The organism is Bacillus silvicola (assembly GCF_050524305.1).
Taxonomy (GTDB): Bacteria; Bacillota; Bacilli; order Bacillales; family Bacillaceae_G; genus Bacillus_A; species Bacillus_A cereus_AT.
The window spans coordinates 115,343-173,013 of record NZ_JBNGVC010000017.1 but is presented as its reverse complement, the minus strand read 5'-3'; the positions used below and the strand labels follow the sequence as shown (position 1 = coordinate 173,013).

Here is a 57,671-nt window from a genome sequence, read left to right as displayed (position 1 = left end):
TCTAAAGCTACAAGTGTCTTAAATCTTGTGGGATACCAAACGATTGATGACAAAATCACAAACGATTTAGTAGCCGTAATTACAGGAGCATTTACCCTGTATATGGCTTGGAAGAACAACTATTTGAGCAACAAAGGGGTACAACAAAAAGATGTATTAGAAAAAAATAACTTACACTAAGAGGAGATGTTGAATAATGAAATATCATGAGAGAAACGTTCGTAATTTAAATCAGTTAGTGGATAATACAAAAGCTGCAGCATTCAAGTGGTATCAATACTGTGTAGATAATGGGATTGAAGTATTAATTTATGAAACAATTCGTACAGTGGAGCAACAACGTGAAAATGTTCGTAAAGGAGCATCACAAACGATGCGCTCGTATCACTTAGTAGGACAAGCTTTAGATTTTGTATCAATTAAATCAAATGGGACAGAAGATTGGAATGGATATAATAAAGAACCATGGGCATCGGCAATTCGTTATGCGAAAAATATCTGATTCGAGTGGGGTGGTGATTGGAAAGGCTTTGTTGATAGTCCACACTTACAATATAACTACAAAGGGTATGGAACTGATATTTTTGGGAAAGGTGCTCAGAATATTCCTTCTCCTCCACCTTCAAATGATAGTACAGGGGTTGCTTATATTAACGGTAATAATGTGAATTTACGCAAAGGACCGGGTACTGGATATGGAGTGGTTCACCAATTGCAAAAAAGAGAGTCTTATAAAGTATGGGGAGAGTCAAATGGTTGGCTAAACCTTGGTGGCGATCAATGGGTGTAGTGACAATTACAGCAGATGTATTTCGTGTTCGTACTGGCCCAGGAACAAACTATGCATAGGTAAAATGCATTTCTACCTATTTTACTGTTGTGTACGATATGCAACTATATGAATAGAGAAATTAGACCAGCTATAACAATCAATGGAAGGATTACTGCAAGTTTATTTTTTAGAGGAATACGTTTATCTGGGACACCTGGATGGACAACAAAAACGAGTACAACAATTGCTCCAATAATACCTAAAAGTATGTTAATGATAATCACCCTCCTATGGAATATTGTTACCAAGAGTATAGTACAGCTAAAGACCGTTGTTAGGTGCGAGTGTAAAAATATGGTAGGTATTTTGGTGAGATTAAGGATCCGCTTTTTCTTGCTACCGATAATGAGATACTATACCTGACTTACATAAATATCCTATTTGTTCAAATTTGTCTTTGCTGATGATACAATTAAAATCATGGAGGGGGATTATGGGGATTTTTTATGTAATAGCACTTTTTCTTATATTTGGCACTGCAACATTTTTATTTATGAAGTCTGGTTCACCAAAAATTAAAGATAAAAACCTATCATTGATAATGGTCTTTCTAGGGATAAATCTAATTACAATTCCAATGGCTTATTTGGTAGGTTCGTTGGTTTCTTATACACATGAGGCGTCAACAGAATTTACATATAATAATCCACTTTATTTTTGGAAAGGATTTTTCTTTATTCAAATAATACCGATTTTTGTGCTATTTGTGGCTTTGATATGGTGGTTTATCCGTAAGGGCAAAGAAAAAATCGACACATAGAATTTTAAAATGACTTCCGCTAACGATAATTATGTGAAATATGCTCTTTTTATAATAACTATAAGATAGGATTTGTATTTAATGGTATAATATGGTTCGTATTTTATGGACTGGAGTTGAATGAATGATTAATATAAATACAGAAGGTAAAATTAAAAAAACAAAAAGAAAAGTATTAATAATTATACTTTCCATGTTAGTAATTATAATTGGATTTGGATATTGGAAATTCTTTAGTTTGCAAGGTGTTCCAAAAGGTGGATTAATTCGAACAGTGAAATCCCCCGATGGAAAATATCTCATTAAGACTTATTTTCATAATGCAGGATCATTAAGTGCGGATGCTGTTAGAGGTGAATTAGTTAACCTTGATACAGATTCAGAGGAAAATATATATTGGAACTATCCAGATACGGATCCATATATTGAATGGGTAAATAAGCATAGTGTTAAAATTGGAGATCAAATTTTAGATATTTCACAGAAAGAAACTTATGATTGGCGTGATGATGATAAGCACGTTAAAGAAATGTCTAAACAATTTATTAAATAAAACAAGACAAATAAGATCTATTCAATCTTATTTGTTTAACTATAGATAGGATTATGTGAATGAAAAGCCCATTTAGATCTTCTAAATGGACTTTTTTAGGTTTCTAGATACGACTACTGATAAATTGGTGTTATATTAAGAAGTCTCGCCACATCGTCATCAAGCTTAGAAATCAATGGTTCCCCAAAACGAAAAAACGAGCTAACTTCTCATAGTTAACTGTGGAGAGATAATAATTTTGTTTTGTGAGTCCTTAAAAATATTGAAAAGATAGAGATGGTGTTATTTATTGTTTAAGTTGATGACTCTAAGATACTAGTTTAATTGACCTGATAGCGATGTATCCGTACTCCTAAAAAATTTACCTTTGGCATCAGGGAAATTAAATAGGGTGATAATTATTACAAGTGGATTAGGTTTCTTATGAATTTTAAATTAAAGGTCTTATCCAAAGTTGAGAAAAATCCACATATCCAAAATATTTCATCTTAATATTCGTTAAATCTGATGAAAAAGGAATTTGACGTGTATCATAGTATAAGGGAATCATAATAGAGGATTCTATCAGTTCTTTTTCAAGATTCTTATTTAATGAAGCCCACTCCTCAAAATGTGTATGTTTGTATTTAGGAAGGTGTTTTCTTAGTGATTTATTTGTTTTTAAAACCTTAGCCAATGGTGAATATCTAGCTGTTAAAAAATAATAAAATGATATCTCTTGATTCATCTCGAATACTTCACCATGAATAAAGAGATCGACTTGTTCATTAAGTTTTTCATCCCTAAGATAGTTTTCAAATGGAACCCATTTAACTTGAAAAGGTATATTTTCTTTTTCTAAGATATTCATTAACCATTTTGTTGTCGCTTCTGTATACTGAGTAGCTTTTATAATAAGTGGTTCTTTAAATTCGGGACGTTTTCTTTTTGGAATATTGACTTGATGATCTATGTCTTTCAAACAGCTTTTAATATTTGGGATTTTTTGAGAATCATATTCATGAATATGATTCATATTGTTAGCGATAATAGAATGTAAGTAATTACGAACATCTATGTGTTGAATTAAGGAATTACGCCAAGCATTCATAATTATAACACCGAAACCTGAATTCCTTTCTACTTGAAAGGTAGAATTACATTTATGGTGTTTGGAAGATTGATAAATAGCATCAAATTCTAGAGGGACCTGAATGAATTCTACTGTATCTACCAAAGGTCTTTCTTGAAAATAATCATGAAATGCTATCAATGATGTTTTCTCCAGGTTATTCTCTCCTATATAAAAACCACCGGTTCCTATGATTTGGCCGTTATTTTCTTTATAAATGCTTGTATTTATCATGCATAACATTTGTAAACAATAACTACAACTATCTGGATAATGTATATCAATAATTAATGGTGATACAATCTCTATTTTTACTATGGGTGCCCATAAGTCTTTATAGTATTTATGACTACGTAGTTTTGAGAGACATAGTTTCACGTCAGCCGCTGTTAAGATGGATCCATCATGAAATTTTATAGACTTTTTTAAATATAGTCTAAGCTTAGATTGAGTTAAATCCCAACTGTGAGCTATTTCAGGGAATATGTTCCCCTTTTGATCCATATAAACGAGTCGATTGAAAACGTTCGCGACAATATGTGCACTATGTACATCGGTAGCCTCGAGCGGGTGTGTTGTTAAAAAGGGCTTTCTTCTAGGAATAATTAATTTATCATCCGAATTATGTATATAGCCAAATTTTGAATGAAACTTAGTCATCAAGCGTAGTTTACTGTTTGGAGACCAATTATATAGTAAATATTTACTACTTTTTTCAACAGGTTGTTGATCCATAATTTCCATTACTTGTGACTCATAGATTTGTTCTATATTTTTCAACCATTGGAGAGAGGAGGAATTTCCTCTACCTTTTCCAGAAATAAAAGTCAGCCAACCTTCATCCATCCATTTATGTAAGTAACGTACTGTTTGCTTTGTACTTAAATTTAAAAAATCTGCTAGGTCTTGTATTTTTATATTTCCTGAAGAAAATGATTGCCATAGATGCAGTAAATTTTTATCCATTTTCCTATCTCCTTTTATAAGTGGACATGTTTTTCTGAATATGTCCATTTTTAGTTTGATAAGTCTAGTTTAATATAACATTAGACAAAGGGAGGAGATACGATGAATTGGAAAGACTTTGAGCAAAATATAAAAGTACGCTTAATTACATCTTTTTTTAATCGTGCTGTTGCATCAGCAGTAATGCCTTTCATGGCATTGTTTTTTGCTCAAGAAATAAATAAAGTATGGGCTGGGTTATTTTTAATCTTAACGGTTATTTTAAGTTTTTTTTCAAATTTAATTGGAGGTTACATTTCTGATCGCTTTCAACGAAAGAAAATCTTATTGTCAACTTCTTTTTCTAGTACTTTGATGTTTTTATTCATGACATTAAGCTTATATCCTACAGATAAAATGATTTGGTTATTTGCAATTGCTTATGTAGGTTATATAATATCTAGCAGTCTTGGGCGCCCATCCATGCAAGCTATCATCATAGACTCAACTACACCAGAAAATCGAAAGGCTGTTTATACAATTGACTATTGGCTTATGAATCTTTCTATGGCAATTGGTGCAGCACTAGGTGGTTTTTTATACATTAATCACCAAAAAGAGTTGTTTATATTACTGACTTTTGTTTCTGCTACATTACCGATTGCTTATAAAATTTGGCTAGTCGAAGAAGTTAAAGAGAGCTTAGAAAAAAGGCATGGAAATATAGTACTTGATCTAATTCAAAACTATAAAGTTGCTATTCGAGATAGAGCATTTTTAAGAGTTGTAATAGGGTCTACCTGCATATTTGCGGCAGAGTTTTCTTTAAACAGTTATATTGGTGTACGACTTTCAGAAACATTCAATCCAATAAGCATTGGGAGCTTTGAAATAGTAGGAGTGAGGATGCTAAGTATTCTTAACATACAAAATATGCTTTTAGTAGTATGTTTAACGTTTATTGTAAATAAATTTACAGATCATCTAAGTGGAAAAAAAGCGTTACTTTTAGGTCTTGTGCTCTATGGTGTAGGCTATGTGACAGTAACATCTGCAAACACTTGGTACGTACTGATTATTTTTAATTTTATTGCCACTGTTGGTGAACTTGTCTACTCCCCAATCAGAAATGCAGAACAAGCTAATATGATTCCGGCTGATAAAAGAGGATCGTATTCAGCTTTTGCGAGTCTATCAGATATTGGTGCGGATCTAATTGCAAGAATGACTATTATCGTCGGTGCATTCTTGGTTCCTACGATGATGTCTGTTTACATTAGTATCATTGTAATAATAGGGGCATTTTTCCTATATAATGGCTTGTTCGTTAGAACTAATAGTCAGTCTCAGGAAAGATTGAATAAAATGTCATCATAATATAATACTTAAAATGAAAAATACGCTATTCTTTCTATAGAATCGTAGGATAGATTTGTAAAAAGGGATTATACAACTTTGGAGGAAGTATTATGGTAAAATATATTTCAATTCTTGGTTCAACCGGTTCAGTTGGTACGTCTGCATTAGATGTAATCACTTCTCATCCGGAACATTTTAAAATTATTGGTTTAACAGCAAATCACAATATTGACCTTCTCGAAAAACAAATATATACATTTCACCCTCGAATTGTAAGTGTAAGTACAAAAGAATTAGCAGATGCTCTTCGGAAGCGAATTCCTGCGGACACAAAAGTCACATATGGAACAGATGGATTAATTGAAGTTGCAACTCACCCTGATTCTAATCTTGTATTATCTTCAGTTGTCGGTGTCTCTGGTCTCCTTCCAACAATTGAAGCATTAAAAGCGAAAAAAGATATAGCAATTGCTAACAAAGAAACATTAGTTGCGGCAGGGCATATTGTGACAGATTTAGCGAAACAAAACGGCTGCCGCTTAATTCCAGTAGACAGTGAACACTCTGCCATTTTTCAATGTTTAAATGGGGAAAATACTCAAGAAATCGAGAGGCTTATTGTTACTGCTTCAGGCGGTGCATTTCGAGATAAAACGCGCGAAGAAATGGAAATCTTACAAGCTAAAGATGCCTTAAAGCATCCCAACTGGTTAATGGGAGCAAAACTAACTATTGATTCAGCTACATTAATGAACAAAGGCTTTGAAGTCATGGAAGCACGTTGGTTATTTGATATCCCTTATGAGAAAATTGATGTTTTAATTCATAAAGAAAGTGTTATTCATTCTTTAGTTGAATTTATAGACGGCTCTATCATGGCACAGCTCGGTGCCCCTGACATGAGAATGCCGATTCAATATGCATTCCATTATCCAACTAGATTACAATCGAACTATAAAAAATTAAACCTACTAGAGATAGCTAGCCTGCACTTTGAAAAACCAGATTTCAAAAAATTCCCTTGCTTACATTATGCGTATGAATCAGGGGAAATTGGTGGTACAACACCTGCTGTCTTAAATGCAGCGAACGAAATTGCAAATGCGCTATATTTACAAAATGAAATTTCATTTTTTGATATTGAAAAAATAATTTATTCTACTCTTGAAGCTCATCACAGCACTGCAAATCCAGATTTAGAAACAGTATTAGACGCCGATCGTTGGGCTCGTGAATATGTAAACGAATTATTAATTAGAAAATGAAAAAAGAGCTACAACAGAATGCGTCTGCTTTAGCTCTCCTTTTTACATGCTCTTTTATTTTATAACATAATACATTTTCGTTCACGGAATTGTAAAGAAACGTATTTAAGATATCGCATGTAGAAGGCTTTATAGTGAGTATTAGTTATGGTCATCGGGAAAATTTTTTTAAATTAATATAAGCTATATATGGAATAAAGAAACCTATAAAGTTGGAGGTAATTATGAAAACTTTCATATATATGGTGAGACACGGGGATTCACCAAAATCTGGGAAAGAACAAACGAGAGGATTAACTGAAAAAGGAAAATTAGATGTTCAACGAATAACAGATGCATTACAAGATGAGGGAATCGACGTTGTTATCTCAAGTCCATACAAACGTTCAATTCTAACTGTTCAGCAGTTAGCGAAGCAAATAGGACAAGAAGTTTTAGTATTTGAGGACTTAAAAGAGAGAATTTTTATTGCTGAAGAGGAACGAATGTCGGATAAAGAATTATTCCCTTTGATAAAAAAGTCATTCTTAGACCCCGACTTTGCTTTAATGGGAGGAGAGTCTAATGTCGACTGTCAGAAACGTGCTATAAAAGTCTTAAAAGAATTATTAAACACCTATCGAGGACAGAAAGTAGTAGTAGGCACTCATGGAGCTGTTATGACTTTGATGATGGGGTATTATGACAGTAAGTATGATTTGAATTTTTTACTACAGACATCAAAACCAGATATATATAGAATGGAATTCAATGGAAAGGAATTGGTGGAGGTTAAAAGATTGTGGAAAATTTCATAGATTGACTTTATTCATCCATAGCTTCTCTCAATGACGTGTATTATAAGCAATAGGGTTACTGCGGTAACTCTTTTTTTTATGGCACTGACGGGGGATTGATTTCAACAATCTAAAAAATTCGGTTCCTTAGCGTACAAAATTCACGTTTTGTTCTTGCTATCCCGAGGTGAAATGGGAGGGAATGTTTTTGGGCAGGATACCTTTAAAGTTATTTTTTAAATCAATCCTATTTTTTTTCTTATGCGGTATTGTTGTTTATTCTATATTTCAGATTATTTTTGTCTGGAGTGTTTCGAAAGGATTAGGGAGGGATGATATAGTCGGATTTTCTGATAATAAGTATGTAATTGGCTGTCCACCTGTTAGCTATAATTTATATAAAAAAGATAGTGGAGAAACTATATTAGATAATGTTATTGGTTATAAAAAGGGGAAAACTAAAAGCTATGTTCGAAATGAAGTTGAATTTGTAGTGATAGATGAGATAAAAGGTAGATATGAACTGTATAAAATAGAAAATGCTTCAGAAAAGGAGATAGCACGGCTGAAAGAAATGAAGAAATTAGAATAATAGAGACTATCTGAAAGGTAAAGAAGCACACTTGTTATTGTTAGATCTAAAAAATGGTTTAGACTGATAACTGAGTTTTATTTCATGAAAAGAGTCATTATTAAAATAAAGTATTAGGGGTTCAGTACCATCGCCATCTAGCTAAGCTTATGCAAAGTCAATTTTAGGCGAGATTGTTTCTTTTTTCTAAAGGCTACGTGTAGGGAATTTAAAAAAACCCCTAGGGATCAACGAATGCCTAAGAGGGTACCTGCGTAATATAACATATTTACAATTACGTTGCGTTTGGGTTTAAAATGCGTATCTTTTTCATTTACATTATAACCACCCTATTTAAGTTTATAAAAGTTATGCTTTTGAGATAAAAGTAATTACTTGTTTTATAAACTCGTAACCAAAATAACCACTAAATCCGAATAGTACTATTGCGGCAGATATAGATACCCGTTTAATAAAGGTTGGATTTAGAAAACGTCTAGTAAAATGAACAAAGCCTAATAAGACCATATCATGCATAAAGATACCTAATAAAATACCTACAGCTATTAATATAAATGTAGATGTACTTGCATTACCTAATGAAGAGACCAGAACCGGACCAAAGACCCCTATCCAAAATACAATATTAGCCGGTGATATAGCTATCATAAAACCAGATAAATAAGCTGTTAATAAAGATTTATTAGGATCTTCTCCCTCTATGTTAACTTCTGACTTTGCTTCTTTAATACTTTCTATTCCAATAAACATTAAAAACCCAAAACCTAGTAACCACATAACTGCTTCTACCCATGGATTGGTTAATACACTAGAGAACCCTAGATAAATCAGAACAATTAAAGATAAATCTACAGTCATTCCTCCTATACCTACAAACCAACCATGTACGAAACCATTTCTCATTCCTTGTTTGGTCATTTGGACAGTCATAGCACCTGCAGGTATTGATAAAGATAAACCTAACAAAATATACGTAAAAAGTGTTACAATCATAAAAATTCTCCTATTTTAGTTAATTACTATTCTTTTCACTTGGTTAAACAAATAAAACTAGAGCGTTGCGATTTTTCACATTACTTCTAGCAATCTCAAAAAACTCATAAAGTACCCCTTTGTTGAAGATTAATGCCTATAATCCCATAAGACCCTTTACATGTTTAGCGTTCTTTTTAGATGTTAGTTTTTCAAGTAATAAAAATGCAACATCAAAAGCTGTACCTGGATTTGAAGATGTAATAATATTTCCATCTTGAACAATTAAATCATTTTGTACTATTGCACCGAAATTCTTTAACTGCTCTTTTCGTTTACTCGTTGGATGACTGTATGTGGTGGCTTTTTTGTCTGTAAGAATTCCACTTTTACCAAGCGCTAATGATGCAACACAGATACTGGCAATAGGCTTCTGCTTGGCAAAAAAATGTTGAATAACATTTAAGAATTCTCTACTGTATGCATCACGATAAAAACCAGCTTCTTCAAACCCTCCTGGAATAGCTAGTGCATCAAACTCATCTAATTGAATATCATCAACCGTTTTTTCGGGTATGACAGTAAAATTCCAAGTACAGGTTAATTTATTCCGAAGACCAACTGTTACGACCTCGGTTGATCCATCTCCCTCCCATTTATTCCAACCTAGTACGTCTGTAAATACACTAGCTTCCACTGCTTCAAATCCGTCAGCTAATAATAATAAAATCTTTTTCATATCGTAAACCGCCTCCTAATATCCTTATTTTATACAAACATAGAAGGCTGATAAATAAGTTTAATAAGGATATTTGATTGTTTGGCTTTATTATATAAAGAGTTTAGTTTATTATAGTTTATAAAAAAAGGTTGGGTGATTTATGGATCAAATTGATAAAAAAATCGTGGGATTATTACAGTCAAATGCAAAAATTTCAATGAAGGATTTAGCAGAATCCGTTCACTTATCTTCTCCGTCAGTAACTGAGCGAGTACGGAAGTTAGAGGAACAACAAATTATTGAAGGTTACCATGCACATGTTTCTCTAAAAAAAATAAACCGTCCAATTTCTGCACTTATATTGTTTAAATCAAAGGATTGTAAATCATTAGCTAACTTTTGCTATAATCATCCAGATGTACTTGAATGTTACAGAGTAGCAGGGGAAATTAGCTATATTGTCAAATTAGCAACATATTCTGTAGAAAGTTTAGAACAATTTATTGATGATACAATGCAATATGGTACGCCTTCAACGAATATTGTATTATCTTCTTATGAAAAAAAAATAATTGCTCCCTTTATTAGTGAAGAATAAAAATACAGGCCTAATCAATTAACTATTGCTTACTCAATAATCCTTTAAAAATAGCCCTGATTTTTCTGACCTGTATAAAAAAATCAGGGTCTCTAATCATTTTTATCGTTTTGGGGTATTTGCTTTTCTTAGCTTGATGGTGATGTGGTCTGTACCCTTATTAATAAAATTAAATTCATCAATCATTACATATCCATGTTAATATTTTAATTAATAAATATTAACATGGAGGATTAAACATGAACAATCTAAAAAACTTCTTAAAAGAGAACCCTTTTATTAAATATTCTTTATATATAATATTAGGAGCCGGAGTAATAAGAACAGGTTATGAATTTGGCTATTTTATTACAAACCTCACATTATAAAACAAGAAGTGGTGTTAATTAACATAACACCACTTATCAGTAGTCCATGTTATTAAAAGTAGTAAAGACACTAGCAGATAATAGACCTAATAAAAATTAGGTCTATTATTTTTATTTAATTCAAACTCTTTTTCATGTATTACTTTACTTGTAATTCTCACTTTTTTTAGTATGTGACTTAATTTAAGAATTCAAATTATAAATGGAGTGTACAGTGCGAAAATTCTGCCCCTGAAAAAACGTTAATTTTCTTGTTTACAAACAAGAGGGCATAGGAGTAATATATTGTACATAAATTCATATCACTATTCGCTGAATCCATATGGAGCGGGGGAACCAAATTTTGTGCGATTGCACTCGGGGTGAATCCTTCTTAAATGAAGGTAGGGCTACTCTCAAGGCCCGAATCCGACAGCTAACCTCGTAAGCGTTTCGAGAGGGGATACTATGGTGACTTTTAAAAACACTGGGTGAACTTTGGTGTCTTTTTTTATACTTTTTTATGGAAAATAATTCAAAAAAAGGATGAGACACTTGAAAGAGAAACCCATAAAAACGAAAAATCCACTTTTTTCTTTCCCTTCTAATTCCCAACCTTCTAAATTAAGAAGAGAATTAGGGATGAGACATTTAACAATGATTTCTATAGGCGGAAGCATTGGGACTGGGTTATTTATAGCAAGCGGAAATACGATTCATACAGCAGGGCCTGGTGGATCAATTATAGCTTATTTGTTGATGGGGTGTATTGTTTACCTGTTGATGACCAGCTTGGGAGAGATGGCAGCGTATATGCCTACATCGGGTTCTTTTAGTACGTATGCTTCTAAATTTGTAGATCCTGCATTTGGTTTTGCAATTGGTTGGAATTACTGGTTTAGCTGGACTATTACTCTTGCAGTTGAAATTTCATCAGGAGCTATTCTTATGAAATATTGGTTTCCATACAGTCCATCTATTTTTTGGAGTGCGTTATTCATACTGTTTATGTTTGGAATTAATATTCTTTCAGTGAAACATTATGGAGAAATGGAGTTTTGGCTTTCACTTGTAAAAGTTATTACTATAGTCGTGTTTATTATGTTAGGAATAGCCACGATATTTGGAATTTTCAAAGGGAATCCTATTGGATTTCACAATCTAACAATTGGAGACGCACCGTTTCATGGAGGTTTTCTTTCTATTCTTAGTGTGTTTATGATTGCGGGATTTTCCTTTCAAGGTACAGAAATGGTCGGAATTGTAGCTGGAGAAAGTAAGGATCCTGAAAAGCATATTCCAAAAGCTGTGCGGCAAATCTTTTGGAGAATTCTTTTATTTTACATACTTACCATTTGCGTAATTGGAGTCATAGTTCCCTACACAGATCCGAATCTAGTTAACAATGACATTAGTAATATTACAATGAGTCCCTTCACACTAGTATTTGAAAAAATTGGCTTCGCATTTGCAGCTTCTATTATGAATGCAGTTATCTTGGTATCTGTTCTATCAGCTGGTAATTCTGGAATGTATGTTGCAACCCGAATGTTATGGGTAATGGCAAAAGAAGGGAAAGCTCCAAATTGCTTAAAAAAAGTAAATAAACAAGGTGTTCCTATTAATGCTTTACTTATGACAACGACTGTGGCAATCGTAGCGTTTGCAGCTTCTTTATTTGGAGAAGGGCAAGCATTTATATGGCTTTTGAATGCTTCGGGACTTTGTGGATTTATTGCATGGTTAGGGATTGCTATAAGCCATTATCGTTTTCGTCAGGCTTTTTTACATCAACAAAAGAATTTAAATAAGCTCCCGTATCAAGCAAAGTGGTATCCTATCGGTCCTATTTTGGCATTTGTAATATGTACTATTATTATTTTAGGACAGAATTATTCAGTCTTTATAGGATCACATGTCGATTGGTATGAAGTACTTGCTACTTATATTGGTTTACTGCTTTTTCTTGTATTTTGGTTCGGCTATAAAATTATAAAAAAAACAAAGGTGATTCCATTACAACAAGTCAATTTAGAGCATGATGATCATTAAGAATGGAAATTAAGGAGACAGAAATATGGAACTAGACATTCTACTCAGGTTACTTGTAGCAATACTTGTTGGAGCAATAATTGGATTAGAGCGTCAATGGCATAATTGCATTGCTGGATTACGTACAAATGTACTTGTTTCCGTTGGTGCTGCACTTTTTGTACTATTAAGTGTACTCACTCCAACTGATAATACACCTACAAGAATAGCTTCTCAAATTGTAAGCGGGATTGGTTTTTTAGGTGCTGGAGTTATTATGAAAGATGGATTGACAGTTCGAGGACTGGATACAGCAGCAACCTTATGGTGTTCTGCTGCTGTAGGAACATTAGCAGGTAGTGGCTACTTACTTATAGCTATAACGGGAACCATTCTTATTGTCAGCATAAATAGTTTACTAAGACCTGTTTCAAAATGGGTTTCCGAAAAATCCGAAAAAGGTTTTAAATATTCCCAACAAGTTACCGCTCTCTCTTATAGAGTAAAACATAAACCATCAGAGAAAAAAGATTGCTAAAGAGAAGCTAATTTTAAGAACGTTATCAATAATAATTAAAGAGACCTATTCTAGTTTGGCAAATAGAGAAATAATTAGTGTGCAATTTATTCAATATTTGAACTGATGAAAAATAGTTTCTACAAAGTAATAAAAGAATACGGAAGTACATTAAAAACAGCCCTGAGCTGTTTTGGTAGTCCAACCTTACAGTAGCAGTTTATCTTTCTTCCAATATATAAACTAATTACTTAAGGTGTCTAAAAAGGTGGGAGCTTCATATCAAACAAATAGAATGTTTTACAGAACCATATTTTAAAACTGTTGGTGGACGAAAAAAGGCATATAGAGTGTTTGGTTACAAAGATGGTGAAAAAAAATCTTTTCCGATTACATTTAAAACATTGAAACAGGTAAGAACGTTTACCTACAAACATGCTCTCGAAAATCCTGGATGGTTAAATGCCAATGGTGATATTAGTGAATATAATGTTAAAGTGGATAGAGATGAATATAAAAATGTCTGGCAAGATAATGTTATAGAAAATGTATATAAAAATTACACTGATTTTAATAATTGGTAGCAGTAATTCTTAAACTACTATGATTCCAAATTAATTTTTTACAAAAAGCTATGAATAAATGTAAAAGTATGAGGCAAGGAAATTCACTCATGTAGAGCAACAAGAAATCAAAACTGGAATTGATAAATAGATGACTTAAAATGTTTCAGAAATGAAACTAATTGAGTCATCTATTTTTTATTATGTAGGGAATGTTGTTGTTCGAAGTAACGAATATACGACTACAGATTGGGGTCGCGCCCCATACCCATCAAGCTAACAAGGACGAGTTACCCCAAAACGATAAAAACGATAAACATGCAAAGATTTTTCGTTCTGGGGGTATTATGATATCTTAACTTGATAGGTGCACGGTTAGTCCCCTTTTATAAACTCATTATTTACCAGACAGGTCTTAACCTCGATGATGTTTTACCCTCATTTGCTTCATAAACTAACTTTGTTAAATCTTCCTTGAGCATTTGCATTCTTTCATCGCCTATGTTTTCGATCCAACGTTGTTCAATTTCAGTTAGTATCTTCTCTTTTGCTTGCACTACTAGCCAACCTTTTTCGGTCAAAACAATAATTTTCCCTCTCTTATCAGTTGGATGAGCTTCGCGCATTACATAACCACTTTTCTCAAGATAATCCACCATTTTACTCACAGCTTGCTTTGTAATTCCTAAATATTCGGCTAGTTCTATACCTGTCGCTCCATTAGGAGTGATGCATTTAAACATAAAACCGTGTACAGGTCTAATATCTCCGAATCCCAATTCACTCAATTTGTCATGTAGTTCATTGATTGATGCGCTAAAGGATAATGACAAAAGTGACGTAAGGTCCAATTCACTAAATACTGGATGACTCATACATAAAACCTCCTTAAATAAAGTCAACTCGGTTGACTACATCTGATTTCTATTGTACTATATGGCATATAGTCAATCAAGTTTACTATAATTAGTTATAAGAGAAATAAGGGATTCAACGAAACGAAAATTAATAAATTATGGAGGTTTCTCATGGCTAACATCGTGAAAATTAGAGGAAGTGTGTTTGCACCGTATGCATGGTTAGAACCTATTAAAGATCCTATAACAGGAAAACTTTTTGAATATACTGGTGATGCACGTGAATTTACACCTTATGCTGTAAACACAATGCGGTCAAGATTAGAGCAAGAAGTGATTATTGATTTTTATAAAAAAGAAATTTTTTCACATGCAAATGCTTGTATCGTAACTGTGAAAATTACAAATCCAGATGGTTCTATCGAGTATAAAAAAGGGAGAACAAGCACAGAAAATATTGTATGCACTAATGTTGTGTGGGGTACTGATGAAGTTTCTTTTAAAATGAGTGCAAGTGCCAGCAATCCTTTAAATACAGCAGCACCTGCAGCTGACTATGTATTAACTATACACGTTAACAAAAGTGGGGTTGCACAAATTGAAGGTGCACATGATGGGTTCCCCTGCTATGAATTTTATAAACAAACAGATTTTGGTCCATTTGAATTAATATATACACATGATTTCAGAAAAACTGGTGACACTCCAGCAGCACTAGCTGGGGAAATGGAATACAGTTTTAAAACGACAATCTAGATATAAATACTGAATAGAAGTTTACAAGCAGCAAAATTATTTATACGAAAGAAATTGCAATCTGTTTTGCTCAATGTGTCAATATTATTACCCAAAATAAAATTAAGAATTGCAGAGGTGTGTCTCATGACTAATATCGTTAAAGTTAGAGCAAGTGTATTTATTCCAATGTCTTGGACTGAACCTAAGAAGGATATTCAAACAGGAAACGTGATTCAATTCGAAGGTGACTCACGTGAATTTACACCATATGCTGTAAACACTATGCGTTCCAGAATTGAACAAGAAATAGTTGTAGATTTTTATAAAAAAGAAATTTTCACATATGCGAATACCGGCATAACAACAGAAAGAATCACAACTCCTGATGGTTCCGTTAATAAGAGAACAGGAAAAGCTAGTACGGAAAATATTTTGTGCACTGATGTTGTATGGAAGTCAAATGACGTCAAATTTAAAATGACTGCAAGTGCTAGCAACCCATTAAATGTAAATGCACCTCCTGTTGACTACCTATTAACTGTACATGTCCAAAAAGATGGTACTGTCGATATTGAAGGTGCACATGATGGATTCCCTTGTTATGAATTTTATAAGCAAGTAAATTTTGGTCTGTTTGAGAAAATTCATACACATGACTTCAGAGAAACTGGTGATACAGCTGAAGCTCTAGGTGGAGACATGGAGTATAGTTTTAAAAAGATATTATAAAGAACAATATACTACCCTTTTTATTAAATAAATATATAACAACGTCAAAGAGTGAGTAACAGGAGGAAAAGAGAATGACAACAGTTTTATTTGTAAAAGCAAACAATCGTCCAGCAAATCAATCAGTTAGCGTAAAATTATATTATGCTTTTTTAGCAAGTTATAAAGAATCTCATCCAAATGAGACGGTAGTAGAGCTTGATTTATACAACGAGGAATTGCCATATGTAGGAGTAGATATGATTAACGGCACATTTAAGTCTAGTAGAGAATTGGATTTAACAGCAGAAGAAGCAAAAGCAGTAGCTGTTGCGGATAAATATTTAGATCAATTCCTTGCAGCTGATAAAGTTGTTTTTGGTTTCCCATTATGGAATCTAACAATCCCAGCTGTATTACACACATATATTGATTACTTAAACCGCGCGGGAAAAACATTTAAATATACGTCAGAAGGTCCAGTAGGTCTTATTGGAAATAAAAAAATTGCATTATTAAACGCAAGTGGCGGTGTATATTCTGAAGGACCAAAATCCCCAATGGAAATGGCGGTTAAATATGTAGCAAGTATGATGGGCTTCTTCGGTGCAAAAGATATAGAAAAAATAGTAATTGAAGGTCACAACCAATTCCCAGATAAAGCAGAAGAAATTATTGCTGTAGGGCTTGAAAAAGCGATTAAAGTAGCAAGTAAGTTCTAATTAACAAAACACTTGTCACTCTATATGGCAGTACCAACACTTTTATAGCGGGTGGTACTGCTTTTTTATTTGCTCATGCCAACACTACCTATGTTTATTAAACAATTAGGTGGAAGTGAATCTCAAGTTGGATTTATTATTGGGGTGTTTACAATATCGGCAGTCATTTTTCGTCCTATTGTTGGAGGATTAATGGATCGATATGGTTGAATGGTATTTATAATAAGCGGACTACTATTCTTCGCAATTACAATGTATTTTTATGATTGGGTAACAGGGGTTATATTTTTAGTGGTCTTACGTATTCTCCATGGAATCAGCTGGGCAGTTGCTACAACTTCGATAGGAACGGCTGTGACTGATGTTATTCCACAATCTCGTCGTGGAGAAGGAATGGGATGGTATGGACTTGCCATGACTTTAGGTATGGCTTTAGGACCAGTATTAGGTCTTTGGGTAATAAAATCATTTTCATTCCATTATCTATTTCTTCTATGTACAGGATTAGCACTTGTTGCATTCATACTTGCACTTGGTACAAAAATACCAGCAATTCAACATGCATCAAAAAAACCAAAATCATTTTTTAAAAAAACACTCTTACCAATCGCTATTGTTACATTTTTCCTATCTCTTACTTTTGGTGGCATTACAACATTTTTACCACTTTTTGCGGCAAAAATTCAAGTTAATGCTGGTACTTTTTTCTTAGTTTATGCTGTCACACTTACAGTAGTTAGACCATTTGCAGGGAAGGTATCCGATAAATATGGAGAAGGAATCATTATTATTCCTGCGCTGTTTACACTGATAGCCGCACAATTAGTTCTAGCAATGACAAATGGGATTGTTGGACTAGTTATTACAGCTATTTTGTATGGGATTGGATTCGGATCAGCACAACCTGCTCTTCAATTAGCCATGATACGATTAGCTTCACCAGAGAAAAGAGGAATAGCGAACGCTACATTTTTTACTGCTTTTGATTTAGGGATCGGTTTAGGGTCCATTCTTCTAGGATTTGTTTCCAAAAAAAATGAGATCCGATAGGTTTATTTGGTATGCAAATCTTTAAATAACCTACACTGAATCTTTAGAAAAAAAATCTCTCCTGAAATTAAACTTATATAAGCTTAGGTTGATGGGCATGGGGTCGCGCCCCATGCCCATCAAGCTAAAAAGAACGAGTTACCCCAAAACAATAAAAAGCGGGCGAAATGTACACGTTTTTCGTTCTGAGGGTATTATGAAATCTTAAGTTGATGGATGTGTGGCGAGACTATATGAAAGAAAGTTTTGCTCTTTTAACCAAAAACGGTCGTTTATGGTTAGATGAAATACTTACAGCTTTTTATGTGGTGCCCATTTTTTAAGATGTAATAAAAGGTAGAATAGTTGTATCAGGAATTTGCCAAATTCCTTGTATCTGTTGTCCCATATGGAAGAATCTCGTATATTTTTGCAGCAAGTGCCTGAGGAGACTCCCTTGACCCTCTTTTAATCCAATCGGTAACAATATTGAAGATACCGCCTGCTAAAAACAGGATTTGCATTCTGCTCATGTCATGATCGTGTGTAATATCCGCTTGAAAGACCTTTTCCATTGTGTAATTCAAGTAATCAAGCATCATATTAGATATATTTGAATCAATTAACTTTCCTGACGGCTTCTGTGCAGAGACAAATCCCTCTATGATATATTCAATAATTAGCTGCATACTTTCATACGGATCCAAACTATCAACCTCTTTCAAGAATTGTTGAACAATTTCATCCACAGATGCTTGCACGACGTCGTAAACGTTGCGGTAGTATTTATAGAATGTGACTCTGGCAACTCCAGCCTTTTTACAAATAGCTGTTACGGTTATATCTTGCAATTTATGTTCATGCAACAGTGCGCTCAATGCCTCCATAATGTATGTTTGAGAGTGTATACTGTCTTCTCTTGACTTCCTCAAAGCTAACACATCCCTTCATTCTGTTCGTTTTAAGTGTAAATAATCACATATTGCTTGAAAGATGAAAATTCACTGTTATACTTACACTTGTAAGTACAATTGTTAGTACGGTGATAATTTCATTGTATAAAAGGACATTATCGCTGTCAATGTGTCCCATTTTCTTTGTTTTTTACTGGCAATTTGTCGCCATTTTGCAAGCTATAAATAGGGAGGGATATTCAGATACAATCTATAATAAGTATTTTAAAATCTTATTATATGAATGATATGTAATTTAGGTATTTGTACGTTTCTAGATTACAACGTAAGAAGAATAATTTTTGACAAGAATAGGGTGAGATTTAATTGGCAAAACATCTGTATAAGTTAGGATATTGGGCAGTAAATCATAGGAAGAAGGTTGTATTCAGCGCACTCGCAATTCTTATTGCATTAGTGCTTTTTGCAGTCAACATGGGTTCCTCTTTCAAGGACGAGCTGAGTATTCCGAATACACCAGCAGATAAAGCAGGAAAAGTAATTGAAAAAGAGTTTAAAGCGATGCAACCAGCAGGTGCCCAAGTAAAAGTGGCATTTAAAGCACCAAAAAACGAAACCTTGGAGTCAGCGGAAGTACAACAGAAAATTGCAGGAGTTCTTGAAGAGATAAAAAAAGACTCAGCTGTTGATTCTGTGGCAGCACCGATGCAACTGCAGAACCTCAGTGAAGATAAGACAATTGGATATGCAGTTGTTACGTACAAAGTAAAAGCAGAAAAGGTTACAGAAGCTTCTAAAGATAAGATTTTAGATAGTATTGAAACAACAAGGGATGCCGGCATTCAAACGGAGTTATCAGGAGGCGATGTTACGTTTTCTGACTCAGAGACTTCAGGTATGACTGAAATTGTCGGAGTTCTTGTTGCCTTCGTAGTCCTGGCATTTACCTTTGTGTCTTTTCTAGTAGCTGGACTGCCGATTCTCACTGCGATAATCGGATTAGCAATTGGAATGCTAGGAATCATGATTGGAACCAATTATGTGGAAATCCAATCAGTTTCCTTATCATTAGCTGCCATGCTGGGACTCGCAGTAGGCATAGACTATGCACTCTTCATTATCAATCGTTTTAGACAGCAGCTTGCACAAGGAGATTCTGTTCCAGAATCTGTTGCCATCGCAACGGGAACAGCGGGAAGTGCCGTAATCTTCGCAGGATTAACTGTTATTATAGGTCTTTTGGGACTGTCTGTTACAAAGATTCCATTCCTGACAGCGATGGGCGTATCAGCTGCCTTTACTGTGCTTGCAGCTGTGTTGGTTTCCGTCATCATATTACCAGCCATTTTGGGACTTGTCGGCCATAAGATTGCCCCATCTAAACAAAATCGATTCTTGCAAAAGATGACTGGGGCAGGTAAGAAACATGCTGGTTCAAATAAATGGGGAGAATTTGTCATAAGACGTCCTCTGATTGTCACGATTTTTGCAATCGGACTACTTGCATTGATTTCAATTCCGTTTTTCCATATGAACCTTGGCTTGCCTTCTGATGGAACAACAAAGTCCACAGAAACGACAGAAAGAAGAGCATATGATTTGTTGACGGAAGCGTATGGGGAAGGATTTCATGCTTCTTTAATGGTAGTAGCAAAATCAGAAGAAGCAACAGCTGAAACGCAAAATGCTATGAACACCATCGCAAAAGAATTGGGTAACCTACCTGACGTGAAAAGTGTGACACCAGCTATCCCTGGGCCTTCTGGAAAGATTTATATGATTTCTATTACACCGAAAACTGGACCTGACGATACAAAGACAAAGGATTTGGTAAAAGCAATCAGGGACAAATCGAACCAAACCGAGAAAAAAAATGAAATTGAACTAATGGTAACGGGCACAGCAGCGATGAATATTGATATCGTGCAAAAGCTGAGTGACGCCTTGCCAGTTTTTGCTGCCCTTATTGTGGGACTTGCGTATGTACTCTTAGTTCTAGTGTTTAGATCTCTGCTCATTCCATTAAAAGCAGTATTAGGGTTTCTACTTTCTCTTGGCGCTACGTTGGGAGCCGTGGTATTTTTCGTGCAGGATGGACATTTCCAAAATATATTTGGGTTCCCGGCTGCCGGTCCGATCTTAGCCTTCTTGCCTGTCATTCTGATTGGCATCTTGTTCGGACTCGCCATGGACTATGAGGTGTTCCTAGTGAGCAAAATGCGGGAAGTATATACGCATACAGGTGATCCGAAGAGAGCTATTGTAGAAGGAATGCGGGAGAGCGGGAGAGTCGTAGTCGCAGCGGGATTAATTATGATGTCTGTATTTATTGGATTCATGTTGGCGCCTGATACCATCATTAAATCCATAGGCATGGCTCTTACATTCGGTGTTTTCTTTGACGCATTCATCGTGAGAATGACAATCGTACCTGCAGTCATGATTCTCATGGGTAATTCAGCCTGGTACTTGCCAAAATGGCTGGATAAAATTTTGCCTAACATTGATGTTGAAGGAGAAAGCATTATACATCGCGTAGAAAACAAAAATGAAAAAATATATAAACAGAACCGTTAAATTTAATTCATAGTTGTATTCATTTAAAAAACCGCTTCCCTATAAAATAGGAGCGGTTTTTTAGAGAAAGTATAGATCCTCCTTCGCTAATTATGTAAATATATAAAAGGAACTAAGGTTTTGCACTATCCATAAAGCAAAAAAGACGTTATCCTTTCTGTATAATTATAGGAAAGGATGGCGTTTCTTTATGAATCTTTCGATTCTTGACGAACTTCAACCGATCGCTGAAGAATTACAACGACATATGTCTCCTCATGTTTTAGAACACCTAGCCAAAGAAAAAGGATTCGTTCAGCGAAAGAGTAAATATCAAGCACAGGAGTTAGTTGCTTTATGTGTATGGCTTAGTCAACAGGTCGCAAGTACATCACTCACACAATTATGTAGCTGTTTGGAAGTATCTACAGGTGTTCTTATCAGTCCTGAAGGGCTTAACCAACGATTTAATGCTTCCGCAGTACAGTTTCTTGAACAAGTTCTAGCTAACCTTCTAACTCAAAGGATTTATTCAACACAAGAAATAATTCATCAATATACCACGACCTTTAAACACATTCGTATTCTAGATTCTACAACATTTCAGCTTCCAGATAAGTTCTCTTCACATTACCAAGGCTCCGGTGGAAGTAGCCATACGGCAGGAGTTAAAATTCAATTGGAGTATGACCTATTGAGTGGAAAGTTCCTGCACGTTTATGTAGGAGAGGGAAGAGAAAATGATAAAACCTTTGGTACGACAAGTCTACAGACCATTCAACCAAAAGACTTGTACATAAGAGATTTAGGCTATTTTGACTTACATGACTTACAGAAGATCCATGATAAAAGAGCTTACTATTTCTCACGTTTGAAATTAAATACTCGAATCTATCGTAAGAATGATGAGCCAGAGTATTTTCGAAGTGGGACCGTGAAAAAAGGAACACTCTATATTCAGTTAGATATGGAAGAACTCATGAATCAATTGCCGCCTGGTCAAACTATGGAAATTTCAGAGGCATACATTGGACAATATCAAAAATTGCCAGCTCGTGTTATTATTCATCGATTAACAAAGGAACAAACCGAAAAAAGGTTGAAAGAACAAGCCAAAAGAGAAAAAAAGAAAGGTATTATCTACAAAGAATGGAGTAAAAGGCTGAGTGGAATCAACGTGTATATTACGAACATTTCTGCAGAAAATGTTCCAACGGAACATATCCATGACTTCTATTCATTACGTTGGCAAATTGAAATTTTATTTAAAACATGGAAATCTTTCTTTCAAATTGACAAGTGCAAAGGAATCAAGAAAGAACGCTTAGAATGTCATTTATATGGGCAACTCATTAGTATCCTACTCTGTTCATCGACGATGTTCAAAATGCGTCAGTTACTCTTGGATAAGAAAAAGAAAGAGTTAAGTGAATACAAATCCATTTATATGATAAAAAATTATTATCTATTGTTTTATGAAGGATTACAAAAGGACATCCATGAATTATTAAAAGTTTTACTGCGCTTGTTTTATTTTTTAGAGAAAAACGGTAGAAAATCTCATCGGTACGAAAAGAAAACCGTCTTTGATATCTTAGGTGTTGTGTATGATTATACATTGTCACAAAGCTTCAAAGTTGCATAATATTTTTTAAAATACCTATTTAATAGGTTTATTTGTTATGACCACCTTTAGTACAGCCGTAGAAATTTTTGAAAATAACCCTCACATATATCCTCTTAGCGCCCTTAACTTGATGGCGATGTATGGTGACCCCTATTAGCTCCTTACGCAAGTGAGACTATCCGAAGTAAACTTGGACCAGAACACCAGTATAGTTTAACGGATGCAAAAATTATAAAAATTGAGCGTTCTCAAAAATATACCTTCACCTTTATTGTAGTAGCTAAATATAGAACGTATACTAACGCTCACAATCCACCTAATCATGTTGTAACAATAACTTATAATGTTAGTCCAAGTGGGGTAAAAGTTATCGATTTCAAACAAAAAAAGAAAGAAAGTGAGTTTACAACTCATTTTCTTTCTATATCAATGGGTAGAGTAGCTGACTTTTGGAATTCAAATAAAACAGGAAATAAGTTTTTTGGTTGTTCTTAATATCCAACATGTACACATACAGAATCAATTAATACATGAGCTGTGATGAAAATCCGGCTCTTTTGTTATTTTTAGGAATTAACTTGAAAAAATCATACTCTCATCAAAAAACGGCTTCTCAGATTTCGATATAACCAATGTTTATTTGAAAGATAATGACATAAGAACTAAATAACAAAGGATGCGTTGTAAGCGAAAATAAGCAGTTTAAAGTGAGTTAGGGATGTTATAAAGAATTTTTTATAAAACATCTGAAAAATAAACAAATAACCTTGTAAGGTTTATTGCTTTGTTATAAAATAACCTTACAAGGTTATTTTATAAAGGTAAGGAGTGAGAATATTGGAGAATACAGTAAAAGAAATCATTGATGATTTAGAGTATCTGTTCAAGAATGGAGAAATTGGCATGGAAGTAAGTAATCCGGCTTACTATCAGAGGTTTTGTAAAGTACTGGATGCAATAGAAATGCGCTATGATTTACACATTCACGAATATGATGAGGACTCCCTAGTTGTTAAATTAGTGTAAAATACAAATGTTTTAAGGGGTTAATTTTCTTGAAGTATAAAAAGGGAATGGGGAGGAAAAAGATATGAAAATTGGTACATCTGAATGGCTTTCTCTTAGTAAGGATATTAAGCTGAAGTTGATCCGTTTGGCTGTCATAGATAGTAAATATAAACAAGCAAAATAAAAACCCTTCATTTGCTTAACAGCAAACAAAGGGCTTAGTTAATGAGTGACTGAAGTAGAAGGAAATCTCGTCCATTTCCTTCTTTATTTATTGTAACATAAAAGGAAAAGCACAAACAAAGGAGAATTCCCATGAAAGAAATTGATAAATACATGACACCATCTGAAGCAGCTTTTTATTGGGGGATTCCTCGTGAGACAATTAAGAATAAATATAGCCCGTCTCTAATGAACGAGAAGCAAATAAATGATTTAGAGCGCATGTTACAAGAAGGTTTAGTGAAGTATTTTTTGCATCCTGAAGGGAAGCGTAAGGAATGGATTATAAGCCGACAGGCAATGTATGAATGGTTTGGAGAACCAAAAGACAAGTAGGAAAGGGGGATAATAATGCAAGAGGAAACATTTTCTCTGTGGGGAGGATTCAAGAGTGCATTTAGTTTGATTATTTGGTTTTGGATTGTTATGTTCTTGATATTTGGTGAAAGCTTGCTACAATAGAATCAAGTCGAATGTAAAATACCCTTAGGCAGCTCTCATAGATTTATGGTCTATGGGGGCTTTTAATTAGAACCTATAATAATTTCACGTACCGTATTTATTAATAAAAAATATATAGAACAAAATACTAGTCCACATACAATTCTTATCCCTATACATGGGGGAGCACCAGATGCCCATCAAGGTAAGAAAAGCAAATACTCCAAAACGAAAAAAAATGACATCTCCAGGTGAAAATGTACAATTTTTTTGTTTTGGGGGTGTTATAAAATTCTTAGGTTGATGGGCATGGCGTGCTACCCCAAAAAAGAAAAAAAGAGCTGAATTCTCAAAATAACTAACTATAGAGAAAGAAAATCTTCATTTAGGGGTTACTTTAAAACCTTAGATTGGTGGATACGGGATGGTACTTAGTATTGTAAAGAATGCTCTAATAAGTTATTATAGGTTTGTATAAATTGGTCGGTTGACCAAATAAAAAATAAGATGGTGAAATACAATGTCTAGTCCAAAAAAAACAGCTACTCGGGATCAAATACTAATGGCAACGTTTGAATGCTTAGCTGAAAAAGGTACAACCGCTATTACATTACGAGATATTGCTACAAAAGCGGGAATTACTTTAAGTTTAATTCACTATTATTTTCCAACAAAGGAGGGTTTATTAGTTAACGCTACCTCTTATGTCATGCAAAAACAAATTAAAGAAATTCAGAAGGAACTCTCAAACATACAAGATTTTTCAGAGAAATTGAAAAAACTTATATTTGTAGTACATCACCAATTCAAAAGTTCTGAATGGAGAAAGGTGTATTTTACTTTATTAGCAGCAGCAGCTTGGTCACCGAAAATTATGGAAGAAATTCAAGTTCTACAGAACCAATTGATAGACATAATTCAAGAATATGTTCAAACTTCCAATGTAGAAATCATTGACTTAGCAGCATTTTCAAGGGCCTTATTGGCTTCAGTGAATGGATTAGCGTTACAAGTTATGCATGGGGCTTCAGAGGAACAAATTGCTCCGGCATATGCGATTATAGAAAAAGCATTTATATCAGAATTTGCCCTCCAAAAGAAGCAATGAGTGATTACTAAACTCTATAATCCCGAGATAATTCATGTGCCAATCCATTATTCCATGAGACCAAATGGAATGTAGGATTGTAGAACATTATAAAGTGAGGTTACAGCATGACCGCATATGGATCATTTTATTTTTTCGCTATAGTGGGGATTTTATTGATACCTACTATCATAGCTGGATTAAGAGGTAAAATATTGCGCAAATATAATGCTGTCCTAACGCTAATTATGCTTGCTATTATCTTCTCGGATAAACCAAATCAAGCAATGATGTTAGCAGTATTTATTATTTGGCAATATGTCCTTATTAAAGGCTATTTACTACTAAGAAAACAAAATAATAATACATTCATGTTTTACATGGCTGTTATTTTGTCGATTTTGCCACTGATTTTGGCAAAAATCGCACCATTTGTACCTGAATTAAAACTCATTGTTTTTACTGGTATATCTTATGTAACATTCAGGGCAGTACAAATGGTATTTGAAATTCGCGATGGCTTAATTAAAGAATGCTCATTTTTTAATTTCTGGGAATTCATTTTGTTCTTCCCTGCCATTTCGACCGGACCTATCGATCGGTATCGCAGGTTCCAAAAAGATATTCAAAAACCACCAAGTGCTGAAGAATATCAAAATCTACTATACATGGGTATTAACCGTATTTTTCAAGGTTTTCTGTATAAATTTATACTTGCTTACTTAATAAAAGAAAATATTATGGATGCAACAATAGCTCACCAAAACACAATTTTATCAAATATGATTTATATGTATAGCTATAGTTTATATCTATTTTTTGACTTCGCAGGTTATAGCTCATTCGTAATCGGTGTCAGTTATATGATGGGTATTAAAACACCAGAAAACTTTAATAAACCGTTTATCAGTCGTAATATTAAAGATTTCTGGAATCGTTGGCATATGAGCTTATCATTCTGGCTCCGTGATTTTATTTACATGCGCTTTGTCTTTTTTGCCACAAAGAAAAAGCTCATAAAAAATCGCTATATGATTTCATATATTGGCGTCTTTTTGAACTTTTTTATCATGGGAATTTGGCATATTACAGGTCATCATATTGCTCAATATATGATTTATGCTCTATATCATATTGCTCTGTTTATTTTATTTGATATTTTCGAACGAAAAAACAAGAAGTATAAATTTTGGCCCAACAATACGTTCATGCATGTCCTTGCAATTGTGATTACATTCCATTTCGTATGTTTCGGTTTCCTAATTTTCTCTGGTCACCTAAATAATTATTTTTAATAAGTAATTTCTTTTCTTGTAACTAAGAAGTTACTAATAATACATTTCAGATATAAAGGAGATTTTTTTAATGGTAGAATTCAAAAATCAAGTATTAGATATTTTAGAAGAAGTATGTGAAAATGATATTATAAAAGAAAATCCTGATGTGCAATTATTTGAAGAAGGTATCCTTGATTCTTTTGCTACAGTATCTTTACTAGTAGAATTCCAAGAACGTCTAAATATTGAAGTGTCTATTTCTGATTTCGATCGTGATGAGTGGGCAACACCAAATATGATTATTAAGAAGTTGGAAGATATCCGATAAAAAAGCAACCTTAGGTCCGAAGCTCTTAGCATTGGACCTTTTTGTGGTTCTGGTACAAGAAATCTATAAAACTTGGACATTTTGATACTCTCACAATCATTTGGGTTCAGCCGCATGCCCATCAAGTTAAAAATATTCACTATGCCCAAGCATTAAAATCTTAAATTGATGGGCATGTGGCGGTACCCCTCGTATAAAAAATGCAAAAAATAACAAAAGATACATAACATTTAGCAGCAATCATCCCAACCGTTTTGTGTGCGATGCCCCCTTTTGCAGATAACAACCTTTAAAAAAATGCATGTTATCTGCATGTTATCTGCACTTTATCTTTACATTAAACTTTTATCATATAGTCGTACCCAAAAGGTATGACAGAATTTCAGAAGGTTAACCAAAGAGAATTTTATCAATATACCGCATGCATTTTTATATTTGTAGGGGTTTTATAACACTCACGGTTTAACCAAGTCTATAAATTGTTAACATATTCACTAAAAATAAGTTGACCTAGGAAGTTTTTTTTTTTGAAAAAAAATAATTTTATATCTTATCCTGATATTTATAGGTTTTGTATCAGTTTATTTTTTATTAGGTCCAAAATTAAAAGGAAATCTTAATAAAAATTGAAATTCAGAAAAAGTTATAATCATAGATCCAGGACACGGAGGAACGAATGAATTCACAACAATTCCAAACAGATATAGCCTCTGGAATTGTTAATGGTGTTATAGAATATTTTTAAAAATAGTAGTCTAGTTAAATTAGACTACTAAAAATAAAGTTCAGTATATAATTAAAGATTTCAATTTTACTGAATAAATTCATTCAGTAGAAAATATATAACTAAAGGTTACTAGAAAGGACATACTAGAATGTTTACAAAAGGACTAAAAACAACGGTGATTATATCAATAGTTGCTTGTATCACACTAGGCATTTTTATGTTTCAATTCTTCACATCACCTGCCAAAGGGGTAATGAACCAAGAAAATACTGTTCAACTGGCAAGTGAGCAAACAAAAGGAGAAATAAAAAAAACAGCACCCGATAAATATAATGGTCAGGTTCGGAAAGTAGCATATTTAACATTTGATGATGGACCAAGTCAATTTCAAAAAGAAATTTTAGATATTTTAAAGAGCAATAATATAAAAGGAACTTTCTTTATGATTGGTGGAAATATTCCAGCTCATAAAGAAAGCGTAAAACGCTTAGTAAATGAAGGGCACTATCCCGGTGTTCATAGTATGACACACAATTTTGGGAAACTGTATACGCAAGGAAAATTTGTTGAGGAAATGCAACAAGCGCAGAATATCATGAAAGAAGTAACTGGAATTCATCCAAATCTTGTTCGTTGTCCATATGGGAGTATGCCCGGACTTAAACAGGAGTTACGAGATAAAATGGTAAATGTCGGAATGAAGGAATGGGACTGGACAGTAGATTCATTGGATTATACGTTCCCGGGAAATCCAGATGCTGTGGTTCAAAAAACAATTTCTCAGGTTGGTAAAAATCGCGAAGTAATTTTAATGCATGAAAAATCACAAACAGTTCAGGCATTGCAAAAAATTATTGATAATCTTCGTAGTAAAGGTTATGAATTTGAAGTGTATGATGAAGCCTCTCATTTCCCATTAAATTTTTGGAAAGATGATCGCATCTAAGTAGGAGGAATTGCAGTTGATATATAGAAAACTATCCCTTATAACAGCCCTATCTGTAACCTTGTTGTCAGGCTGTTTAGGACAAAAACCAGAAGCAAATTTGTATGTAGCATTTGAAAATGCTGCAAAGCAAGAAAAGACAATGTATGAAGATACGAAAAAATTAGCAGAATTAGAAAAGCAAGGACAAGAGTTATATACTCAAATTACACTTGAAGGAAAAGAGAACAATCAAGTAGTGAAAGAAAAGTTAGATCAAGCTGTAACAAACATAAATGATCGTGAAAAAGTATTAGAGAAGGAAAAAGCTACCTTAGAAAATGCACAAAATGAAGTGAAGTCTGTTGATAACTATATAAAAAAATTAGAAGATAAGAAAGTACAAGAACAGGCTGAAAAAGTTCAAGATATGTATAAAAATCGTGCTAAATCTTTCAAGAAATTGCATGATGACTATAAAAACTCATTACAATTAGAACAAGAACTGTACAAAATGCTACAAGAAAAAGATGAAAAACTTAAATCAATTCATGAGAAAGTAAAAACGGTCAATCAGTCTTATGAACAAATTCATTCGGATCAAGATAAATTTAATACATACACGAATGAGTATAATCAAAACAAATTAGCTTTTTATAAACAAGCAAATATTAATATTAAAGAAGGCAAAAAATAAATTGATTGTAAAAAATGAATTGTATTTCTCGGGGGTAGTTTTTTACAGTCCGAATCTTAAAAGCCAAATTGTTCTTGATTATCAGGAACAATTTGGCTTTTTTATTCAGTAGTCATTTTAATTAGAGTTAGGATATGAAGTAGTAGAAGCAATAGATGAGAAGGAAGCATTGTCTTTATGTGAAGAAAACAAATTTCATATAGTTATTTTTGATATCATGTTTCCAGAACAGATGATTGGTCTTTTTATCGATGAATCCGTAAAATATCAAATGTTTCTATCATTACGTTGACGGCCGCTTTGATGAAGCTGATACGTTACTCAGATTTAAGTTAGGGGTTAGATAATTACGCAACAAAACCTTATATCCCCCATTCTTACTAGCCCGAACGAAACAACCATTCGACAATCTGATTGTTTAAAATGAATTATTTAATTATATGTTATCTAATACTGGTATTCATGTACACTTCCTATTACCTATAGCCATAATAGAAGGAGAAGGCATTAACTTGACTCATACGGAATTTGACATATTAATATAGGAAATGACACATCAAGGTATAGTCATTACGAGGGAGCAGTTAATTACAAAAATATAGGGCTATGAATTTATTGGTGATGATCGCATAGTAAATAGTCATATTTGTTAATTGTGAAATAAATGGGGAGATAAATCCAAGAGTGTTATAATCATTGTTCGAGCAGTTTGTATATTGGAGGATCAAGTATGAAAACAGGAATTGTATTAAAATTATTTATGTTAACTACACTACTATGTATGTTGATCTTGGCAACCATTTTTGTTGGACAAACAATATTCTTTAAACAATTTTATGCGAATAAAAAAGTGGATGATATCAAAACAAACATGAGATCTTTTGAAACAGATTATTTGAATAGTAACGGAAATTCACAAGCCATTCAAAAATTAGAACAAGATTTCTATCGAGAATATAATACATGGATTACAACATTAGATAGTAATGGGAATTTAAAGAATGTAAATGATTTTTATATAGAAGTAACATTAAATCAGGCTAAAAATAAAGAAAACCAATTTGCTAATTCTACAATTACCATACCGCTGTATAATTTCAAGGTTGAGGACAATCATGCTAGGGATATTTCAAATGAAAAATTCCCTTTAGGAGAAACAGTTACTTTACATGGTATAGAAAAAAATGCTGAATTTATTCCATATCTTTTATTCTTCAGAACGAAAACTCCTAATTTGGTAAATGTGTCAATAGATAAAAAAATAAATGAACTTATGGAAAAACTTAAATATAAATATAAACTTGAAAAAGAGGAATCTGAATATAGAAAAGAATATGAAGAAAAATCACCTAAAAAAATTCTGGAAGGAAAAATTACAAAGGTTCAACTTTTAGATGAGAAGGAACAATCGAATTTTATTTATACAAATAAATTGTTTATGGAAAAGATACAAGAGTTTCAGGCAGACTTATTGCTAAATGAAAAGAATACTAACTATGATTCATTACAAGAAATCGATTATGAGCAGAATGATATTAAATATAAGCTCATAATAAAACCGATAAAGGATAAAAGCGGTGCAATAACATACATCTTTTCAATGACTTCGTTGCAGCCAGTTGATGAAGCTGTACAAATGATAAAAGAGTATTATGTCTATATTATTATGTTTGTGTTGCTTCTTATTTTTATAGCTTCTTTTTACTATTCAAAAAAGATTGCAAGGCCCTTATTACAAATAAACAAGACAACCCAAAAAATTGCAAACTTAGATTTCTCGGAAAGGGTTCCAGTCATGTCAAAAGATGAAATTGGTGATTTATCTCAAAATATTAATTTACTTTCAAATACATTACATTCACATATTGAGCAGTTACAGCGAGACATCGAGAAAGAAAAACAATTGGAACATACAAGAAAAGAATTTATTTCAGGAGTATCGCATGAGTTAAAGACTCCCCTAAGTATTATGAAAAGTTGTATTTCTATTTTAAAAGATGGTGTTGCAAGTCATAAGAAAGAGTATTACTTTAAAGCAATGGAAAAAGAAGTAGATAAGATGGATGTGTTGATTGTGGATATGCTTGAGTTAGCAAAATTTGAATCTGGTACGTATAAAATGCAGATGGATGTTTTTTATATTGACCAAGCCATTCAGCATATTTGTGAACAATTATCTATGGAGATAACAAAAAAGCAATTACATGTTCACACACATCTTTCTGCAATTGAAGTCATTGCAAATTACCATCGTATAGAACAAGTACTCACAAACTTTATCACAAATGCTATTCGTTACACGCCAGAAAAAGAAAATATTATTATTTCTACAATAGATGAGCCAAGTCGCATAAAAGTTTGTATCGAAAATAAAGGTGCCCATATTGAAGAAGATCAATTAGATAAAATTTGGGATCGTTTTTACCGGGTTGATACAGCTCGTCAACGCTCACAAGGTGGAACAGGTCTTGGACTTTCCATTTCAAAAAATATTTTAGAACTTCATGGAGCTAAGTATGGGGTGCATAATACAGTTGATGGCGTGTTGTTTTATTTCTATTTACAGAAAAAAGTGTAGAACGGTGGTTCTACACTTTTTTCATTTATTTTGATGGTATCTTTACCTTTTCCTTAACATAAAGAGAATAGCTTCATTTGTGTCTAAATGTACAAAATTTTCGAAATAATCTGGTGAGTTCTGGTGCAAAAAGATGCTATTTTACTTAATACGTAGTTGTGCTTCAGCATCAAAGAAATGTACATGGTCCATGTTAAATACCAGTTGCGTTTGATAATCATTACGTGTATCTAAACGTACAATGAAGGATTGATGGCTCTGGTCCAAAAAACAAAGCCTCTTGCAAGTAATCTCCTAAACTAGGATATACTGATACTAGTACTTTAAAAAAGAACAGATTGATTTATGGTACCAGTCGGTCCAAAATCAAAAAGAATTCACCCATCAATTGTTTGAACTTGTAGCATAAGATACAAGTCCCTTAGGAATATATGCATTTTATTCTTTTTTGCACCAAAACGCTTACTACTTCCACGGTGTTTCTGTTTTATGCTCAATAACTTGTAATACGTTGGGCTCAATATCCTTTAACATTTCTTCCTTTGAACGGTTGCTTTTAGGAGTTTCTCCATTTTGTTCACCTTCAATTTGTACGTCAATCTGTGTGTTTGAAATCACATCAATCACTTGTTGTTTAGAAACATTTTTATCTGCCGCAATCTCTACAACAGTTTTACCTTTAGCTAATTCTTGTTTTAAATCTGTTGCGCTAATTTTTAATAAAGAAAATAGTTTTGCATCGTTTAAATAGAAATCAGCAGTATAATCAGGCTTCCCATTTGTAGAAAATAAACCTTCTACTTTAATACTTGGAGGTGTAGGTTCTCCTTGTAATACTGATTCAATTTCTTCAGAAGTTGGTGCTTTTATTGTTTTTTCTACCGAAACATTTTCAGTTGAGGCTTTTGTTGTTACTGAATCATTTTTTTCTTTTTGAGCTGCATAGGTACTACCAGCTCCTACTAATAATGCTGTTGAAATACCTAGTGTCGTTAATAATTTTGCATTAAATTTTGCCATATTATTTCCTCTTTTCCTTGTTTTAATATGTGTTACAAGTACAAATATAATTGAATCCTGTAAAGATGAGATGCAGATGATATAAAGCTGAAATGGATTTTTCGCCACAAATCGTATATCTAGTAGGGGTAAGGCAACATGCCCATCAACTTAAGAAAAGTAAACACCCCAAAAAGAAAAAATGAGCTGAATTCTCAAAATAACAAACTGTAGAGAAAGAGAATTTTCATTTAGGGGTTACTTCAAAACCTTAGCTTGGTGGACATGTATTTATCTTTAAAAATACTGTAAGTATAAGATTTTGTAGTCCTTAGCGTACAATTTTCCCAGTATGATATCGTGACCCTTATTATAAGGGTTCTTTTTTTGTATCAAAAATCTACAAATAAAAAAGATAAGATCGACGAGCACGATCTTATCTTTAACATAAGGGAAAAACAAAAGGCAAACACCATCTTAATATTTATAATATTATATTTTTTGTTAATTTTGAATATCAAAACCATAATTAACAAGTATATCTATATTGAGAAATTTATTACAAATTTAGTTGTAAATGTTTCAAATATCGAATGTAAACTTTTAGCCATTAGTTTTCATTCAAATCCTCATAAACATTAGGCTTAACCCAATTTTCCTAATATCCTCAAAATTAGGAAGAAAAGTATACATTTAAAATATGATAAAGTGAAACTTTAATCATTGGAGGTTTTATTCATCCCCCACTGTTTATTAGCCTTCACCAATCGGGCTTTTACGGGCAGTTAACCTCCCACCTAACTCCTTTGTTTTTACAAATAATACTCAAACATTTTTGCAAACTTTTCTTTCATTTTTTCCTTTATAGATAATGGATTGACGTCAGAGGATGTTACTCGCTTTGAATTTTGTAGGTCTACATTAATGAATGGCTTTATTTTTGAAATATAGACAGGGTCATGGATATAACAGTTCATTTCTTCATTTTTATAAAAGTATAGGTATTTATAATCATCATCGTATGTAATTTCAGGTGATTTAGAATTGCAAGAAGACATAATCAAGTCTTTCTTCATCATTTAAAGACTCTTTTAATACTCTACTTTGTTAGTTCAAGAAGAAATTGAGAACGTTGTTCTCCCTCATAACTTTTTGTAAACATCTGCGTAAGCTACTTTTAATTTCCCTCTGAGTTGCTCTTCTTTCTACTTTTTTATTTCTTATTAAATAATTTGATAATAACTCCATAAACTAAACTTACTTGTATCTCATAGGAGTGTATTATTCGTGAAAAAAATTTGGATATTCCTCATTTTTCTAATCATTTCTTTTTGTTCCACACCAATATCTATATATGCTTTTACAGATAGTCGTAAGGCGTATGAAAAAACAGGGAAGGTAATTTGGGAAGTAGATACAAAGGAAAAAATAGTTGCAATAACATTTGATGATGGACCTCATCCTGTTTTCACCCCTCAAATACTTGATATCTTAGCTAAATACAATGCGAAAGCAACCTTTTTCGTAGCAGGTAACAAAGTTAAAAGGTTTCCTGCTATTTTAAAAAGGCAAGTAAACGAAGGACACGAAATTGCTAATCATACTTATAATCATATTTATGATAAAAATATTACCGCCGCTAAATTAAATGCAGAATTAGATCAAACGGATAAAATTATCAAGCAAATCACTGGCTATAAACCAACGCTCTATCGTCCAGTTGGAGGCCTTCACAATGATTTAATTATTAATACAGCTATACAGAATGGGAAACTTGTTATTCTATGGTCATGGCATCAGGATCCTCAGGATTGGAGAAATCCAGCAGCTAGCAAAATTTCTAAATATATAACAAAAGGTATTAAACCCGGCAATATCATTCTACTCCATGATTGGAATGGGAGCGAATTTTCTCAGACATCTCAGACAGTTGAAGCATTAGAAAGTATCATGAGATATTTATACAGAAACGATTATGAATGTGTAACAGTATCTGAAATGCTCTATCGTTCCATAAAAATAATTCCCTCCCCCTTTGATTCTTTTTATCCATGCATATTTAAAGTTAGCGATTAACTCCACCGCCAAGTTGTTGTTCAGCCATTGCTACTAGACGTTTTGTGATTTCACCACCAACAGAACCGTTTGAACGAGCTGTTGCGTCTGCACCAAGTTGTACGCCAAACGCTTGTGCGATTTCATATTTCATTTGATCGATTGCCCTCTCAGCGCCGTGAACTAATAATTCGTTACGACTTCCGCTATTATTGTTTGCCATATTGTATCACCTCCTATGTTTTTAATATGTTACGAATCATGGAAAAATAGTAATTCCTTTTTATAGAAAAAGTTTTGGTTATGTATAAATAATGATTTTTTTCTCAAAATAGGGCTAGAAGGCATAAGAAAGAACAGGTACTATATAATACTTTCATAATAATGTTATGTTTAATTCCTAATTTTCTTTTGGCCTCTTTTTGATAACCCCAAATGATTGTTTTATTACCAAGAGATAAATAAAAAGTATATTTTGAGAAAATGTTAAAAGAGGAGACATGTGATTATGAAAGCTGTAACCTATCAAGGGCCAAATCAAGTACAGGTTAAACAAGTTGACGATGCAAGATTAGAAAAAAAAGATGATATTATTGTAAAGATTACTTCAACCGCTATTTGCGGTTCCGATTTACATTTATATCAAGGTAATATGCCCTTACCTCAAGGTTAAATTATTGGTCATGAACCAATGGGAATTGTTGAAGAAGTAGGTCCTGATGTCACTAAAGTAAAGAAAGGAGATCGTGTTGTTATCCCCTTTAATGTTTCATGCGGGCAAGCTGAGTATTTAAAAGTACCTTTTGGAAATTTCACTCCATTTGTTATACCGGAATCTTGCGAACTTGAGGATGAGTCCCTCCTTTTTTTATCTGATGTTTTACCGACCGCCTATTGGAGTGTAATAAATGCAGGTGTAAAGTCAGGGGATACTGTTATCGTACTTGGTTGTGGGCCTGTTGGATTGATGACCCAAAAATTTGCTTGGATGAAAGGTGCTAAACGCGTAATTGCGGTTGATTACTTAGATTATCGAATCAATTATGCAAAAAAGATTAACAATGTTGAGGTATTTGAGTTTACAAAATATCCCGATATGGGGGAACATTTAAAAGAAATTACACATGGAGGAGCGGATGTGGTCATTGATTGTGTAGGCATGGATGGAAAGAAATCACCTTTGGAGTTTCTTGAACAAAAATTAAAATTACAAGGTGGAACCCTCGGTCCTATTCAAATTGCTACAAAAGCCGTACGAAAATATGGAACTGTCCAAATGACAGGTGTTTATGGTGGTAACTATAATGCTTTTCCACTAGGTGCATTTTGGGTTAGGAATATTAATCTTAGAATGGGCCAAGCACCTGTTATTCATTTTATGCCTGAACTGTTTGAAAAAATAACAAAGAATGAGTTTAATCCAAGGGAGATTATTACACACAAAATTCCGCTTGAAGAAGCGAGCTATGGTTATCAAATTTTTAATAACCGAGAAGATAATTGTATAAAAGTTATTCTAAAACCTTAATACTAAGGTTCTTTCTAATCAGTTATTTTTAATGCTAAAGATAAGATTAAATTCCAAAATCTTATCTTTTTTAATTTGAAAAACAAACTAGAAAATTAAAAAATAAAGCTGAACAGGAGTAATTAAACTGTTCAGCTTTATCCATTACAATTTATTTTACATCTTACTATTTCTTAAATTATTGTAACGGCTGATTTACAGGCTGATAAATACTCGCTATAGCTTTTATTTCAGAATCTGGTGCTGGAGATAACGGATAGCAGCCTTGTTATAATTGGTGTTTTAATAGGATATGTAACACATGTTTTTATTCAAGAAGACATAAGTAAATCTAACCATGATCAAGTAAATACTTTCCAAGATGGGATAAACTCAAATTAAAGACAACCCTCATTAATTGAAGGTGTGAATCTAGGATACGGTACTACTAAAGAATATAATGAAAACGAAATGGAATCTAAACACCAAGGAAGTAATTAATAAAATATAACTTCTTAAAATAAGTCAACAGCCGGTTCCCTAACATACAAGGAACCGGTTAATTTATATACATGACTACTTTCCAGAATGCACCATCAATGATGGGGATTAAGAGAGTTGAGGTATAAAATCACAAAGCAATTTATTTGCAAATAATTAACCATTATAAATACACAGGATAAATCATAAATAAGGGTTCTGGTGCGAAAATGTCAAAACACCACAATCCATTGTTATTCAAAATAAAGCCTATTAATAAACTGTTTTAAAATTTGTGATGGATGCTTGTCCTTACCAAGTACCCATCCATACGAAAGTGGGGGAAGGTTGGGGACTACAAGTTCAATAGAGATAATTTCTTTTTGGGCATCTACTAGGTTATTTGCGAAAGAGTAATCTACGCCAATCGTAATGGCTAACTCTTGATGTACCGCATTTTGTATAGCCTGTGTATTATTTGAAATAAAAAGAATGTTCGCTTTTCCATACTTAGAAAGTAAGTCATTAATACTATCCCGAATATATTCATCATCATATAGGACTAAAGTCTGGTTCACCAATTGTTCTGGTGTAATTGTTTTTTCTAATGCAAGTGGTGAATTCTTATTTACACCAATAACAATCTTTATATCTAATAATTTTTCAAATGAAAAACAGGTATACTTTTCCCTCAACTTTTCTGATAATGCGATAAATCCAATATCAATCTTACCTTGTTGAAGATCATCTAAGATTTCTTTATTTCCCTTTTCATAAATTTTTATGTTTACGTACGGATGATCCTTTTTAAACTTCGCCACGAGATTTATTAAGACATGCATAGGCCCTGGTATCGTTGCAATTTTTAATTCCCCACTTAATGTATTGTTATAAATTTGCGCTTCTTCCTTTAATTCCTTCACTTGTAGCAAAATATCGTTTGCTTTCCGAATAATCGTCTTTCCTTCTGCAGTTGGAACCGCACCTAAACCACGTGAACGAGTAAAAAGCATCACTCCAAGCTCTGTTTCAAGGAGAGAAATAGATTGACTTATTGCAGATAAAGTAACATGAGATTTTTGAGCTGCTTTCGTGAAAGATCCGTTTTTTGCTACTTCAACGATGTATTCCATTTGTTCAAGATTCATTGTGGTATCTCCTTATTAAGTATTACTTAATTATTAGTAAATATATATAAATTTTAATAAATTTAAAATAAAGTTACAATACAGTTAATTATTATTTTTTAAAATAGTAACTTTCGTCGTAAAATTCTAATTTTGTTATTTGAAAAACAAAGGAGTGGAATAACGATGAGTATGAGAAGAGTCGCTGTTATTACAGGTGGAGCAAGTGGAATAGGAAGAGAAGCAGCTTTAAAATTTGCTGAAAAAGGTGATCAAGTTGTAGTTGCTGACTTTAATGAGGAGCTAGGATATGAAACGGTTGCATCCATTCAAGAAAATGGTGGTGAGGCAATCTTCGTTAAAACAGACGTCTCGAAATACGAAGATGTTGAGGCATTAGTAGAAACGACCATTCATGTCTTTGGAAGAATTGATGTTATGTTTAATAATGCTGGCATCGGATGCCCGACTCCTGTTTTAGATCAAGACTTGCGTGAGTATCATCGTATTATTAATGTCAACCAGCACGGCGTTACACACGGTATTATTGCTGCGGGTAAAAAAATGCGGGAATTAGGAATTAAAGGGGTGATTATCAATACTGCCTCTGTTTTTGGTATTCTAGCCTCTTCAGGTACTTTTGCTTATCATGCTACAAAAGGTGCTGTTATTATGATGACGAAATCAGCCGCGTTAGAGTTAGCTAAATATGGCATACGTGTAATAGCGATTGCACCCGGTATTGTTGATACACCAATTATTCAGGGGTATAAGGATCTAGGTCAAATCGAGGCCATGAAAGCAAAGATAATGGGTAATAACCTAACACACCCTCAACAAATAGCGGATTCTGTTTACTTACTTTCATTAGAAGAAGCAAGCGCAGTAAATGGTAGTGTTGTTATGGTTGATCAGGGATATGCATCTTTTAAATAAACATGAGCCATAAAACTTAAAACAGTTTTTTGTTTACTCTTTTTGTAATAACAAAATAATTCTATAGCTGATTATAAATCTAGTGACTGTAGGCATATGATACGTGTGAAATAGTAACGAGAGTCGGTTGGCCTATGGGTCTCACTAATTAATAATAGACTTTAAAAACTATTATGGATGCCATCGTTCATCACGGACCAGAGGTAGGGGGCTTTTGTTTCGCGATGAACGTGCTACATTTAGTCATTGCCGACTCGGCTGCATGAATTCGGGGGATGGTCTCCAATCGATGCTATATAAAGATGGAGTGCTACAATAGCTCTAATATTTAATGATGAAATCTATAATTATCAAGAAATTAAACTTCTTTAATTTAGGTTACTGTATATACACAACTGTAGTATCAATGATCATATTTAAGTACAAATAAATTACTTATAGATTCATGAAGAAGGCTCTGTTGCAAAGGATAAAAATAGGTAAGCGCGTATGGCTGCATATAATACGGCCATCGGAAATCGATGTTATTCATTGTACGTCAAAAGACAAAGTTTATTTGAAATTTGCGTCTCTGCTTATATAAGATTGGAGGCTGTATAGAGATTTGTCTGTTGATTAAAAGTAAGCGCTTAGAATTAATTGATAAGTTGATTCGGGATATAGAGGATATTATATGGACGGCTATAAGCATTGATTCATAGGGTTACAGAAAAAGGAGAGTGTTACACGTGGAAATAAAGGAAATACCGCAACTTAAAACAGATGGGGATTTTGGGGATTTACCACTATTTAATAAAGAGAAACCACTTCAATCTATATTGAAAATTAGCAATCAAATGGGTGAAATTTTTAATATCAAAACACCTACTCGAGATACTCACTATGTATCTAGTCAGCGATTAGTTAAAGAAGTATGTGATGAATCTCGATTTGATAAGAATCTAAGCCAGTCGCTTAAAAATGTACGAAGGTTTACTGGTGATGGTCTTTTTACAAGTTGGTCACACGAAAAAAATTGGAAAAAAGCTCATAATATATTATTGCCAAGTTTTAGTCAACAAGCAATGAAGGGATATCATGCGATGATGGTAGATATTGCTGTGCAGTTGATTCAAAAATGGGAACGTTTAAATGCAGATGAGCATATTGATGTGCCAGAAGATATGACACGGCTGACACTTGATACAATTGGACTGTGTGGTTTTAATTACCGATTTAACAGTTTTTATCGTGAGCAGCCTCATCCATTTATAATGAGTATGGTGCGTTCGCTAGAAGATTCAATGAATCGATTACAGCGTACGAATCCAAATGATCCATCATACGAAAAGGAAAACCTTCAACTTCAAGAAGATATTCAGTTCATGAATGAATTAGTGGATAAAATTATCGAGGATCGGAGAATAAGTGGTGAGAAAGGGAACGATCTACTTACTCATATGTTAAATGGGAAAGACCAGGAAACAGGAAAATCGTTAGATGATGAAAATATCCGCTATCAAATTATTACATTTTTAATTGCAGGTCATGAAACGACGAGTGGTCTATTGGCGTTTGCGCTTTATTTCCTAGTGAAAAATAGACACATTTTACATAAGGCGGAAGAAGAGGCAACCCGTGTATTGGTTGATCCTGTTCCAACCTATAGACAAGTAAAACAGTTGAAATATATTAGTATGGTATTAAATGAAACGCTTCGTTTATGGCCTACAGCGCCTGCTTTTTCTTTATATTCTAAAGAAGACACTATTCTTGGAGGGGAATATCCGTTAAAGCAAGGGGATGAGGTTACAGTGCTTATTCCTCAGCTTCATCGGGATAAGACAATTTGGGGGCAAGATATAGAAGAGTTCCGACCAGAAAGATTTGAAAGTATGAGTACGATTCCAGAGCATGCGTTCAAGCCTTTTGGAAACGGACAACGTGCATGTATAGGGCAGCAGTTTGCACTTCATGAAGCGGCCCTTGTACTTGGAATGATTTTAAAGCATTTTAACTTTTATGATCATACAGATTATGAGTTAAATATTAAAGAAACTTTAACACTAAAGCCGGAAGGGTTTACGGTAAAAGCAGTATCGAAAAGAATTCCTCTTGGTAGTATCCCTGCTCCTTCCAGTGAGCAGTCAGAAAAAAATGTTAGTAAAGTAATTAATAATGATCATAAAACGCCATTACTTGCACTGTATGGATCTAATATGGGAACAGCAGAAGGGATAGCACGTGATTTAGTAGATATTGCTCTTTCTAAAGGATTTGCAGCACAAGCTGCTCCATTAGATTCTTATGCGGGGTGTCTACCAAAAGAAGGAGCTGTATTGATAATTTGTGCTTCTTACAACGGTAATCCTCCTGATAATGCGAAAAAGTTTGTAGAGTGGTTGGAGAACGCATCTAATCATGAATTGGAAGGTGTTCAGTATGCAGTATTTGGTTGTGGTGATAAGAACTGGAACACAACATATCAAAAAGTACCTTCTTTGATTGATGAACTACTGGCTAAAAAAGGAGCTGTGGGTTTAACAGGACGTGGAGAAGGAGATGCAAGTGATGATTATGGTGAAGTTTATGAAGAGTGGCGTGAACAATTATGGAACGATATAGCCGATCACTTTAGACTTGACATAGAAGAAAGTGAAACAAGTGACTATACTCTTTCTATTAAATTTGTAGGCAGTGAAGCGGAAACGACTTTAGCAAAAATGCACCCTACTTTTACAACGAAAATTATTAAGAATGAAGAATTGCAACAACCATGTAGCTTAAGAAGTACAAGGCATCTTGAACTTTCTTTACCGAATAATGTAACTTACAAAGAAGGGGATCATTTAGGAGTGATTCCGAGAAACTATCCAGAACTAGTAAATCGTGTACTATCCCGTTTTCAATTAAATGGAGCTGATTATATTCATTTAACTGGTGATAATGCAAATTTAGCACACCTTCCTTTAAATCGCACAATTTTAATAAAGGAGTTACTGCAATTTGTAGAACTTCAAGAGCCAGTCACAAGAAATCAATTACGTGCAATGATAGCAAAAACGGTTTGCCCGCCACATAAAATGGAGCTAGAAGCACTATTAGAAAAACAGGTATATAAAGAGCAAGTTTTATCCCGACGATTAACTATGCTTGAATTATTAGAGAGATACCCAGCATGTGAAATGGAATTTAGTAATTTTATAGAATTACTTCCTGCATTGCGTCCACGATATTATTCGATTTCTTCTTCGCCAAGAGTTACTGAGAAAAAAGTAAGTATTACAGTTAGTGTGGTTGCAGACAATGCATGGAGTGGGAATGGAACATACAAAGGTATTGCTTCTACCTATTTAGCCCAGCTTAAAAAAGGTGATTCGATTACATGTTTTATTTCAAATTCACAGTCTGGCTTCGAACTTCCGAAAAGTCCTAAAACACCGATTATTATGGTGGGGCCAGGAACGGGAATTGCACCGTTTAGAGGTTTTCTGCAAGCTCGAAAATCAATGAAAATTAATGGTGAATCATTAGGTGAAGCGCATCTCTACTTTGGATGTCGTTCACCTAAAGAGGATTATCTATATCAAGAAGAACTTGAGCAAACACAGAAAGAAGGAATCGTGGCTCTTCACACAGCTTTCTCTCGAATGAACAATCAGCAGAAGATATACGTTCAACACCTAATAAAACAAGACGCTGAAAAGGTGATTAATTTACTTAATCAAGGTGCACACATCTATATATGCGGGGATGGAAGAAAGATGGCGCCTGATGTAGAAAATACGCTTATAAAAGGTTATTCTGATATTTACAATGTGAGTGAACCAGAAGCACGTGCATGGCTACAAAAATTAGAAGAAAAGCAGTATTATGTTAAAGATGTTTGGGTGGGATAATTAGGAGTTTTTTATTTTTAGATGATTAATTGTTAGGAACCTGTCAGTCAGAAATTGAATTCAACTCGGAAAATCTAATTGTAATTTAAAAAGCCTTACTACATTTCAAATGTAGTAAGGCTCTTCTTTTAGGCTCTGGTGCAAAGATAAACTAAAAGAGAATATAGCACATATATTTCTAGCGGAATTGTATTTTATGCTGTTAGCCCGAATAATTGATGGATAAATTTTTTCTGTTTTTGAACAGACTGATCCTGTAAATCAATCTGTTCTTTTTTAATCATATGCATGGCTTCTACTCCTGCAAGAATGGATGTAGCTGTGCTAAAAGACTTGAACCCTAACATAGAACGCACACGTTTTTTAATAAAACGATGATCTTGTTCCACTATATTATTGAGATATTTAACTTGTCTTAGCTTTATGCCTTCGAGCATATGTTTTTCCTCTTTTAGCGCTTGATTTGCTTTTCCATGCTGATCACATCCTTTTTTTAGAGTACTAGTATCAGTATGTCCAAGTTTTATAGATTTCTTGCACCAGAACCGGCTTGAGTTAATATGATTATCTGTATTGGTTAAGCAAAATGAACAGACTAATTAGTACTAGTATCTAAGATTTATTTAGGGCTAGCACCACATCGTGATCAAACTAACAAGACAAAATACCCCCAAAAACGAAAAAATAAGTTAAATTCCCATAGATAACTATCTTATAATTAATCATATAATTATTATATAATATAATGATATAAGGATATCGTGTTTAAAGGGGGGATTCAAATTGGTTAAAAACTTACCTTTACTAATAGTTATTTTAATACTTGGTGTAAGTTCTTCTACATTAAGTATGAATGGATACTTTTCTCCAGTTATAGAATGGTCTTTAATGATTATAAGTATTATTTTAAACATTACTGCAGTGATAGGTTTATCACTACACGTTCTTGTATACCAACCTATGAAAAGATTTGAAACAAATTTAAAAGAGACCTTCAAATAAAATAATTATATTTGTGGTAACACCACATCGCTATCGAGCTAAAAAAATGTATCCATAAAAAGAAAAATACGCTATTCTTTCTGTAGAATCATAGGAAAGGATGGCGTTTTTTTAGTTATATGGATATAAATTTATTTTAATTTGATGAGGGTGTGTTGTGCTCCGCTACTTAATAATCTGGAGGAAAGATATAAGTAATTGTAGATTTTAAAAAAAGTTTAGCTGGAAACTTATTTCTTTTATTTTTGAACAAATTTTATTTATTCTTATGTTTTACTACAATGATTCCCAAGATTATAGGTTTATAATGGTAAATATAGAAAAATGATGTATACGGAAAGGTGGATGGGGTTATGTTTATAGTTCTATTAAAATATGTGAAACCATTAAGTGAAGTCGAAGATTTTCTGGAAGAACATGTAGATTTCTTAGATAAACATTACAAAGGAGGCGACTTCATTTTCTCCGGAAGACGTGATCCTAGAATTGGTGGAGTTATTTTAGTTAATTCGGATGATGAGGTTACTGTTCAAAAAATGTTAACAGAAGACCCTTTTTATAAAAATCAAGTTGCTGAATATGAATTAATTAAATTTACGCCAACTAAGTATGCAGATAAGTTCTCACCATTTGTTAATAGCTAATTTAATTAATTTAGATTTGAGAATAAGACAGCCTGAAAAATGATTAAACTTTTTTAAATAGTAATTTTATATGTATATATTTATAACAGGTTTTGAGCAGCCTTTTTTCAAAATCTGCTCTTTCTATTTGTTCATTTATTAAGGGGATTAGTACTAATTTGATTAAACTTTATTTCGAATCAACAGTAATAGTTGTTGTGGGAAAAACAGGGGAACGTAATAAAATAAAAAATATTGATTACTGTCTAAAGGAGAGCGTTGTATGAATGTTAAAATAGACGAAAAAACAATTACAACAGATCGGCTATATTTGAGGAAAATAAGTTTAGAAGATATTAATGATATTTATAATATCGTAAAAAATGATACCGTCGGTAAATGGCTTGCAGCATCTAGAGGAATGACAATAGAAGAAGCAAAAATATATGTTGAAAAGTTCATAGATCATTGGAATCAATATGGCTTTGGTGTATGGGCAGTTTTAAATAAATGTACAGGGGAAATTATAGGGCATTGTGGCTTAAGATATGTAGATCAAAAAGAAGAGGAAGTTGAAATTATGTATCTTTTAGATCCAGAATTTTGGGGAAGAGGTTATGCAACAGAAGCTGCAAAAGCATCTATACAGTATGCTACTAACTCGATGGAAATTAAAAAACTAATTGCGAGAATTAAAATTACAAATGATAAATCAAAAAAGGTATTAGAGACCTTAGGATTCCAATTTTCTTATGATAAAGATTACCAAGGAAAACAACTATCACATTATGAAATAAAATTGCCGTCATAAACAATTTTAAGGACAGTATTCATGTAAATGTAATTAAATTCTCATATTCAATATTTATTTATGTATAAAAAGGTTAGTATTTTACTAGCTTTTTTATACTTCTTATAAGAATGCTGATGATGATTAATCAGATTGCTTGCTTAACAATAGCGAGCCTTTTTATGTATGTAAACCTTGGTTAGTAAGTTTATGTTGGCTTCTGTTTTCGAATATTATGTCATCAACGCTTATAATAAGATAATAATATGTAGAAAAGTAAAAATTTCGTTTAGGGGGTACCTCAAGACCTTAGCTTGATAGCGATGGGGTAGCACCACATCGCTATCAAGCTAAGATTATACAATGTCAAGTATAGTAGAGATTATTTCTTTTTTCTAAAAGCCAGGCTTAGAGAATTTAAAGGTTTGCATGCGAAATAAACCCTATCGGGTTTCATTTTTTGAATTAGGCCGCTTGATCTTCAGAAATGGTATAATTGTAAACGACACCTAATATATCAAAGACTGTTTTCTTCTCATATCTGTGAGATTTTCGCCCATTTTGCTGTAGGAGGTTGAACAGGCGAATGAGAATCTTTGATAATTCTTGGATGTCTTTCTGTATGGCTTGATAAATAAGAAAAAAATAATCTCTAATCATATATATGGCCTTATATTCACTCAGCTCTCGTTTCTTTTTCATAAGAAGTAATTGACGCATTTGAAACATAGTAGAAGAACAGAGGAGAATAGCGATCAGTTGTCCATACAAATGGCATTCTAATCTTTCTCGTTTTATCTTTTTACAATGGTGAATATGAAAGAATGATTTCCATGTTTTAAATAAAATCTCGATTTGCCAACGTAAAGAGTACCAATCATGTACTTGTCCCATCGGGACAGTATCTGTAGAGGTGTTTGTCATATATACATTGATACCACTGAGACGTTTACTACGAGGGGAATACTTTATTCCTTTCTTTTTCTCTCTTACAGCTTGATCTTGCAATCGTTTTTGTTGTTGTTCATCTGTAAGTCGATGAACAATTACACGAGTTGGTACTTTATCAGTCATTCCTACATAAGCATCGGATATTTCATAGGTTTGCCCTGGTTGGAGAGAGTTCATTAATGCCTCCATATCTATCTGTATATACTCTGTACCTTTTTTGATTCTTCCATCCTGAAAATAATCAGGTGTGAGATTTTTTTGATAAATACGTGTATTGGATTTAATACGAGAGATATAGTAAGCCTTTTTATCTTGTATATGTTGAAGATCTTTTAAATGAAAATACCCTAAATCACGGATACATAAATCATTTGGTGTTACAGTTGGAACACACAGAGAACCATAGGTTCGATCATGTTGTTTCCCTGGACCTGTATGGATATGTAGGAATTGTCCGCTTAATAGGTCATATTCAAGTTGAATTTTCATCCCAGCAGTATGGCTACATCCTCCAGCCCCAGGATAAATGGTTGAAAATATATCTGGAAGCTGAAATGCAGTGGAATCTAAAATGCGAATACGCTTGAAAACAGAGGTGTATGGAGAAGAAAGTGGCATAGATGAAGTTAATTTTTTATTTAGAAGGTTAGTCAATATATGTTGTAAAAACTGAACGGCTGATGTATTAAACCGTTGATTCAGTCCTTCTGTGGATGCTTCTAAACAGCTAGATAACTGAGCTAAAGAGGTTGTAGCGATATTTTGACTCATCCATATACATAAAGCGACTAAATCTTTTGCTTGGTATTTACTAGTTCGCTGTACAAAACCAACATCTCTAGCAAGATCCCGTAAGGTATTTGGAGATAAAAAACTTTGAATCTCTTGAGCAAATAGTTGTAATTCATCAGACACAGAAACAGACATAAAAAACGCCATCCTTTCCTATAATTCTACAGAAAGGATAACGCCTTTTTCGCTTTATGGATAGTGCAAAACCTTAGTTTTATAGCGATGTAGCGGTACCAAATAGCCGTTTAATAATTATTTATGCTACCTTTATCTATCTATATAATCAAACGTTAGTACTCATTTTTAATTGCTCTAAAAGATAATCACAGACATTCACAAAAATACATTGTTTTTTTAACTTAATAATAAGTATTTCAATTCAAATTCTTGATAAAAAATCTTAGTGATATATAGTTTAAACTCATCTAAATTAGGCTTTTCTGGGCTGTATAGCATATCTAAAGGAAGTTTAAATTTAGAAAATAAATGATCTTTTTGGGCAAAAATCGAAACTTCTTCTCTAGTTAATCGATCATGAAATGCAATTAAAATTTTTCTTAAGGCATTTACTTGTTCTTCTTCAGTTTCAGCTGAAGTTACAAAATAAAAAACAGGAAAATTCGCAAAAAATACAATAATCAAATTATTATAGAAATAATGATAGTGTGAAGCTTATAATTGAACTGGGTGATTAAAAGTGACTATACAAAATGAAAAGATAATTGATATCTGTGATAATCGCAGACTATTAAATAAATATTCACGTAACAGTATTCCAAGCGTAATCTTCATAGCAGGGTTAGGCGATAGCTATGAGACATGGAAAAAAGTCCAAGATCGAATATCGCAAAAAGCATCAACCTTTTCCTATAACAGGTCGGGTATTGGCAGGAGTCAAGTCGCATCCGTCCCCACGACTTGCTATGATCTAGTCGAGGAGCTCAACGAATTGTTGCTAGCGCTTGAAGTGGAGAAGCCCTATATATTGGTGGGGCATTCTTTTGGTGGTTTGGTCGCTAGATTATATGCCAGCCTTTATCCACTGAACATCTGTGGTATGGTTTTGGTTGACGCTGCACCGGAATATAAAGAACTTGCCTATGAAAAGGTTCTACCCGAAAATCTGCGTGCAAGAAATAGGGAATATTACGAGAATCCTATGTTGAATAGTGAGAAGATTGATAAAATACAAAGTTATAAGCAAATCGTTGATCATTCAAATCAAAGTAACCTCCCTCTTACAATTATTACAAGAGGTTTACCTGACAATGTTGAAGAGGGATGGCCATCTCAAGAAATATTGAAAATTGAGCAAAAACTCCAAGCAGAATTCCAATGGCTATCAACGTCAAGCAAGTACCGGATTGCTAGTCGAAGTGGACATTATATTCATCATGATGAGCCAGGAGTTGTTATAGAGGAAATTATGTTAATGTTGAAGGAGATGGGGAAATGAGCGATACAAGGATTAAATTGATGCTGGATTTACAAAGAATTGAGAAGGATGAGTATCAGTTACGCGAAGGTGAGCAGCATCAAGATTTCTTACCTTTGTTACTTCAATATATTGGCGATCCTCAGCCAGAATTACGGGATAACCTGATTTATTCGATGTTTTATATGTGGATTAAGGAAGAGAATAGATTCAGTGAAGAGGAGTTACGAAGCCTCTTAACTGTTCTGACTGATGAGAACCATTTGTTCTATAGTATTGGTAGCGAGGATGATCAGTCAGTTTTTACAAGGACGTTCTCTGCCTTACCTATCGCTTTGATTGTGCAACGCCACAGACAGAATCCATTTTTTAATCAAGCGGAAATTGAGCAATTAATGCATGTGATGCTCCGTTATTATAAAGAGGAGAAGGATCTGCGAGGTTACCTTTCAGTAGGAGGCTGGGCTCACAGCGCGTCTCATGGTGCGGATGTTTTTGTTGAGCTGGTGCAGTGCGAGGAGAGCAGCGTCGCAATGCTGCGTGAGGTTCTTGTCGCTATTTCTGGCATGCTTCATAATGGTAGACACATTTTTAGCGATGAGGATGATGAGCGGTTGGTAAACATCGTGGATACGATGATTGACAAAGAGTTACTTCCACATCAAGAAATCGCTAATTGGATTAGCGGCTTAGCGCAATGCTGCAATTTGCCGAGAAGTCGCAGTCAGGTGATTGCTCGCGTGAACAGCAAGAATTTTTTACGCAGTCTCTATTTCAGAAGGGGACAAGATAGCCGAGGGAATGAGCTTAACACGGTCATACTTGGTACTGAGGCAATATTGAACAAGTTTTCTTTCAGTTAAAGGGTTAGAGGGGCCGTCCCCATCGCTATCAACTTAAGAAACATATTCTTCCCCAAAACGATAAAATTAAACTTTTGTACTATAAAAAATATAGAATTTCCGTTTAGGGGATACTTTAAAATCTTAGCTTGATGGGCATGGGGTAGCACCACATCGCCATCAAGCTAAGAAAAGCAAATACCCCAAAACGAGAAAATTGACATCCCAGGTAAAAAAGTACAAGTCTTTTGTTTCGGGGCGTTATAAAGTTCTTAAGTTGATGGGCATGGGGGCCGAACAAATACGCAGAACTATGGATATTTGTGTTAAAGTTCGGGTTCTGGGCATAGTTTATTTGAGTTATAAGACAATTGGTTTTTTAGAAAATTAGCTAGATTAATGATTCAAAACTACAGGAACTATAGGAGTTGATGATGCTTTCGAATCTCATACAGTGGTTATTCAATACTCATTTTTATAATTATCTGCAATATTTAAATCTCTATATAAAACTTAAAAAATTTGTTCTGCTACCAATTCTGAAAGAGTTTTAATTCCGTAGTCAATTTCATTTAAGGATGCATAAGAATAAGAAATTCTTAAATATTGATCAGAGTGAAACTCATACAAATCTCCAGGGTGAACAAGTATTTTCCGACTTAAGGCTTTAGTAAAAAGCTGGTACATGGATATACTTTTATTTAACTTAAGCCAGATGAAATATCCGCCCCTAGGGATATTCCATGTACCGATGCTGGTAAAATATTTCTTTAATGCTTCAAGAGCAACATCTCTTCGGAGCTTAACATTTTTCCTCATTATATCGTTATGCTGATAATAAAGACCACTAGAAAATAGTTCTGTGATTACATTCTGGGAGAGTGAGCTGGTTCCATAATCAGTTTGCATTTTTATATCTGCCAATCTTTCAATGACTTTTTCTGATCCAACAATCCATCCAATCCTAAGACCAGGACTTAAATTCTTCGATATTCCACCAATATATAATACAAGTCCATTGTTATCAAATGCCTTTATTGGCTGTGGAGGTTGTTCATCAAACCAAAGCTCCCTATATACATCATCCTCGATAATGGGCAAACGTTCCCTACCACACGCATCAACAAGCGTTTTTCTTCTTTCAAGTGACATGACGCTTCCGGTAGGATTTTGAAAAGTAGGTATTGTAAAAAGCATTGCTCCTTTTCTCCGCCTATGTCGATCAATCAATTCTTTTATTTCTATACCTTCTTCATCCAGCTTAATTCCCGAAGGCTGCATTCCGAAGGATTGAAAGGTTCTAAGAGAGTATAGGTAGGATGGCTTTTCAACATATACTACTGAGTTCGTGTGCAAAAGGCCAAGGGAAATAAGCTGCAGTGCCTGCAAAACACCAGAGGTAATCAAAACTGAGGATGGATCAGCTTCTATTCCTATTGTTTTAAGGTATGTGCATACCTCTCTTCTTAGATGGATATTTCCGTTTGGTTCTTCATAACCTAGCGATCCCATAGACTTAGACAGTTTTTTTAGTACTCCCTGAATCATTTTGTTAGGTATTAATTCAGGGGAAGGTTCGCAGGACCCCATTCGGATGATATCAGGTTGGAATTCAGCCTGATTGATCTGCTGCATTATCTTTTGATTTGTTTGATGTAATCCCGAAGAAATATAGGGAAGCCAATTATGTGAATGATTAATGGACATTAATGTCCATGTATTGTTTATTACTTTTGTACCTCCACCAGCGTTACCGTTAATAAGGCCTTCAGCTGCCAGCTCTTCAAGGGCAGATACTACGGTACTTCTGTTTACACTGAAAATTTCAGAAAGTGTCCGCTGACTTGGCAATTTGAAACCAACCGGCCATTCTCCAGTTGCTATTTTGTCCTTTATGAAGTTAACAATCTGTATATTCAATCGAGTAGGATTATTTCTATCAGGTCTCCAGTTGATATCTAACATGAAATTCCTCCAAAATCATAGTACTTTTACCATATCATTTGGTTGGTTAAATAACAACCAAGGATGGTTGGAGACTTTTTGTTGTTGTTCAAATACAATTACATTAACAGATATTAAAATTTTAAAGGAGAATGATAACTATGGTACCAATAAGAATTCTAAGTGATAATGATGTTAAGAACATTCTTGATATCAAGAATACAGTAGCATGTGTAGAAAAAGCCTATGCGCTTAAAGCCAACAATCAGGCGAGACTATTCTCCATGGTATCTGAGGTGATTTTTGAGGGTAGGGCAGAAATGGATATTAAATCAGGGATGCTTAATGAAGAAGATGTGTTTGGATTAAAACTCGTTTCATGGTTTGGTGATAATAAAAATCAAGGACTTCCAGCTATAACAGGGATGACTATGTTATTTGATTTAAAGAATGGATTTCCTAAGGCAATGATCAACGCAAGTTATTTGATAGGAATGCGTACTGGAGCAGCAGGTTCAATAGGCGTGAAACACCTGTCAAAACAAGATTCAAAAACACTAATGATTGTTGGGACAGGGGTTCAGGCGATTTTTCAAATAGCAGCCACTCTGTCTCAAGTTCAGACAATAACCAAGGTATATATATATGACCCCATAAAATATGAAAATGCATCAAACTTCCAGTATTCAATAAAGACGGAACTAGAAAAAATTATAAATGATATCAACGATACTTATAATAAGAGCTGGAAACAAAGAATTGAGTCAGTTCAGTTTGTAGCTGTAGAAAATCCAGTGAAAGCTTTGGAAGAAATCGATGCAGTAATTACGATAACGCCTTCGCGAAAACCACTGATTTTTAAGGAGTGGATTAAGCCAGGCATACATTTCAGCTGTGTGGGGGCAGACATGACTGGAAAACAGGAAATAGATGAAAAGATCTTTGAGGTAGCTTCTGTATATGTAGATGATATTACACAAGCATCGACAGTCGGAGAAACACAAAGTGCTATAAGGGCTGGTATATTAGGCAAAAACAATTTGACTGAAATCGGACAATTCATACTTGGAAATGCGAAAGGACGTACAAGTGATGAAGAAATTACGATTTTTGATAGTACTGGCATAGCATTGCAGGATCTTGCAGTTTCAAAATATATTGTATCAAAAGCAGAAGAAATGAATGTTGGGACAATCGTGCAAATATAAAAGCGATATACAATTTGGAGGGATCATATTATGAAGTTAAAAGTTTATACATTAAATTCATTTGCAAAATCCATTGAGGGAGGGAACCCTGCCGGAGTGGTACTTAGCGCTGATTATCTATCAGATGAGGACATGAAAAAAATAGCAGGTATCATCGGTTTTAGTGAGACTGCTTTTGTCATGAAGTCAGACCTTGCTGACTTCAAGGTTAGATTCTTTACACCTAATGAAGAGGTTGATCTTTGTGGCCATGCAACGATAGCAGCGTTCTATACACTTTCAAGCCAAGGATATATTAAACCAGGAAAATATTCTCAAGAAACAAAGGCTGGAATTTTAAATGTAGAAGTAATGGAAGACCTATCAATTATGATGGATCAAAATGCTCCAAGCTATTATGAAATAATAGATAAGGAGGAAATTGCAGATTCCTTAAATATTACTATAGATGAAATGTTGGGGGATCTACCAGTGCAAATTGTATCTACTGGCCTTAGGGATATACTTGTACCGATTAAAAACTTAGATATATTAAATTCTATAAAGCCAGATTTTGAAAAAGTAACAAATATCAGCAGTAAATATAATACCATTGGTTATCATATTTTTACCCTTGAATCACTAAAGGGTTCAAATGCTCACTGTAGAAATTTGGCACCTTTATATGGAGTTCCCGAAGAATCTGCAACTGGTACATCCAATGGTGCCCTTTCATGTTATCTATATAAATATGGTAAAATCAAACCTGAACATGTTATTAATATATCTGTTGAGCAAGGTTACTCTATGAAAAAACCTTCGGAAATAGTTATAGCGTTAACCACTCAAGGGAAAGAAATTATTGAGGTAAAGGTAGGCGGAAAAGCATTGAATTTATCAGAAACAGAGGTTGAAATATAATTGGGGTCCCGCCACATCACTATCAACCTAAGATAAATTTATATCCATAATTCACAGAAAACGTTATTCTTTTTGTAGAAATATACAGAAAGGATGGCGTTTTTGTATGAAATTATCGATTTTAGATGAACTAGAATTGTTTTCTAAAGAATTACAACGATATATGTCACCTCATGTTTTAGAACAGTTAGCTAGAGAGATAGGGTTTGTTCAACGAAAAAGTAAATACCGTGCTCAAGATTTAGTGGCTTTATGTGTTTGGTTAAGTCAAAATATAGCTCATACTTCATTGACACAATTATGTAGTCGCTTAGAAACGAATACAGGTATTTCTATGAGTCCAGAAGGACTCAATCAACGATTTAATTCTCAGGCTGTGCAGTTTTTACAACAAATATTAACCTATTTACTCCACCAACAACTCTGTACATCTAATAAGATTTCAACTCTATATACAAACCATTTTCGCAGTATTCGTGTATTGGATTCTACACATTTTCAGATTCCAGATAAATTTGCTTCTACATATCAAGGTTCAGGAGGTAGTGGTCATAGTGCTGGTGTAAAAATTCAACTAGAGTACGATTTACTTAGTGGTCAGTTTTTACATGTTCATGTAGGGTCTGGAAAGCACAATGATAAAAATTATGGTTCTACTTGCTTAACGTCTCTTCAACCGCACGATGTATGTATACGTGATTTAGGATATTTTGATTTGAAAGATCTGCATACGATAGACGAGTGTGGTGCTTATTTTATTTCCCGATTAAAGCTCAATACTCGTATATATCAGAAGAATAGAGAGCCTAAATACTTTCAAAATGGAACAATAAAAAAACACTCTGAGTACGTCCAACTAGATATGGAGCAATTTATTGACCAATTACAGTCTGGTGAAACATATGAGATTCCTGAGATTTATATTGGAATGTATCAAAAACTTCCTGCAAGACTTATTCTGTATAAATTAACTGAAACGCAAATGAAACGTAGACAAAAGAACTTAGCTTCTAAAGAACACAAGAAGCAAATCACCTATAAAGAACGCAGTAAGCGACTTAGTGAAATCAACTTCTACATTACAAATATCCCTTCGGAATACCTACCAAGGGAACAAGTATATGATTTTTACTCCTTACGATGGCAAATTGAATTGATATTTAAAACATGGAAATCATTTTTTCGTATTCATCATTGTAATTCTGTAAAATTAGAACGGCTAGAATGTCATTTATATGGACAATTAATTAGTATCCTTCTTTGTTCCTCCACCATGTTTCAAATGCGTCAATTACGCCTCACCAAGAAGAAACGAGAGCTGAGTGAATATAAGGCCATATATATGATTAAAGATTACTTTCTACTTCTTTATCAAGCTCTACAAAAAGATACTCAAGAACTATCAAAAATCTTGCTTCGTTTGTTTAATTTTTTGCAGAAAAACGGAAGGAAATCTCATCGATACGAGAAGAAAACAGTCTTTGATATATTGGGTGTCATATACACTTGTTTCGTTACTCATAATCATGTAGCTTAATTAAAAAAATGAAACCCGTTAGGGTTTATTTGGTATGCAAGTCTTTAAAGAGCTTACACTGGATTTTTAGAAAAAAGAAAGGATTTCACATGAAATTAAACTTATATAAGCTTAGCTTGATGGGCATGGGGTCGCGCCCACATTTTAACGAAAATATACGCTAAGCGAATTTCAGCATAGAACGAGTCATCTTTTTTCTTAAAATAAAAAGATGACTCGTTCTATTTAAACTGCTGAATACTTAATATTTATTCCACTATTCATAGCCAACAACCGTACAAAATGAAAATATCCCTAACTATTTTCACGTATTTTTATTTTTTCAGAGGCAACTGTATAAGGCTTTTCTTAGTGCAAGTTCTCTTGGTTCATTGGCCATGCCAAATCCATGTTTGTTCATCGCATAAGCATAACCTAACTTTTCATCTGGATCGGCAAAACAGAATGATCCTCCTGCGCCTGGGTGACCAAAAGAGCTTTCGCTTCGCCCGAATTTCATATCTGAAAAGTGTTTCCAAAATCCCAAAGAATAGGCTATGTTTATACAATTCACATGATCATAATACCCTGATGTCGGAGGGATAGCTCTTTTCCTTAATTCATTTATTGTTTCTTCCCTTAATCCGAGAGTTTTTGCACCACTAGCAAAAGCACCATAAATTTTTGCCATTGCTCTTACTTGTCCCACACCATTTCCTGAAGGGAATTCTATAGATAAAATAGGACGATGATTAAAATTATTATTTGCTACGAATTTTTTTGGATCTACTAAACTTCTAGCTACTAATGACTTTTTATTAAGAAAACCAAGTAACATTTTTATAGGTAGCTTTGTCATCCCCTTAAGTAACTGAATGGGGTGATTTATTCCTTCAATAGTTGTTATTTTCTCTTCAGAAATATCTTTAGGAAGACCCATATAAAATTCTGCTTTTAGTGGTTCTGCTATTTCTTCTTGAAAGAAATCTTTTAGGGTCCGATGTTTAGGGTCTGTTCTTTTAATCATTTCTCCAATTAAGGTTCCAATTGTCCAGGCATGATATCCTTGAATTTTCCCAACCTCCCAAGCAGGTTTGCTTGCAGCAAGGGAATTTGACAGACGAGAGGTATCTAAGTCTTCTAACATATCAATTTTAAGTTCATTGAGAGGTGACAATCCAGCTTGATGTGCTAGAAGCTGTCTAACGGTTATGTTTTCTTTTCCATTCTGAGCAAACTCAGGCCAATATAAACACACTTTTTCATCATAGTTAATGTAACCTCTAGAATGCGCTAAACTTAAAGCCAATGCAGCAAAACCTTTTGTAGCTGAAAACACTTGAACAAGTGTATCTTTTTCCCATTCCGCACGAGTTTGTCGATCTCGATATCCACCCCATAAATCAACGACTGCTTCATTATTAATATATACAGAAAAGGCCGCCCCAACTTCCCCTCTCTCACTAAAGTTTCTAATGAACTCATTCTTTACCAGTTCAAATCCCGGTGCAACAAACCCATGAATTAATATATTATTTTTTGTTGCCATGTCTTTCCCCCTTTATTTAGTATAATCTGGTCTTTTATCACAGCTAACATTTATGTATTTACAAAATACGAATAATTCAATAAAATAAACCTATCAGATATTCGACTAAATGTCTATAAATAGTCAAATAAAAAAAGGCGGGGATACATTATGGCAAGAATTTCATCTGAGCAGAGAAAACAGATACATGAAAATCTTCTCTTTAAGAGTAAAGAACTGTTTATTCAATATGGATTCTCTAAAACTAGTATTGATGACATAGTAAATGCATGTGGAATTGCAAAGGGTTCTTTTTATTCATATTATTCATCAAAAGAAGAGTTGTTTTACGCAGTATTGCGAAAAGAGGAAGAAGTAAAAAATACAATTATTTCAGAAATTATGTGTGAGTCTCTACCTCCAAAAGAACTTTTAATTCGTTTCTTTGAATTATCTTTTAAAACTATAGAACAAAACCCATTTTTACAAAGTCTTTATCAAAGAGGCGAATATGATCGAATTGTGAAAAGACTTCCTAAGGAACTTCTAGATAAACATGCAAAGGAAGATTTAGATAGTTCTTTAGCATTTGTTAAATTTCTACAGGAAAAAGGCGTTACAGAGGATGATCCTGAAGTACTTATTGGCCTTTTTCGAACAACCATACTTATTCCATTACATCGACAAGAGATTGGAGAACCGACTTTTTCGAAGATGATGAAAAAAATGATTGAATGTTTATCAGATGGTCTAACAAAACATAAGTAGTGAATTT

The 57,671-nt window shown here is 33.7% G+C and carries 46 protein-coding genes, 11 pseudogenes and 1 riboswitch; of the genes and pseudogenes, 42 read left to right on the top strand and 15 right to left on the bottom strand.

Features of this window, described 5'->3' with window-relative positions; genetic code table 11:
• Window positions 1-9: 9 nt before the first annotated feature.
• Together ACP6L7_RS32295 and ACP6L7_RS32290 are read left to right on the top strand one after the other, a co-directional pair.
• Window positions 10-180, top strand: a pseudogene (locus tag ACP6L7_RS32295) (phage holin); the annotation flags it as partial.
• Window positions 181-196: 16 nt separating this feature from the next.
• Window positions 197-849, top strand: a pseudogene (locus tag ACP6L7_RS32290) (M15 family metallopeptidase).
• A 45-nt stretch (window positions 850-894) separates the two neighbouring features.
• Here the strand turns inward: ACP6L7_RS32290 and ACP6L7_RS32285 are convergent.
• The gene (locus tag ACP6L7_RS32285; RefSeq protein WP_165690509.1) at window positions 895-1,056 is read right to left on the bottom strand and encodes a hypothetical protein; all 162 of its coding nucleotides are present in this window, start codon (window positions 1,054-1,056) and stop codon (window positions 895-897) included.
• Window positions 1,057-1,265: 209 nt separating this feature from the next.
• On the opposite strand from ACP6L7_RS32285, the gene ACP6L7_RS32280 reads away from it, so the two are divergent.
• Window positions 1,266-1,592, top strand: a complete 327-nt coding sequence (locus tag ACP6L7_RS32280; RefSeq protein ID WP_097832712.1) for a hypothetical protein — start codon at window positions 1,266-1,268, stop codon at window positions 1,590-1,592.
• Between the two features lie 124 nt (window positions 1,593-1,716).
• Window positions 1,717-2,145: a DUF5412 domain-containing protein gene (locus ACP6L7_RS32275; protein WP_430529690.1), complete on the top strand. Its 429-nt coding sequence runs from the start codon at window positions 1,717-1,719 to the stop codon at window positions 2,143-2,145.
• A 430-nt stretch (window positions 2,146-2,575) separates the two neighbouring features.
• On the opposite strand, the gene ACP6L7_RS32270 is transcribed toward ACP6L7_RS32275, so the two are convergent.
• Entirely contained in the window at window positions 2,576-4,222 is a 1,647-nt protein-coding gene (locus ACP6L7_RS32270; protein WP_430529689.1) for an ABC transporter substrate-binding protein, read from the bottom strand.
• Between the two features lie 102 nt (window positions 4,223-4,324).
• Here ACP6L7_RS32270 and ACP6L7_RS32265 point away from each other — a divergent pair, with 102 nt between their 5' ends.
• The 4 genes from ACP6L7_RS32265 to ACP6L7_RS32250 all read left to right on the top strand — a co-directional run bounded on the left by ACP6L7_RS32265 (window position 4,325) and on the right by ACP6L7_RS32250 (window position 8,193).
• The gene (locus ACP6L7_RS32265; protein ID WP_097833139.1) at window positions 4,325-5,578 is read left to right on the top strand and encodes an MDR family MFS transporter; all 1,254 of its coding nucleotides are present in this window, start codon (window positions 4,325-4,327) and stop codon (window positions 5,576-5,578) included.
• A 92-nt stretch (window positions 5,579-5,670) separates the two neighbouring features.
• The gene (locus ACP6L7_RS32260; protein ID WP_097833138.1) at window positions 5,671-6,825 is read left to right on the top strand and encodes a 1-deoxy-D-xylulose-5-phosphate reductoisomerase; all 1,155 of its coding nucleotides are present in this window, start codon (window positions 5,671-5,673) and stop codon (window positions 6,823-6,825) included.
• A 224-nt stretch (window positions 6,826-7,049) separates the two neighbouring features.
• A complete protein-coding gene (locus ACP6L7_RS32255) occupies window positions 7,050-7,622 on the top strand; it encodes a histidine phosphatase family protein (protein WP_098791844.1) in 573 nt (190 codons plus the stop codon).
• A gap of 187 nt (window positions 7,623-7,809) precedes the next feature.
• Window positions 7,810-8,193, top strand: coding sequence for a hypothetical protein (locus ACP6L7_RS32250; RefSeq protein ID WP_141533553.1), 384 nt, complete (start codon window positions 7,810-7,812; stop codon window positions 8,191-8,193).
• A gap of 348 nt (window positions 8,194-8,541) precedes the next feature.
• Here the strand turns inward: ACP6L7_RS32250 and ACP6L7_RS32245 are convergent, their stop codons facing one another.
• On the bottom strand, window positions 8,542-9,186 hold the full coding sequence (locus tag ACP6L7_RS32245; RefSeq protein ID WP_098791846.1) for a LysE family translocator: 645 nt from the start codon (window positions 9,184-9,186) through the stop codon (window positions 8,542-8,544).
• Window positions 9,187-9,322: 136 nt separating this feature from the next.
• A complete protein-coding gene (locus ACP6L7_RS32240; RefSeq protein ID WP_098791848.1) occupies window positions 9,323-9,904 on the bottom strand; it encodes a DJ-1/PfpI family protein in 582 nt (193 codons plus the stop codon).
• A gap of 142 nt (window positions 9,905-10,046) precedes the next feature.
• Between ACP6L7_RS32240 and ACP6L7_RS32235 the strand changes: the two genes are divergently transcribed.
• The 4 genes from ACP6L7_RS32235 (at window position 10,047) to ACP6L7_RS32220 (ending at window position 13,963) form a co-directional block, all read left to right on the top strand.
• Window positions 10,047-10,484 (top strand): Lrp/AsnC family transcriptional regulator, encoded by a 438-nt coding sequence (locus tag ACP6L7_RS32235; protein ID WP_002151044.1) that lies wholly within the window; start codon window positions 10,047-10,049, stop codon window positions 10,482-10,484.
• 668 nt (window positions 10,485-11,152) lie between these two features.
• Window positions 11,153-11,298, top strand: a riboswitch (cyclic di-AMP (ydaO/yuaA leader).
• A gap of 88 nt (window positions 11,299-11,386) precedes the next feature.
• Window positions 11,387-12,883: an amino acid permease gene (locus ACP6L7_RS32230; protein ID WP_098791850.1), complete on the top strand. Its 1,497-nt coding sequence runs from the start codon at window positions 11,387-11,389 to the stop codon at window positions 12,881-12,883.
• A gap of 25 nt (window positions 12,884-12,908) precedes the next feature.
• Window positions 12,909-13,400 (top strand): MgtC/SapB family protein, encoded by a 492-nt coding sequence (locus tag ACP6L7_RS32225; protein WP_000417877.1) that lies wholly within the window; start codon window positions 12,909-12,911, stop codon window positions 13,398-13,400.
• A 329-nt stretch (window positions 13,401-13,729) separates the two neighbouring features.
• Complete coding sequence (locus ACP6L7_RS32220) at window positions 13,730-13,963, top strand: hypothetical protein (protein ID WP_000468174.1); 234 nt, start codon at window positions 13,730-13,732, stop codon at window positions 13,961-13,963.
• 380 nt (window positions 13,964-14,343) lie between these two features.
• Here ACP6L7_RS32220 and ACP6L7_RS32215 read toward each other — a convergent pair whose 3' ends face one another.
• Window positions 14,344-14,817 (bottom strand): MarR family winged helix-turn-helix transcriptional regulator, encoded by a 474-nt coding sequence (locus tag ACP6L7_RS32215; protein WP_097833133.1) that lies wholly within the window; start codon window positions 14,815-14,817, stop codon window positions 14,344-14,346.
• Between the two features lie 153 nt (window positions 14,818-14,970).
• Here ACP6L7_RS32215 and ACP6L7_RS32210 point away from each other — a divergent pair, with 153 nt between their 5' ends.
• The 4 genes and pseudogenes from ACP6L7_RS32210 to ACP6L7_RS32195 form a co-directional block, all read left to right on the top strand.
• Window positions 14,971-15,555 (top strand): DUF3238 domain-containing protein, encoded by a 585-nt coding sequence (locus tag ACP6L7_RS32210; protein ID WP_098519810.1) that lies wholly within the window; start codon window positions 14,971-14,973, stop codon window positions 15,553-15,555.
• Between the two features lie 126 nt (window positions 15,556-15,681).
• A complete protein-coding gene (locus ACP6L7_RS32205) occupies window positions 15,682-16,266 on the top strand; it encodes a DUF3238 domain-containing protein (protein ID WP_097833131.1) in 585 nt (194 codons plus the stop codon).
• 74 nt (window positions 16,267-16,340) lie between these two features.
• Window positions 16,341-16,967 carry an FMN-dependent NADH-azoreductase gene (locus tag ACP6L7_RS32200; protein ID WP_098791853.1) on the top strand — a complete coding sequence of 209 codons (627 nt, stop codon included), beginning with the start codon at window positions 16,341-16,343 and terminating at the stop codon, window positions 16,965-16,967.
• 63 nt (window positions 16,968-17,030) lie between these two features.
• Window positions 17,031-17,999: pseudogene (locus ACP6L7_RS32195) on the top strand (MFS transporter); the annotation flags it as partial.
• A gap of 368 nt (window positions 18,000-18,367) precedes the next feature.
• Here ACP6L7_RS32195 and ACP6L7_RS32190 read toward each other — a convergent pair.
• Window positions 18,368-18,883: a TetR/AcrR family transcriptional regulator gene (locus tag ACP6L7_RS32190; RefSeq protein ID WP_048516921.1), complete on the bottom strand. Its 516-nt coding sequence runs from the start codon at window positions 18,881-18,883 to the stop codon at window positions 18,368-18,370.
• 393 nt (window positions 18,884-19,276) lie between these two features.
• On the opposite strand from ACP6L7_RS32190, the gene ACP6L7_RS32185 reads away from it, so the two are divergent.
• The 12 genes and pseudogenes from ACP6L7_RS32185 to ACP6L7_RS32130 all read left to right on the top strand — a co-directional run.
• Window positions 19,277-21,487: an MMPL family transporter gene (locus ACP6L7_RS32185; protein WP_016513640.1), complete on the top strand. Its 2,211-nt coding sequence runs from the start codon at window positions 19,277-19,279 to the stop codon at window positions 21,485-21,487.
• 190 nt (window positions 21,488-21,677) lie between these two features.
• Window positions 21,678-23,111, top strand: coding sequence for an IS4 family transposase (locus ACP6L7_RS32180; RefSeq protein WP_430529688.1), 1,434 nt, complete (start codon window positions 21,678-21,680; stop codon window positions 23,109-23,111).
• Between the two features lie 132 nt (window positions 23,112-23,243).
• Window positions 23,244-23,486: pseudogene (locus ACP6L7_RS32175) on the top strand (DUF3888 domain-containing protein); the annotation flags it as partial.
• Between the two features lie 444 nt (window positions 23,487-23,930).
• Window positions 23,931-24,119 carry a hypothetical protein gene (locus ACP6L7_RS32170; RefSeq protein WP_097833445.1) on the top strand — a complete coding sequence of 63 codons (189 nt, stop codon included), beginning with the start codon at window positions 23,931-23,933 and terminating at the stop codon, window positions 24,117-24,119.
• Window positions 24,120-24,416: 297 nt separating this feature from the next.
• Window positions 24,417-24,659, top strand: coding sequence for a helix-turn-helix domain-containing protein (locus tag ACP6L7_RS32165; RefSeq protein WP_002139963.1), 243 nt, complete (start codon window positions 24,417-24,419; stop codon window positions 24,657-24,659).
• A gap of 625 nt (window positions 24,660-25,284) precedes the next feature.
• Window positions 25,285-25,872, top strand: coding sequence for a TetR/AcrR family transcriptional regulator (locus tag ACP6L7_RS32160; RefSeq protein ID WP_097833502.1), 588 nt, complete (start codon window positions 25,285-25,287; stop codon window positions 25,870-25,872).
• Between the two features lie 107 nt (window positions 25,873-25,979).
• A complete protein-coding gene (gene dltB / locus ACP6L7_RS32155; protein ID WP_098791691.1) occupies window positions 25,980-27,146 on the top strand; it encodes a D-alanyl-lipoteichoic acid biosynthesis protein DltB in 1,167 nt (388 codons plus the stop codon).
• A 70-nt stretch (window positions 27,147-27,216) separates the two neighbouring features.
• A complete protein-coding gene (gene dltC, locus ACP6L7_RS32150; protein ID WP_098791689.1) occupies window positions 27,217-27,456 on the top strand; it encodes a D-alanine--poly(phosphoribitol) ligase subunit DltC in 240 nt (79 codons plus the stop codon).
• An 875-nt stretch (window positions 27,457-28,331) separates the two neighbouring features.
• Window positions 28,332-29,129: a peptidoglycan-N-acetylglucosamine deacetylase gene (locus ACP6L7_RS32145; protein WP_097833242.1), complete on the top strand. Its 798-nt coding sequence runs from the start codon at window positions 28,332-28,334 to the stop codon at window positions 29,127-29,129.
• 16 nt (window positions 29,130-29,145) lie between these two features.
• Window positions 29,146-29,805: a YkyA family protein gene (locus ACP6L7_RS32140; protein WP_142339142.1), complete on the top strand. Its 660-nt coding sequence runs from the start codon at window positions 29,146-29,148 to the stop codon at window positions 29,803-29,805.
• 730 nt (window positions 29,806-30,535) lie between these two features.
• Window positions 30,536-32,383 (top strand): sensor histidine kinase, encoded by a 1,848-nt coding sequence (locus ACP6L7_RS32135; RefSeq protein WP_430529687.1) that lies wholly within the window; start codon window positions 30,536-30,538, stop codon window positions 32,381-32,383.
• Window positions 32,384-32,708: 325 nt separating this feature from the next.
• Window positions 32,709-32,792 (top strand): annotated as a pseudogene (locus ACP6L7_RS32130) (IS6 family transposase); the annotation flags it as partial.
• Between the two features lie 56 nt (window positions 32,793-32,848).
• On the opposite strand, the pseudogene ACP6L7_RS32125 reads toward ACP6L7_RS32130, so the two are convergent.
• Together ACP6L7_RS32125 and ACP6L7_RS32120 are read right to left on the bottom strand one after the other, a co-directional pair.
• A pseudogene (locus ACP6L7_RS32125) lies at window positions 32,849-33,193 on the bottom strand (hypothetical protein); the annotation flags it as partial.
• A gap of 1,001 nt (window positions 33,194-34,194) precedes the next feature.
• Window positions 34,195-34,377 (bottom strand): annotated as a pseudogene (locus tag ACP6L7_RS32120) (cardiolipin synthase); the annotation flags it as partial.
• A gap of 292 nt (window positions 34,378-34,669) precedes the next feature.
• Between ACP6L7_RS32120 and ACP6L7_RS32115 the strand changes: the two are divergent.
• Window positions 34,670-35,458 carry a polysaccharide deacetylase family protein gene (locus ACP6L7_RS32115; RefSeq protein WP_430529686.1) on the top strand — a complete coding sequence of 263 codons (789 nt, stop codon included), beginning with the start codon at window positions 34,670-34,672 and terminating at the stop codon, window positions 35,456-35,458.
• Here the strand turns inward: ACP6L7_RS32115 and ACP6L7_RS32110 are convergent.
• Window positions 35,448-35,660: an alpha/beta-type small acid-soluble spore protein gene (locus ACP6L7_RS32110; protein ID WP_098519864.1), complete on the bottom strand. Its 213-nt coding sequence runs from the start codon at window positions 35,658-35,660 to the stop codon at window positions 35,448-35,450. The genes ACP6L7_RS32115 and ACP6L7_RS32110 overlap by 11 nt on opposite strands.
• Window positions 35,661-35,945: 285 nt before the next feature.
• Between ACP6L7_RS32110 and ACP6L7_RS32105 the strand changes: the two are divergent.
• Window positions 35,946-36,965 (top strand): annotated as a pseudogene (locus tag ACP6L7_RS32105) (alcohol dehydrogenase catalytic domain-containing protein).
• Between the two features lie 237 nt (window positions 36,966-37,202).
• A pseudogene (locus tag ACP6L7_RS32100) lies at window positions 37,203-37,445 on the top strand (hypothetical protein).
• A 233-nt stretch (window positions 37,446-37,678) separates the two neighbouring features.
• On the opposite strand, the gene ACP6L7_RS32095 reads toward ACP6L7_RS32100, so the two are convergent.
• Window positions 37,679-38,572, bottom strand: coding sequence for a LysR family transcriptional regulator (locus ACP6L7_RS32095; protein ID WP_097830357.1), 894 nt, complete (start codon window positions 38,570-38,572; stop codon window positions 37,679-37,681).
• Between the two features lie 165 nt (window positions 38,573-38,737).
• Between ACP6L7_RS32095 and ACP6L7_RS32090 the strand changes: the two genes are divergently transcribed.
• Window positions 38,738-39,487 carry an SDR family NAD(P)-dependent oxidoreductase gene (locus ACP6L7_RS32090; protein WP_097830356.1) on the top strand — a complete coding sequence of 250 codons (750 nt, stop codon included), beginning with the start codon at window positions 38,738-38,740 and terminating at the stop codon, window positions 39,485-39,487.
• Between the two features lie 728 nt (window positions 39,488-40,215).
• Entirely contained in the window at window positions 40,216-43,365 is a 3,150-nt protein-coding gene (locus ACP6L7_RS32085; RefSeq protein ID WP_098519862.1) for a bifunctional cytochrome P450/NADPH--P450 reductase, read from the top strand.
• Between the two features lie 194 nt (window positions 43,366-43,559).
• Here the strand turns inward: ACP6L7_RS32085 and ACP6L7_RS32080 are convergent.
• Window positions 43,560-43,952 (bottom strand): annotated as a pseudogene (locus ACP6L7_RS32080) (DDE-type integrase/transposase/recombinase); the annotation flags it as partial.
• Window positions 43,953-44,148: 196 nt separating this feature from the next.
• Between ACP6L7_RS32080 and ACP6L7_RS32075 the strand changes: the two are divergent.
• The 3 genes from ACP6L7_RS32075 (at window position 44,149) to ACP6L7_RS32065 (ending at window position 45,801) form a co-directional block, all read left to right on the top strand.
• Entirely contained in the window at window positions 44,149-44,367 is a 219-nt protein-coding gene (locus tag ACP6L7_RS32075) for a hypothetical protein (RefSeq protein WP_002090568.1), read from the top strand.
• A gap of 353 nt (window positions 44,368-44,720) precedes the next feature.
• Window positions 44,721-45,011 carry a YciI family protein gene (locus ACP6L7_RS32070; RefSeq protein ID WP_098791792.1) on the top strand — a complete coding sequence of 97 codons (291 nt, stop codon included), beginning with the start codon at window positions 44,721-44,723 and terminating at the stop codon, window positions 45,009-45,011.
• A 262-nt stretch (window positions 45,012-45,273) separates the two neighbouring features.
• Complete coding sequence (locus tag ACP6L7_RS32065) at window positions 45,274-45,801, top strand: GNAT family N-acetyltransferase (RefSeq protein ID WP_098791793.1); 528 nt, start codon at window positions 45,274-45,276, stop codon at window positions 45,799-45,801.
• A gap of 444 nt (window positions 45,802-46,245) precedes the next feature.
• On the opposite strand, the gene ACP6L7_RS32060 is transcribed toward ACP6L7_RS32065, so the two are convergent.
• On the bottom strand, window positions 46,246-47,658 hold the full coding sequence (locus tag ACP6L7_RS32060) for an IS4 family transposase (protein WP_430529685.1): 1,413 nt from the start codon (window positions 47,656-47,658) through the stop codon (window positions 46,246-46,248).
• 148 nt (window positions 47,659-47,806) lie between these two features.
• Window positions 47,807-48,165 (bottom strand): annotated as a pseudogene (locus tag ACP6L7_RS32055) (DUF1878 family protein).
• A 55-nt stretch (window positions 48,166-48,220) separates the two neighbouring features.
• Here ACP6L7_RS32055 and ACP6L7_RS32050 point away from each other — a divergent pair.
• Together ACP6L7_RS32050 and ACP6L7_RS32045 are read left to right on the top strand one after the other, a co-directional pair.
• The gene (locus ACP6L7_RS32050; RefSeq protein WP_098791795.1) at window positions 48,221-48,979 is read left to right on the top strand and encodes an alpha/beta fold hydrolase; all 759 of its coding nucleotides are present in this window, start codon (window positions 48,221-48,223) and stop codon (window positions 48,977-48,979) included.
• Window positions 48,976-49,821, top strand: a complete 846-nt coding sequence (locus ACP6L7_RS32045; RefSeq protein WP_098453091.1) for a DUF2785 domain-containing protein — start codon at window positions 48,976-48,978, stop codon at window positions 49,819-49,821. The genes ACP6L7_RS32050 and ACP6L7_RS32045 overlap by 4 nt, the downstream gene beginning before the upstream one ends.
• 492 nt (window positions 49,822-50,313) lie before the next feature.
• Here ACP6L7_RS32045 and ACP6L7_RS32040 read toward each other — a convergent pair whose 3' ends face one another.
• A complete protein-coding gene (locus ACP6L7_RS32040) occupies window positions 50,314-51,765 on the bottom strand; it encodes an aminotransferase-like domain-containing protein (RefSeq protein ID WP_098791797.1) in 1,452 nt (483 codons plus the stop codon).
• A 140-nt stretch (window positions 51,766-51,905) separates the two neighbouring features.
• Between ACP6L7_RS32040 and ACP6L7_RS32035 the strand changes: the two genes are divergently transcribed.
• The 3 genes from ACP6L7_RS32035 (at window position 51,906) to ACP6L7_RS32025 (ending at window position 55,389) form a co-directional block, all read left to right on the top strand.
• Complete coding sequence (locus ACP6L7_RS32035; RefSeq protein ID WP_098791799.1) at window positions 51,906-52,952, top strand: ornithine cyclodeaminase family protein; 1,047 nt, start codon at window positions 51,906-51,908, stop codon at window positions 52,950-52,952.
• Between the two features lie 30 nt (window positions 52,953-52,982).
• A complete protein-coding gene (locus tag ACP6L7_RS32030) occupies window positions 52,983-53,852 on the top strand; it encodes a PhzF family phenazine biosynthesis protein (protein ID WP_087952151.1) in 870 nt (289 codons plus the stop codon).
• Between the two features lie 106 nt (window positions 53,853-53,958).
• Window positions 53,959-55,389 carry an IS4 family transposase gene (locus ACP6L7_RS32025; RefSeq protein ID WP_430529684.1) on the top strand — a complete coding sequence of 477 codons (1,431 nt, stop codon included), beginning with the start codon at window positions 53,959-53,961 and terminating at the stop codon, window positions 55,387-55,389.
• A 322-nt stretch (window positions 55,390-55,711) separates the two neighbouring features.
• Here ACP6L7_RS32025 and ACP6L7_RS32020 read toward each other — a convergent pair whose 3' ends face one another.
• On the bottom strand, window positions 55,712-56,917 hold the full coding sequence (locus tag ACP6L7_RS32020) for a serine hydrolase domain-containing protein (RefSeq protein ID WP_098791804.1): 1,206 nt from the start codon (window positions 56,915-56,917) through the stop codon (window positions 55,712-55,714).
• Window positions 56,918-57,067: 150 nt separating this feature from the next.
• Between ACP6L7_RS32020 and ACP6L7_RS32015 the strand changes: the two genes are divergently transcribed.
• Window positions 57,068-57,664, top strand: coding sequence for a TetR/AcrR family transcriptional regulator (locus ACP6L7_RS32015; RefSeq protein WP_097833128.1), 597 nt, complete (start codon window positions 57,068-57,070; stop codon window positions 57,662-57,664).
• Window positions 57,665-57,671: the final 7 nt, after the last annotated feature.

Bases quoted from the DNA above. Each gene is read 5' to 3' on its own strand.
- ACP6L7_RS32145 (WP_097833242.1), top strand. From the start codon at position 28,332: ATGTTTACAAAAGGACTAAAAACAACGGTGATTATATCAATAGTTGCT.
- ACP6L7_RS32180 (WP_430529688.1), top strand. From the start codon at position 21,678: ATGAATCTTTCGATTCTTGACGAACTTCAACCGATCGCTGAAGAATTA.
- dltC (WP_098791689.1), top strand. From the start codon at position 27,217: ATGGTAGAATTCAAAAATCAAGTATTAGATATTTTAGAAGAAGTATGT.
- ACP6L7_RS32040 (WP_098791797.1), bottom strand. From the start codon at position 51,765: ATGTTAGATATCAACTGGAGACCTGATAGAAATAATCCTACTCGATTG.
- ACP6L7_RS32280 (WP_097832712.1), top strand. From the start codon at position 1,266: ATGGGGATTTTTTATGTAATAGCACTTTTTCTTATATTTGGCACTGCA.
- ACP6L7_RS32255 (WP_098791844.1), top strand. From the start codon at position 7,050: ATGAAAACTTTCATATATATGGTGAGACACGGGGATTCACCAAAATCT.
- ACP6L7_RS32225 (WP_000417877.1), top strand. From the start codon at position 12,909: ATGGAACTAGACATTCTACTCAGGTTACTTGTAGCAATACTTGTTGGA.
- ACP6L7_RS32020 (WP_098791804.1), bottom strand. From the start codon at position 56,917: ATGGCAACAAAAAATAATATATTAATTCATGGGTTTGTTGCACCGGGA.
- ACP6L7_RS32260 (WP_097833138.1), top strand. From the start codon at position 5,671: ATGGTAAAATATATTTCAATTCTTGGTTCAACCGGTTCAGTTGGTACG.
- ACP6L7_RS32265 (WP_097833139.1), top strand. From the start codon at position 4,325: ATGAATTGGAAAGACTTTGAGCAAAATATAAAAGTACGCTTAATTACA.
- ACP6L7_RS32270 (WP_430529689.1), bottom strand. From the start codon at position 4,222: ATGGATAAAAATTTACTGCATCTATGGCAATCATTTTCTTCAGGAAAT.
- ACP6L7_RS32110 (WP_098519864.1), bottom strand. From the start codon at position 35,660: ATGGCAAACAATAATAGCGGAAGTCGTAACGAATTATTAGTTCACGGC.
- ACP6L7_RS32165 (WP_002139963.1), top strand. From the start codon at position 24,417: ATGAAAGAAATTGATAAATACATGACACCATCTGAAGCAGCTTTTTAT.
- ACP6L7_RS32235 (WP_002151044.1), top strand. From the start codon at position 10,047: ATGGATCAAATTGATAAAAAAATCGTGGGATTATTACAGTCAAATGCA.
- dltB (WP_098791691.1), top strand. From the start codon at position 25,980: ATGACCGCATATGGATCATTTTATTTTTTCGCTATAGTGGGGATTTTA.
- ACP6L7_RS32070 (WP_098791792.1), top strand. From the start codon at position 44,721: ATGTTTATAGTTCTATTAAAATATGTGAAACCATTAAGTGAAGTCGAA.
- ACP6L7_RS32275 (WP_430529690.1), top strand. From the start codon at position 1,717: ATGATTAATATAAATACAGAAGGTAAAATTAAAAAAACAAAAAGAAAA.
- ACP6L7_RS32025 (WP_430529684.1), top strand. From the start codon at position 53,959: ATGAAATTATCGATTTTAGATGAACTAGAATTGTTTTCTAAAGAATTA.
- ACP6L7_RS32030 (WP_087952151.1), top strand. From the start codon at position 52,983: ATGAAGTTAAAAGTTTATACATTAAATTCATTTGCAAAATCCATTGAG.
- ACP6L7_RS32060 (WP_430529685.1), bottom strand. From the start codon at position 47,658: ATGTCTGTTTCTGTGTCTGATGAATTACAACTATTTGCTCAAGAGATT.
- ACP6L7_RS32215 (WP_097833133.1), bottom strand. From the start codon at position 14,817: ATGAGTCATCCAGTATTTAGTGAATTGGACCTTACGTCACTTTTGTCA.
- ACP6L7_RS32045 (WP_098453091.1), top strand. From the start codon at position 48,976: ATGAGCGATACAAGGATTAAATTGATGCTGGATTTACAAAGAATTGAG.
- ACP6L7_RS32035 (WP_098791799.1), top strand. From the start codon at position 51,906: ATGGTACCAATAAGAATTCTAAGTGATAATGATGTTAAGAACATTCTT.
- ACP6L7_RS32160 (WP_097833502.1), top strand. From the start codon at position 25,285: ATGTCTAGTCCAAAAAAAACAGCTACTCGGGATCAAATACTAATGGCA.
- ACP6L7_RS32190 (WP_048516921.1), bottom strand. From the start codon at position 18,883: ATGGAGGCATTGAGCGCACTGTTGCATGAACATAAATTGCAAGATATA.
- ACP6L7_RS32015 (WP_097833128.1), top strand. From the start codon at position 57,068: ATGGCAAGAATTTCATCTGAGCAGAGAAAACAGATACATGAAAATCTT.
- ACP6L7_RS32065 (WP_098791793.1), top strand. From the start codon at position 45,274: ATGAATGTTAAAATAGACGAAAAAACAATTACAACAGATCGGCTATAT.
- ACP6L7_RS32135 (WP_430529687.1), top strand. From the start codon at position 30,536: ATGAAAACAGGAATTGTATTAAAATTATTTATGTTAACTACACTACTA.
- ACP6L7_RS32090 (WP_097830356.1), top strand. From the start codon at position 38,738: ATGAGTATGAGAAGAGTCGCTGTTATTACAGGTGGAGCAAGTGGAATA.
- ACP6L7_RS32200 (WP_098791853.1), top strand. From the start codon at position 16,341: ATGACAACAGTTTTATTTGTAAAAGCAAACAATCGTCCAGCAAATCAA.
- ACP6L7_RS32210 (WP_098519810.1), top strand. From the start codon at position 14,971: ATGGCTAACATCGTGAAAATTAGAGGAAGTGTGTTTGCACCGTATGCA.
- ACP6L7_RS32245 (WP_098791846.1), bottom strand. From the start codon at position 9,186: ATGATTGTAACACTTTTTACGTATATTTTGTTAGGTTTATCTTTATCA.
- ACP6L7_RS32205 (WP_097833131.1), top strand. From the start codon at position 15,682: ATGACTAATATCGTTAAAGTTAGAGCAAGTGTATTTATTCCAATGTCT.
- ACP6L7_RS32095 (WP_097830357.1), bottom strand. From the start codon at position 38,572: ATGAATCTTGAACAAATGGAATACATCGTTGAAGTAGCAAAAAACGGA.
- ACP6L7_RS32240 (WP_098791848.1), bottom strand. From the start codon at position 9,904: ATGAAAAAGATTTTATTATTATTAGCTGACGGATTTGAAGCAGTGGAA.